Source organism: uncultured Marivirga sp. (genome assembly GCF_963974845.1).
In the GTDB taxonomy this organism is placed as follows: domain Bacteria; phylum Bacteroidota; class Bacteroidia; order Cytophagales; family Cyclobacteriaceae; genus Marivirga; species Marivirga harenae.
This window is the reverse complement of sequence record NZ_CAXBEQ010000001.1, coordinates 461,372-519,042: the sequence shown is the minus strand read 5'-3', so window position 1 is coordinate 519,042 and position 57,671 is coordinate 461,372. Positions and strand designations below refer to the sequence as shown.

The 57,671-nt window shown below is 35.7% G+C and carries 57 protein-coding genes and 1 riboswitch (2 of these 58 running past the window's edge); of the genes, 30 read left to right on the top strand and 27 right to left on the bottom strand.

The window, feature by feature from the left end; translation table 11 throughout:
* From AAC601_RS02315 to AAC601_RS02295, 5 genes are all read right to left on the bottom strand, one after another.
* Positions 1–243: the 5' end (the start) of a hypothetical protein gene (locus tag AAC601_RS02315; RefSeq protein WP_340152361.1), read on the bottom strand. The gene continues 447 nt to the left of window position 1, outside the view; 243 of the gene's 690 nt are visible here — the first part of the coding sequence; it begins with the start codon at positions 241–243; its stop codon lies beyond the left edge, outside the window.
* A 60-nt stretch (positions 244–303) separates the two neighbouring features.
* Positions 304–1,719 carry an HD domain-containing protein gene (locus AAC601_RS02310; protein WP_340152360.1) on the bottom strand — a complete coding sequence of 472 codons (1,416 nt, stop codon included), beginning with the start codon at positions 1,717–1,719 and terminating at the stop codon, positions 304–306.
* 487 nt (positions 1,720–2,206) lie between these two features.
* Entirely contained in the window at positions 2,207–2,827 is a 621-nt protein-coding gene (locus AAC601_RS02305) for a bifunctional nuclease domain-containing protein (RefSeq protein WP_303268024.1), read from the bottom strand.
* A 9-nt stretch (positions 2,828–2,836) separates the two neighbouring features.
* Entirely contained in the window at positions 2,837–3,793 is a 957-nt protein-coding gene (locus tag AAC601_RS02300; protein ID WP_340152359.1) for an electron transfer flavoprotein subunit alpha/FixB family protein, read from the bottom strand.
* Positions 3,794–3,844: 51 nt separating this feature from the next.
* Positions 3,845–4,582: an electron transfer flavoprotein subunit beta/FixA family protein gene (locus AAC601_RS02295; protein WP_303268022.1), complete on the bottom strand. Its 738-nt coding sequence runs from the start codon at positions 4,580–4,582 to the stop codon at positions 3,845–3,847.
* A 133-nt stretch (positions 4,583–4,715) separates the two neighbouring features.
* On the opposite strand from AAC601_RS02295, the gene AAC601_RS02290 reads away from it, so the two are divergent.
* Complete coding sequence (locus AAC601_RS02290; RefSeq protein ID WP_303268021.1) at positions 4,716–5,036, top strand: tetratricopeptide repeat protein; 321 nt, start codon at positions 4,716–4,718, stop codon at positions 5,034–5,036.
* Between the two features lie 74 nt (positions 5,037–5,110).
* Here AAC601_RS02290 and AAC601_RS02285 read toward each other — a convergent pair whose 3' ends face one another.
* Positions 5,111–5,755: a hypothetical protein gene (locus AAC601_RS02285; RefSeq protein ID WP_340152358.1), complete on the bottom strand. Its 645-nt coding sequence runs from the start codon at positions 5,753–5,755 to the stop codon at positions 5,111–5,113.
* Between the two features lie 284 nt (positions 5,756–6,039).
* Between AAC601_RS02285 and AAC601_RS02280 the strand changes: the two genes are divergently transcribed.
* A complete protein-coding gene (locus AAC601_RS02280; RefSeq protein ID WP_303268019.1) occupies positions 6,040–6,585 on the top strand; it encodes a carboxymuconolactone decarboxylase family protein in 546 nt (181 codons plus the stop codon).
* A gap of 45 nt (positions 6,586–6,630) precedes the next feature.
* Here AAC601_RS02280 and AAC601_RS02275 read toward each other — a convergent pair whose 3' ends face one another.
* The 5 genes from AAC601_RS02275 to AAC601_RS02255 form a co-directional block, all read right to left on the bottom strand.
* Positions 6,631–7,758 (bottom strand): hypothetical protein, encoded by a 1,128-nt coding sequence (locus AAC601_RS02275; protein ID WP_340152357.1) that lies wholly within the window; start codon positions 7,756–7,758, stop codon positions 6,631–6,633.
* Positions 7,759–7,787: 29 nt separating this feature from the next.
* Complete coding sequence (locus tag AAC601_RS02270) at positions 7,788–8,255, bottom strand: hypothetical protein (protein ID WP_303268017.1); 468 nt, start codon at positions 8,253–8,255, stop codon at positions 7,788–7,790.
* 12 nt (positions 8,256–8,267) lie between these two features.
* Positions 8,268–8,717, bottom strand: a complete 450-nt coding sequence (locus tag AAC601_RS02265) for a hypothetical protein (protein ID WP_340152356.1) — start codon at positions 8,715–8,717, stop codon at positions 8,268–8,270.
* Positions 8,718–8,749: 32 nt separating this feature from the next.
* On the bottom strand, positions 8,750–9,292 hold the full coding sequence (locus AAC601_RS02260) for a sigma-70 family RNA polymerase sigma factor (RefSeq protein WP_340152355.1): 543 nt from the start codon (positions 9,290–9,292) through the stop codon (positions 8,750–8,752).
* A 208-nt stretch (positions 9,293–9,500) separates the two neighbouring features.
* Positions 9,501–10,361, bottom strand: a complete 861-nt coding sequence (locus AAC601_RS02255; RefSeq protein ID WP_340152354.1) for a hypothetical protein — start codon at positions 10,359–10,361, stop codon at positions 9,501–9,503.
* Positions 10,362–10,620: 259 nt separating this feature from the next.
* Between AAC601_RS02255 and AAC601_RS02250 the strand changes: the two genes are divergently transcribed.
* The 3 genes from AAC601_RS02250 (at position 10,621) to AAC601_RS02240 (ending at position 14,261) form a co-directional block, all read left to right on the top strand.
* Entirely contained in the window at positions 10,621–11,367 is a 747-nt protein-coding gene (locus AAC601_RS02250; protein WP_340152353.1) for a flavodoxin family protein, read from the top strand.
* 197 nt (positions 11,368–11,564) lie between these two features.
* A complete protein-coding gene (locus AAC601_RS02245) occupies positions 11,565–12,866 on the top strand; it encodes a hypothetical protein (protein WP_340152352.1) in 1,302 nt (433 codons plus the stop codon).
* 162 nt (positions 12,867–13,028) lie between these two features.
* Positions 13,029–14,261 (top strand): MFS transporter, encoded by a 1,233-nt coding sequence (locus AAC601_RS02240; protein ID WP_340152351.1) that lies wholly within the window; start codon positions 13,029–13,031, stop codon positions 14,259–14,261.
* Positions 14,262–14,304: 43 nt separating this feature from the next.
* Here AAC601_RS02240 and AAC601_RS02235 read toward each other — a convergent pair whose 3' ends face one another.
* From AAC601_RS02235 to AAC601_RS02225, 3 genes are all read right to left on the bottom strand, one after another.
* A complete protein-coding gene (locus AAC601_RS02235) occupies positions 14,305–16,836 on the bottom strand; it encodes a DUF2309 domain-containing protein (RefSeq protein WP_340152350.1) in 2,532 nt (843 codons plus the stop codon).
* Positions 16,837–16,975: 139 nt separating this feature from the next.
* A complete protein-coding gene (locus tag AAC601_RS02230; RefSeq protein WP_303268010.1) occupies positions 16,976–18,577 on the bottom strand; it encodes a proton-conducting transporter membrane subunit in 1,602 nt (533 codons plus the stop codon).
* A gap of 12 nt (positions 18,578–18,589) precedes the next feature.
* A complete protein-coding gene (locus AAC601_RS02225) occupies positions 18,590–18,877 on the bottom strand; it encodes a hypothetical protein (protein ID WP_303268009.1) in 288 nt (95 codons plus the stop codon).
* A 106-nt stretch (positions 18,878–18,983) separates the two neighbouring features.
* On the opposite strand from AAC601_RS02225, the gene AAC601_RS02220 reads away from it, so the two are divergent.
* The 7 genes from AAC601_RS02220 (at position 18,984) to AAC601_RS02190 (ending at position 25,562) form a co-directional block, all read left to right on the top strand.
* Positions 18,984–19,880 (top strand): LysR substrate-binding domain-containing protein, encoded by an 897-nt coding sequence (locus tag AAC601_RS02220; protein WP_303268008.1) that lies wholly within the window; start codon positions 18,984–18,986, stop codon positions 19,878–19,880.
* Between the two features lie 138 nt (positions 19,881–20,018).
* Positions 20,019–20,250: riboswitch (cobalamin riboswitch) on the top strand.
* Between the two features lie 92 nt (positions 20,251–20,342).
* Positions 20,343–22,229, top strand: coding sequence for a TonB-dependent receptor (locus tag AAC601_RS02215; RefSeq protein WP_340152349.1), 1,887 nt, complete (start codon positions 20,343–20,345; stop codon positions 22,227–22,229).
* A 2-nt stretch (positions 22,230–22,231) separates the two neighbouring features.
* Positions 22,232–23,275, top strand: a complete 1,044-nt coding sequence (locus tag AAC601_RS02210; RefSeq protein ID WP_340152348.1) for a DUF5074 domain-containing protein — start codon at positions 22,232–22,234, stop codon at positions 23,273–23,275.
* Complete coding sequence (locus AAC601_RS02205) at positions 23,272–23,661, top strand: acyl-CoA thioesterase (RefSeq protein ID WP_340152347.1); 390 nt, start codon at positions 23,272–23,274, stop codon at positions 23,659–23,661. The genes AAC601_RS02210 and AAC601_RS02205 overlap by 4 nt, the downstream gene beginning before the upstream one ends.
* Positions 23,658–23,816: a DUF5522 domain-containing protein gene (locus AAC601_RS02200; RefSeq protein WP_303268004.1), complete on the top strand. Its 159-nt coding sequence runs from the start codon at positions 23,658–23,660 to the stop codon at positions 23,814–23,816. The genes AAC601_RS02205 and AAC601_RS02200 overlap by 4 nt, the downstream gene beginning before the upstream one ends.
* A gap of 53 nt (positions 23,817–23,869) precedes the next feature.
* On the top strand, positions 23,870–24,853 hold the full coding sequence (locus AAC601_RS02195) for a DUF3667 domain-containing protein (RefSeq protein WP_340152346.1): 984 nt from the start codon (positions 23,870–23,872) through the stop codon (positions 24,851–24,853).
* Position 24,854: 1 nt separating this feature from the next.
* On the top strand, positions 24,855–25,562 hold the full coding sequence (locus AAC601_RS02190; protein ID WP_340152345.1) for a diphthine--ammonia ligase: 708 nt from the start codon (positions 24,855–24,857) through the stop codon (positions 25,560–25,562).
* A 44-nt stretch (positions 25,563–25,606) separates the two neighbouring features.
* Here AAC601_RS02190 and AAC601_RS02185 read toward each other — a convergent pair whose 3' ends face one another.
* The gene (locus tag AAC601_RS02185; protein ID WP_340152344.1) at positions 25,607–27,808 is read right to left on the bottom strand and encodes a choice-of-anchor B family protein; all 2,202 of its coding nucleotides are present in this window, start codon (positions 27,806–27,808) and stop codon (positions 25,607–25,609) included.
* A gap of 6 nt (positions 27,809–27,814) precedes the next feature.
* The gene (gene meaB, locus AAC601_RS02180; RefSeq protein ID WP_340152343.1) at positions 27,815–28,804 is read right to left on the bottom strand and encodes a methylmalonyl Co-A mutase-associated GTPase MeaB; all 990 of its coding nucleotides are present in this window, start codon (positions 28,802–28,804) and stop codon (positions 27,815–27,817) included.
* 134 nt (positions 28,805–28,938) lie between these two features.
* Here meaB and AAC601_RS02175 point away from each other — a divergent pair, with 134 nt between their 5' ends.
* From AAC601_RS02175 to AAC601_RS02160, 4 genes are all read left to right on the top strand, one after another.
* Positions 28,939–30,219, top strand: coding sequence for a CHASE2 domain-containing protein (locus AAC601_RS02175; RefSeq protein WP_303267999.1), 1,281 nt, complete (start codon positions 28,939–28,941; stop codon positions 30,217–30,219).
* Between the two features lie 10 nt (positions 30,220–30,229).
* Positions 30,230–31,156 carry a hypothetical protein gene (locus tag AAC601_RS02170; RefSeq protein WP_340152342.1) on the top strand — a complete coding sequence of 309 codons (927 nt, stop codon included), beginning with the start codon at positions 30,230–30,232 and terminating at the stop codon, positions 31,154–31,156.
* 213 nt (positions 31,157–31,369) lie between these two features.
* On the top strand, positions 31,370–32,581 hold the full coding sequence (locus tag AAC601_RS02165; RefSeq protein WP_303267997.1) for a C10 family peptidase: 1,212 nt from the start codon (positions 31,370–31,372) through the stop codon (positions 32,579–32,581).
* A gap of 71 nt (positions 32,582–32,652) precedes the next feature.
* Positions 32,653–33,135 carry a hypothetical protein gene (locus AAC601_RS02160; protein WP_303267996.1) on the top strand — a complete coding sequence of 161 codons (483 nt, stop codon included), beginning with the start codon at positions 32,653–32,655 and terminating at the stop codon, positions 33,133–33,135.
* A gap of 128 nt (positions 33,136–33,263) precedes the next feature.
* On the opposite strand, the gene AAC601_RS02155 is transcribed toward AAC601_RS02160, so the two are convergent.
* Entirely contained in the window at positions 33,264–33,944 is a 681-nt protein-coding gene (locus tag AAC601_RS02155; RefSeq protein ID WP_303267995.1) for a Crp/Fnr family transcriptional regulator, read from the bottom strand.
* Positions 33,945–34,091: 147 nt separating this feature from the next.
* Between AAC601_RS02155 and AAC601_RS02150 the strand changes: the two genes are divergently transcribed.
* The 3 genes from AAC601_RS02150 (at position 34,092) to AAC601_RS02140 (ending at position 35,909) form a co-directional block, all read left to right on the top strand.
* Entirely contained in the window at positions 34,092–34,622 is a 531-nt protein-coding gene (locus tag AAC601_RS02150) for a CopD family protein (protein WP_303267994.1), read from the top strand.
* Between the two features lie 26 nt (positions 34,623–34,648).
* Complete coding sequence (locus tag AAC601_RS02145) at positions 34,649–35,314, top strand: SCO family protein (protein WP_340152341.1); 666 nt, start codon at positions 34,649–34,651, stop codon at positions 35,312–35,314.
* Positions 35,315–35,417: 103 nt separating this feature from the next.
* Entirely contained in the window at positions 35,418–35,909 is a 492-nt protein-coding gene (locus AAC601_RS02140; protein ID WP_303267992.1) for a cytochrome c, read from the top strand.
* A gap of 2 nt (positions 35,910–35,911) precedes the next feature.
* Here AAC601_RS02140 and AAC601_RS02135 read toward each other — a convergent pair whose 3' ends face one another.
* The 3 genes from AAC601_RS02135 to recA form a co-directional block, all read right to left on the bottom strand.
* Complete coding sequence (locus tag AAC601_RS02135; RefSeq protein ID WP_303267991.1) at positions 35,912–36,310, bottom strand: hypothetical protein; 399 nt, start codon at positions 36,308–36,310, stop codon at positions 35,912–35,914.
* A 64-nt stretch (positions 36,311–36,374) separates the two neighbouring features.
* Positions 36,375–36,935 (bottom strand): DUF3267 domain-containing protein, encoded by a 561-nt coding sequence (locus AAC601_RS02130; protein WP_340152340.1) that lies wholly within the window; start codon positions 36,933–36,935, stop codon positions 36,375–36,377.
* 208 nt (positions 36,936–37,143) lie between these two features.
* Positions 37,144–38,175 (bottom strand): recombinase RecA, encoded by a 1,032-nt coding sequence (recA, locus tag AAC601_RS02125; RefSeq protein ID WP_340152339.1) that lies wholly within the window; start codon positions 38,173–38,175, stop codon positions 37,144–37,146.
* Positions 38,176–38,278: 103 nt separating this feature from the next.
* On the opposite strand from recA, the gene AAC601_RS02120 reads away from it, so the two are divergent.
* The 9 genes from AAC601_RS02120 (at position 38,279) to tsf (ending at position 45,913) form a co-directional block, all read left to right on the top strand.
* Entirely contained in the window at positions 38,279–39,412 is a 1,134-nt protein-coding gene (locus AAC601_RS02120) for a hypothetical protein (RefSeq protein WP_340152338.1), read from the top strand.
* Positions 39,409–40,443 carry an aminopeptidase gene (locus AAC601_RS02115; protein ID WP_340152337.1) on the top strand — a complete coding sequence of 345 codons (1,035 nt, stop codon included), beginning with the start codon at positions 39,409–39,411 and terminating at the stop codon, positions 40,441–40,443. The genes AAC601_RS02120 and AAC601_RS02115 overlap by 4 nt, the downstream gene beginning before the upstream one ends.
* 113 nt (positions 40,444–40,556) lie before the next feature.
* Complete coding sequence (locus AAC601_RS02110; protein WP_303267986.1) at positions 40,557–41,246, top strand: response regulator transcription factor; 690 nt, start codon at positions 40,557–40,559, stop codon at positions 41,244–41,246.
* A gap of 9 nt (positions 41,247–41,255) precedes the next feature.
* Positions 41,256–42,341 (top strand): ATP-binding protein, encoded by a 1,086-nt coding sequence (locus AAC601_RS02105; RefSeq protein WP_340152336.1) that lies wholly within the window; start codon positions 41,256–41,258, stop codon positions 42,339–42,341.
* Positions 42,342–42,371: 30 nt separating this feature from the next.
* The gene (locus AAC601_RS02100) at positions 42,372–43,085 is read left to right on the top strand and encodes an RNA pseudouridine synthase (RefSeq protein ID WP_303267984.1); all 714 of its coding nucleotides are present in this window, start codon (positions 42,372–42,374) and stop codon (positions 43,083–43,085) included.
* A 211-nt stretch (positions 43,086–43,296) separates the two neighbouring features.
* Entirely contained in the window at positions 43,297–43,740 is a 444-nt protein-coding gene (gene rplM, locus AAC601_RS02095; RefSeq protein ID WP_303267983.1) for a 50S ribosomal protein L13, read from the top strand.
* A gap of 11 nt (positions 43,741–43,751) precedes the next feature.
* Positions 43,752–44,138: a 30S ribosomal protein S9 gene (rpsI, locus tag AAC601_RS02090; RefSeq protein WP_303267982.1), complete on the top strand. Its 387-nt coding sequence runs from the start codon at positions 43,752–43,754 to the stop codon at positions 44,136–44,138.
* Positions 44,139–44,168: 30 nt separating this feature from the next.
* The gene (rpsB, locus tag AAC601_RS02085) at positions 44,169–44,963 is read left to right on the top strand and encodes a 30S ribosomal protein S2 (RefSeq protein ID WP_303267981.1); all 795 of its coding nucleotides are present in this window, start codon (positions 44,169–44,171) and stop codon (positions 44,961–44,963) included.
* Between the two features lie 119 nt (positions 44,964–45,082).
* A complete protein-coding gene (tsf, locus tag AAC601_RS02080; RefSeq protein ID WP_340152335.1) occupies positions 45,083–45,913 on the top strand; it encodes a translation elongation factor Ts in 831 nt (276 codons plus the stop codon).
* A gap of 111 nt (positions 45,914–46,024) precedes the next feature.
* Here tsf and AAC601_RS02075 read toward each other — a convergent pair whose 3' ends face one another.
* The 5 genes from AAC601_RS02075 to AAC601_RS02055 are packed head-to-tail and all read right to left on the bottom strand — an operon-like array spanning position 46,025 to position 50,610.
* Positions 46,025–46,648, bottom strand: a complete 624-nt coding sequence (locus tag AAC601_RS02075) for a TIGR04282 family arsenosugar biosynthesis glycosyltransferase (protein WP_340152334.1) — start codon at positions 46,646–46,648, stop codon at positions 46,025–46,027.
* Positions 46,641–47,126, bottom strand: a complete 486-nt coding sequence (locus tag AAC601_RS02070; RefSeq protein WP_340152333.1) for a rhodanese-like domain-containing protein — start codon at positions 47,124–47,126, stop codon at positions 46,641–46,643. The genes AAC601_RS02075 and AAC601_RS02070 overlap by 8 nt, the downstream gene beginning before the upstream one ends.
* 16 nt (positions 47,127–47,142) lie before the next feature.
* On the bottom strand, positions 47,143–48,441 hold the full coding sequence (locus tag AAC601_RS02065) for a hypothetical protein (RefSeq protein ID WP_340152332.1): 1,299 nt from the start codon (positions 48,439–48,441) through the stop codon (positions 47,143–47,145).
* A gap of 1 nt (position 48,442) precedes the next feature.
* Positions 48,443–49,924, bottom strand: a complete 1,482-nt coding sequence (locus tag AAC601_RS02060; protein WP_340152331.1) for a cellulose synthase family protein — start codon at positions 49,922–49,924, stop codon at positions 48,443–48,445.
* Positions 49,921–50,610 carry a glycosyltransferase family 2 protein gene (locus tag AAC601_RS02055; protein ID WP_303267975.1) on the bottom strand — a complete coding sequence of 230 codons (690 nt, stop codon included), beginning with the start codon at positions 50,608–50,610 and terminating at the stop codon, positions 49,921–49,923. The genes AAC601_RS02060 and AAC601_RS02055 overlap by 4 nt, the downstream gene beginning before the upstream one ends.
* 312 nt (positions 50,611–50,922) lie before the next feature.
* Between AAC601_RS02055 and AAC601_RS02050 the strand changes: the two genes are divergently transcribed.
* Positions 50,923–51,315, top strand: coding sequence for an Hsp20/alpha crystallin family protein (locus AAC601_RS02050; RefSeq protein WP_340152330.1), 393 nt, complete (start codon positions 50,923–50,925; stop codon positions 51,313–51,315).
* Between the two features lie 83 nt (positions 51,316–51,398).
* On the opposite strand, the gene dnaE is transcribed toward AAC601_RS02050, so the two are convergent.
* A complete protein-coding gene (gene dnaE, locus AAC601_RS02045; RefSeq protein ID WP_340152329.1) occupies positions 51,399–55,700 on the bottom strand; it encodes a DNA polymerase III subunit alpha in 4,302 nt (1,433 codons plus the stop codon).
* Between the two features lie 602 nt (positions 55,701–56,302).
* Positions 56,303–57,520, bottom strand: coding sequence for an FtsX-like permease family protein (locus tag AAC601_RS02040; protein WP_303267972.1), 1,218 nt, complete (start codon positions 57,518–57,520; stop codon positions 56,303–56,305).
* A 22-nt stretch (positions 57,521–57,542) separates the two neighbouring features.
* On the opposite strand from AAC601_RS02040, the gene AAC601_RS02035 reads away from it, so the two are divergent.
* On the top strand, positions 57,543–57,671 hold the start of the coding sequence (locus AAC601_RS02035) for a DUF1343 domain-containing protein (RefSeq protein WP_340152328.1). Its footprint extends 1,053 nt past the window's final position; only the first 129 of its 1,182 coding nucleotides appear in the window; its start codon is at positions 57,543–57,545; its stop codon lies off the right edge, out of view.

Sequence of the window (57,671 nt, the reverse complement as noted above, 5' to 3'; positions counted from 1 at the left end):
ATATTGACTAAATTCGAAATAAATATAGGCTAAGGAATCCAAATATGAATGGTTGTTTGGCTCTAAGACCATTAGATCATAGACAGCGTTTTTTGCTACCTGAAAATCATTGAAACGAATCGATGCATTGTATTTTGCCTTAGCTCTTGCAACAGCATCTTCATTTTGAGCTATTGAACTAAAATTAAACACCAAAAATGTAAGAGTAATTGTTAACAGTATTCTTTGCGTAAATTTTTGCATATTCATTTTTATTAATTGAAGAATTACCAATATTGTGCCAATATTAATAAATTTAAGTTCTTATGAGGTTTTTAAATTAAGTTTTCGACCAATTTCAATCATAAAATCAAAGGCCTCTTCCTTATCATTCTGGATTTTTCCATCCAAAATTGCCTCTTTTATTTCGCTTTTGATTATCCCAATCTCTTTACAAGGTGATAAATCAAAAGCTTTCATAATATCTTCTCCGCTTACTGGAGGCTGGAAGTTTCGTACTTGATCTTTTTCCTCCACTTCTTTCATTTTCTGTTGTACAGTGTCAAAGTTTGCTCTGAACTGCTTAACCTTATTCATGTTTTTAGAGGTGACATCAGCCCGGCATAGTGTCATCAGATCTTCGATATCATCGCCTGCTTCAAATAGCAATCTACGGACGGCATTATCAGTAATATTATCTCGTACAAGAGGAATAGGTCTCAAATGAAGTAGCACTAACTTTTGAACGTACTTCATTCTTTCATTCAAGGGCAATTTCATTCTTTTAAAGATTTTAGGCACCATTCTGGCCCCTTTATCTTCATGCCCATGGAAAGTCCAGCCTTGTTTTGGATTAAACCTTTTGGTAGCAGGTTTTGCAATATCATGTAAAATTGCTGCCCATCTCAACCATAAATCTCCACCATACTCTGCCGTATTGTCTAAAACTTGCAAGGTATGATAGAAGTTATCCTTATGCTTGTAACCATTCTTTTCTTCCACCCCTTGTAGTTCCACCATTTCGGGGAAGAACTTGTCCAGCAATTGAGCATGATATAACAACTTAAAGCCATAAGAAGGCTTCTCGGTCAAGATGATTTTGTTCAATTCATCTGTTATACGCTCTGCTGAGATTATTTTTAATCTTTCTGCATTCTTAATAATACTATCAAAAGTAGTGGGGGCAATATCAAAGTTCAATTGTGCTGCAAAACGAATCGCTCGCATCATCCGCAAAGGATCATCAGAAAATGTTATATCAGGTTCAAGTGGCGTTTTAATGAGCTTCCGTTTCAAGTCTTTTACTCCGTCAAAGGGGTCAATTAAAGCACCGTAATTCTCTTCATTCAGACTAATCGCCAGAGCATTGATTGTAAAATCACGTCTATTCTGGTCATCTTCGAGAGTTCCCTCTTCAACTATGGGTTTCCGACTGTCTCTTTGATAGGATTCTTTCCTTGCCCCCACAAATTCCAGTTCTAAATCTTCGTGATGAATGCTGGCGGTACCAAAATTTTTAAAAACCTGGAATTTCTTTTTAGGACCAATTTGGTTTGCCACCTCTTGAGCCAAAGCAATTCCACTTCCAACGCATACAAAATCGATATCTTTAGAAGGACGCTTTAAAATCAAATCACGCACATAGCCTCCCACCACATAGGCCTCGATACCGAGAGAATGGGCACTTTTTTTAACTAACTCGAAAACAGGGTGCTGTGCAAGAATTGCAGAGAAATTCATTTTTACTACTTAGATGGTTTTACCAAGTATTGAATACTTAATAGAGCACTAATAATGACCTCTTATTAAGCAATTGTAAATTTAGTATAATTTGATGATAAGAGGATGAAATCAGGAAGTATTTTGAGTTTGGATTACACTTTTTTAGAGATTCTTACGTGAATGAATTCATGAATGGTGTAAGCCATCGTTATATTTTAATCTTCGATTAAAATGAATAGATCCCTTTCTTCAAAGGGATGACGCACGGAATGGAGTCTGAAGTCTGATTATAGTGCTTTACCTTTGTTCAAAATGGTTTAAATAACTTATACCCCCTATCTTCTCATGTTGTTCTGTGCGTCATCCCTGCGAAACTTGTCCCGCACTGAAAGTCGGGAGGCAAGGGATCTTGCCCTGTTGAAACTTCGTTTCAATTCATTTCCATAAAAAAATAGCTCTACCAAATTGGCAAAGCTATTTATTATATGATTAAAAAATAAACTCCCTAATTCCTTCTGTTAATTTCATCTCGGATTTTAGCTGCCTTTTCGTAGTCCTCATTTTGGATCATCTTATCCAAGAGCTCATTCAATTTATCCATTGACATATTCTTTAATTTGTCAAAATCAGATTTTGATTGCGGACCTGAGGGACCTGGTGAGGAAGACTTTTCCACGGGCTTTTTCAATTCAGAAATATCCTCTTCTTCTTTCTCGTCAGACAATACAATGCCAGCTTCGGACATGATTTTTTCATAGGTATAAATCGGAGCATCGAATCGGATTCCGATTGCAATTGCATCCGATGGCCTGCTATCTATTTCTATTCTCTCCATGCCGTTATCACAAACAATTTTGGCAAAAAATACGCCTTCCTTTAAATCAGATATCACAATTTCCTTTACAGAATAATTGAAACTGTGAGCAAAAGACTTAAACAAATCGTGCGTCATGGGCCTATTGGGGACAATCTTTTCTATTTCAATAGCAATTGCTTGTGCCTCAAACATCCCAATGATGATAGGAAGCCTTCTGCTACCTGGCGATTCACCTAAGACTAAAGCAAAGGAGCCAGATTGTGACTGACTAGACGATAAACCTAATATTTCTAATTTGATTTTATCCACAAGTGAATTTTAGTTTTGCGCTGCTTTAATAGCTTCAGTTAATTTTGGTACTACTTCAAAAGCATCTCCTACAATTCCGTAGTCTGCTGCTGAGAAGAACGGTGCTTCTTCATCTTTGTTAATCACCAAAATATACTTAGAAGAATTCACCCCTGCTAAATGCTGAATGGCTCCAGAAATCCCGATCGCAATATACAGCTGAGGAGAAACTTTGACTCCCGTTTGCCCAACGTGCTCGTGATGAGGTCTCCAGCCAATGTCTGAAACCGGCTTAGAGCATCCTGTAGCTGCACCTAGCGTTTTGGCCAAATCTTCAATCATTCCCCAGTTTTCAGGACCTTTCATTCCTCTACCACCTGAAACGACTAATTCTGCTTCCGGTAATAAAATTTCGCCTGTTTGCTTATCCTGAGAAGTAATTTTCACGGCAAAGTCTGAATCATCCAAAGTGGGTTCAAAAGCTTCAACTGAAGCATCGCCACCATCTTGTTTTAATTCAACTGCATTTTTCTTAATCCCAATAATTTTATTTTCAGTGGTCATTTCCACATTAGCAAAAGCTTTACCAGTATAAATACTTCTTTTCACAGTAAATCCACTTGAAGTATCTGGTAAATCTGCAACGTTGGAAACAAAAGCTGCTTTCATTTTAGCAGCAATTCTTGCTGCCACAGGATCACCCAAAGATGATTTTGCAAGTACCAAAGTACTAGCACCTACTTTTTCCATTGCCTGCGCAATTACTTTGGCATAAGGCTGGATTAATCCTTTTGCTAATTTTTCATCTGCAGCGTGCAAAACTTTAGTAGCTCCTGCTGATCCTGCTGCTTTTAAAACAGCTTCATCTACAGGACCTAGTGCAATTGCTGTAACATCATCACCCATTGCGGCTGCATAGGATACTGCCTCCAAAGATGATTTTTTAATTTCGCCTTCTGCGTGTTCTATAAATACTAATATTGACATTTCTTTCTTATAATTTCGTTCAACAATGATTAATCGACTACTCCGCTATTTTTAAATAACTTTAGCCTCGTTTTTCAACAATTTCACCAACTCTTCTACATTGTCGGCATCAATCATTTTCACATCACCTTTTGCAGGAGGTAATTCATATTGCTGTAATTTCACTGCCTCAGAAGCATCTGAAGGAGCTACTACATCAAGCTTTTTACTTCTTGCTGACATAATTCCCCTCATGTTAGGGATTTTCCATTCTGCAATTGGCTCTTGACAACCTGCTATGAAAGGCAACTCTAATTCCAAATACTCTTTACCACCTTCAATCTCGCGAGCCAACTTTGCAGTTTGACCTTCGATATCTAATTTCATTACTGGAGAGATTGCTGGTAATCCTAATAACTCGCCTACCATTCCATGCACCATACCACCATTGAAATCAATGGATTCTCTACCCATCATGATTAAATCGTAACCAGCATCTTTAGCGTGATTAGCAATTTGTTCCGCTACAAAAAAAGAATCAGTCGGTTCAGCATCAATTCGAATCGCATCATCAGCACCGATGGCTAACGCTTTTCTAATAGTTGGCTCTGTTTCAGAAGTGCCAACATTTAATACGGTTACTGTCCCGCCTGTAGCTTCTTTCAATTCAACGGCTCTTGCCAAAGCGTAGTCATCATATGGGCCAATGATAAACTGTACTCCGTCTGAATTAAACTTTTTATTATCGTCCGTAAAGGAAATTTTGGCCGTAGTATCCGGCACATGCGTTATGCAAACTAATATTTTCATAAAATATATTGAGTTTATAGTTCTATGCTAAGAGCACTTTTTGCTCAAAACAATTTGAAGATTTATAAAGTATAACTGATATTAAAGCCCGAAGTTAAGTATAATTGAAAAAAATAAAAATTGAATCCGACTAATGAATGAAGATAGAATAGCACAACTTCAAAAATTCAAGGAAGAATCTCCCAATGATCCCTTTATAATCTATGCCTTAGCCACAGAATACAAGGAGGAAGCACCAGAAGAGGCCAAGAAACTTTTCGATGAATTACTACTGAAACATGAAAACTATATAGGTACTTACTATCATGCAGCAGCATTGTATTCGGAATTCTTTGACAGAGACAGGGCTGATGAAATCTATCAAAAAGGAATTTCTGTTGCACACAAAAATGGAGAGCATCATGCGCTAAGGGAATTGCAAAATGCCTATACTAATTTTCAGTTTGAGGAGTAGATTTTAGATGCTAGAGTCCAGATTCAAGACATACACCTTCGTTAAGCTCATCTTTTTTAAAAAAAGAAAGAGTCCTAAAGTGCATATGCTATTGAAAAAAGAGCCGATCTATTTTTGATTTCGATACCTCCCGAAGAGCCAAAAACAACAAGGCCAGGATAGAAATCTTTAAATCCAATAAAAACATCACAACCAATACTAAAGTCTTTTACTATTTGCTGATTTATCCCTACAGTATATCCCAATTCAGTTTGGGAGGCCAGAAGAGATACTGGATCTTGGTCTTTTGGTTGCCAATGTCTAACTATTAGGCCAGTATTTATAGACCTATTACCACCTAATAAATACTTAATCATAATAGGAACTTCAAATGCCAGATTCCTCTGTATTGCTGTATCATCTAACAATGGAAGTAGCGCCCCTTTTCCGTACCAAAATATTTCATCTACCAATGGCGATTTACTTTTGGCTCGAAAATAAAAGTTCAATCCAGACTCAATTAGAACTCTATTCCCAATAATCGTTTTTGAAATTCCAAACCCTATGCGATTTACCATTGCTGGGTAATCTTCTGTTTCATATCCTGACACAGCAAATTTTGTTATTCCCATTCCAAATTTGGCAAAAAGGTTATAGTTTTTGTTTTTATCCGTATTTGTTTGGGAGTAGGCAAAACATACTGAGCTTAGATAAAATCCTAGAAATACTATTAATCTCATTTACTTAAGGTTACTTTCCAAAGCATTTATTTCGTAAAAAATTGATCTTATAAATAGGGTATTGTCTAAGTATTATTGTCTATTTAAACTTCAAACTGTCATTAAAATTATGCTCCATTTAAAATTTAATTGCGGAAAGCAGTTAATTTTTCTTTTAAAGTAACTTGTATTGCTCTGAGGGCAAACAAGTCATTCTCCTGACATTCCTATGTATTAACACAGGTTTTACTCAACCTCATAAATTACCCGCGGTTTAAGGAGGTAAATCAAAACGAAATATATCAATGAGTAATTTAAAAGTTGTAAAAACAGAAGAAGCAAATTCAGTATCAAAAGAAATTTTTGAAGGCATGAAAAAACAAATGGGCATGGTGCCTAATGTTTATGCTGCAATCGGTAATTCAGGTCCTGCTTTGAAAGCTACCATGGCTATTCAAGAAAACTTAGCTGAGGGTGAATTCGATGGAAAAGAGCAAGAAGTAATTGCATTATCTGTTGCGGAAGCTAATCAATGTGGATACTGTTTATCAGCCCATACCGCTGCTGGGAAAATGAAAGGACTGTCTGTTGACGAAACTGTAGAAATAAGAAATGGTGAAATAGCTGATGAAAAATATAAAGCTTTAAGCGATTTGGCTAAAGCCATTACTGATAAACGAGGCTACCCAGATCAAAAATTGTTTGATGCATTTTTTGAAGCTGGCTACAATCAAGCGGCTTTATCAGAATTAATTGTATTAGTGTCCTTAAATACAATTACCAATTACACTAACCATATTGCCCAAACAGAAATTGATTTTCCTGTTGCTCCTAATTTAGAGGAGGCATAAAGCATGTCCATATAATCCCAACAGCAATTAACTGTTGGGATTTTACTATAGCCTCCAAAAATCTTCAAGCATCGTTTTACTCTTCAGCTTAAAGAAGAAATAACTCAAACTCACACTAAAAAATCCATTATCTTCATAAGTAACTGTTTCATTTGGCAAAGCTTGGGGAAAATTATGAGTGTAGGTCATCATCAAATTAAATGAGCTCAGCGAAATAGAAATAGGAATTTGTATGCTGTAATTCATCAAGCCAAAGTTATTCTCTGTCGTCAATCTTCTTTCTGAATAAGTCCTTACAATATCTTGAATCTGATCAGGTGTAAAATTATTTCTTCGTAGAAGTACAGATGCCGCAACGGGCCTTTCTTCATACAACAATTTGGTCAAGTAGTATTGTTGTCTCCTGTTAAGTTCAGGATAATTTCCATTTTCAATAATTCGCAAGAGATCGAAATATGGATTATCTGATTGCTTCCAATACACTACTTCTGAGTTCCCAAATTGTACCGATGCTCCTGGAAAAACTCGGATTCCGCTAATTAAACCATCAAATTTCCATTTATAATTAAAAGAAAGTGTACTATTTATTCGGTGAGCCAAGGAATTACCGTAAAGCAAACTGTAGTCAATCCCAATATCTAGATATTTCGGACTATAGTAATTCGATATGTTAAGGGCTTTATTAAAAGGCTGGTTATTTAAAGTATCATTGTAAATATAGAAATCATGTGATACAGAGAAATTCCAATCGCTAAAGAATGTTTTAAAATAACCTGCTGAGAGTGTGGTGAGGAAATACTGTGGTTCATAGGCACTGTTGTACAGTCCGTTCGCGTCCACAAAAACTCCTGTTGGATGAAAATAGCTTATCCCTGTTGATACACCAAACTGAGGCACTTCACTTTCCCTTCCTGCAGCAGTGACTTCCCCCAAATAAGCTACTCTACTCATAACCGCATGGTATCTGATTTCCTTTTGCAGCATCAAGCTATCAACTAGTTTTATAAGGTCTGCTGTTGAATCTTCTTGTCCAAAAAGAGATTCCAATTCCATAAATAGAGAATCAAGCGCTTGATTGGTGCTATCCTTCTGTGCCTGCGTTTTAAAGGGCATAAGCAACAAAAGGTAGCCCATTAGGAAAATGAGATACCATTCTAATTTGAATATTTTCAACAAAAACTGATTCAAAATGAACAAATGATTTAATTATCCCTGAATTTCCGCTCTTGCCGGTTCTGAAACCTTTCTTGTTTTTCCTTTCTTTCTTTTAGCCTTTCTAGCAATAGCCTTTTAAAATCATCTTCGGCTTTTCTCAGCGCTACCAGTTGTCTATTGCTTACCACTTTATTTAATCTTTCTGCATATTTTCTTTCAAGCTGAACTTCTCGCTCTTTAATTTTGAGTCCTAATTGAAGGAGGTCTTTACTCTCTTCTTCTGTTAATTGCCCTTTTCTATATTGTTGACGGGCTTGCAAGTACTCTCTTTGAAGCGCAGTTCTTTCTTTGGAAAATTCATTGTATAACGGCCAGAATTTTTCCGCCTCTTCAGGGCTCAAATCCAATTTTTGGGTTATATAAGCTATACGTGCACTTTCTATTTTATCACTTTGTCCTTGCATGTTAAAAGCAAGAAATAAGCATAGCACTAATATAATATGGAACCGTTTCATTCTTTTATTTTTTTATAAACTATAATATTCCAATAAAGCATCTGCTTCATCTTCTTCAAATTCAAAATACTCCGTAGGATCCTCTTTCATTTCAGCTCCAGATTCATCGTACACAAAACTTCCTATTTCGTAATAGCTAACATCTGAATATTCCAGATATGCTATAATTTCATCATCACTAACCTCAGCAAGTATCTCAGTATAGCCTTCACGGGTACTCCTGCTTTGATTGTTAAAATACCATATGGTGATGACAGACACAGCTAAAAGCGCAATTGATGCCGCCACCGCATAAAAATTTCTAAACAGAATCGTTTTTCCGCGTGATTTTTCTGTAGTGTCTGTATCAATTTTATTCAAAACATCCATTTGCAGTTGATCGAAATAACCATCAGGAGTCTTGAACCCCTCAGTCTTTTCAATCTCATTCAAACTTTCAATATGTCTTTTTTTGTTTTTCATTTACTATTTAGATGTTCCTGACCTCAAAAGGTTTAATGTGACTTCAAAAATTCCTCTATTTTTTTTACTGCATGATGATAGGATGCCTTGAGGCTTCCTATACTTCCATCAGTGATTTCTGCTATTTCCTCATATTTAAGATCATCGTAATATTTCATATTAAAAACCAGTCGTTGTTTTTCAGGCAACTTCAATATTGCCTGCTGCAATAGCTTTTGTATTTCATCTCCATCCATTAAAGTTGAATTACTGATTTTCGTTTCCAGAAATTCGGTGTATTGCTGTTCATTTTTAAAGCTATTTTTTCTTTTTCTTAGCTGCTGCAAAGCCTGGTTGACAGCTATTTTGTACATCCAGGTATAGAGGGATGCCTCTACATTAAAAGTATCAATTTTATTCCATATTTTAATGAAACATTCTTGTATTGCGTCATTAGTATCATCATGATCAATTAAGATTTTTCTAATGGCAAAATATAGCCTTTCTTGATATTGATCCATTAACAATTTGAAGGCCGCCCGTTTTTCTGCAGGACTTTTAAGTGAGTAAACTAATTGTTTTTCTTCAGCCTTCATATATTTTTTACCAGAACCAAAAGTACTTAAGTATTTAATCTTGAGTTAAACTTTAGTTAGCAATCATTCTGTATTCCTCTCCTTCATGGAAATGCACTAAACCTAAGTTAGGTAGACCGCTTCGTAATTTAAAGAATTTGAAATTTATAAATGGTAAAAGAGGAAGAAATGCTTCCTCTTTTACAGATGATTAAATCCTCAGGCTTTCTTAACCTTCCACCGTAACAACTCGATTATTAATTGTTACCGTATAACTTCCATCGCAACTTCCATCACCATAGTCTACTGTTCTTGTTCTTTCTCTATTTCTGAGGCTGAATTTCACTTCTTTTATCCCGGCAGTTCTGAGCATTCTACCTTCACTTAGACAACTAAAATCTATTATAATCGGCTCTATAATTGTATGACTCCAATTCACCCCGCGGGTTGACTCTCCATTTAATGAACCAGTGATTTGGAATCTATTCGTACTTGGGTCTCCATCGCCTGCTCCTTCTATCCATTCTCTTGTACGACTTCCGTTGGACACAAAAGTATTGCCATTTGGGTAAATCAATGTAAAATCTGTTAGGGTATAAGTATTCTGATAATTTCCGTTTTCATTTTCTTCTGCTCGAACGATAAAAATTTCTCCAGTTACTTCAATATTATTAACAAAGTAATTATCAAAAGTGATTACCCGATCAGAAATATACAAACTGCCTTCATTGACATAACTAACTAATATTTTCCCAGAACGCTCTTTGCCATAAGGACCAACGCAACCATCGCCAAAGTCAATAGTTAAGACGTTACTTTCGCTATCCCAATTCGAAGTAAAACAATTAGCAGACCGCTGCGAACTGGAAGCTACTTCTAATTCAGCCAAGTCTGCAAGGGACACTTCCTGATCAGAATTATCTTCCGCAAGCGTGGTATTTTCTACAAGTTCAATTTCTTCAGCTTGTTCTTCACTGTCAATTGTCATTTCTTCATCTTGCTGACAAGCTTGAAGGCTAAGTATTCCAATTACAATTCCTAACAACAATACTGTGCCTTTCTTCAATTTAAATTCTCTTAATGTTTTCATCGTTTTAAATTTTTATTTACCCCTTTGATGTCGCGAATTGAAAAAGGTTTAATGGTGTAGTGAAATATTTTTGGTAAAAAGTGTAAATTCATGGGAAATCAATTAATTAAAATGAATGTCAATGCTTGCGGGAAGTTTAGAATCAATCACATTTTCAAAAAAGAAAAAGGGAAAATATTCTAAAACCTAGGTCTAATGTCTTAGCTTTTACATTCTATTTGAAACAAGATGATCAAATTGAGCAAAACAATTATCTATTATGAAATTAAATAGCTTTCAAGAAAAACTCAATAAGGAGGACAAAACTGACTTTAGCGATCTAAAAGCCGTTTTCATAAACTGCACTTTAAAGAAATCACCGGAAAAATCTCATACTTCGGGGCTGATCAGCATGTCTGCCCAAATTATGGAAGATAATGGTATTCAAGTTGATATCATTCGTGCAGTGGATCACGAAATTGCTTTTGGGGTTTATCCCGATATGACAGAGCATGGTTGGCAAAATGACGATTGGCCGGCCATTCAAAAAAAGGTAATGGAGGCCAATATACTTGTGATAGGTACTCCAATTTGGCTGGGTGAAAAATCTTCTGTTGCTAGTCAGGTAATTGAAAGACTCTACGGCTTTTCTGGTGAAACCAACGATCAAGGTCAATATGCTTATTATGGCAGAGCAGGGGGATGTTTAGTAACTGGTAATGAAGATGGAATAAAGCATGTGGCCATGAGCACATTATATAGTTTACAGCATTTAGGTTATGTAATTCCTCCACAAGCTGATGCCGGTTGGATCGGTGAAGCAGGACCTGGTGCATCGTATATGGATAAAGGAAGTGGCGGTCCTGAAAATGATTTCACCAATAGAAATACCACTTTTATGACTTGGAATTTAATGCATATGGCTAAACTCCTAAATGAAAAAGGCGGTATCCCAGCACATGGGAATCAAAGGCCAGCTTGGGATAATCGTGATAAAAAAGATCATCCTAATCCTGAATATAGGTAGATAATATTAAAGTTTAATTTTCTATCCGTCTCATAAGAAAAGTAGTCTTAATCCAGTTGAACTATTTAAATTGAAAGATATACTATTTCTACTCTAAAGCTTTTTGACTTCTCTCTCAAAGTTGCTAATTCATCTATTTATTTGATTTCTAAAGTTTAACAGACTAATTTAGAAATTATTACCAGTCTGAACCTAGAATGAAAAACGAAATTAAAACAGCTCCTGCCTGGCTCAAAAGAATCCAAGAAGGCAGCTGGGAGCCCGAAATATTGATTTCCGGTATAGTACTTTTCGGGTTATTTAAAATTTATCCATTAATTGCAGAATTAAATTATTTCCTGGATAATAATTCTTTCTATATATTTTCGAAGACAACAGCAAATGACACGATAACTAGCATACTTAAATTTGCAAACATCGTCCTTACTTTAGGTTTTGTTACACACTTACTCTTCAGAAGTGTTTGGGCTGCATTTGTGGGTTTAAGCTATGTATATCCTAAAGGTATTGATTTTGATAAACTTAAGTATCCTAACCGATATATTAATCATATAGCAAAAGGCAGCGACTACACAGCTCAAATAATAAAGTTAGAAAAAGTTTGTAGCACCCTCTTTGCTATTAGCTTCTTAATTTTTATGTGGGTTTTAGGGCTTGTATTCTTTACAGGATTATTGATCATAGGATTAACTATTGTTAGGGAAATTGTTGGTAGCAGTAATTTCCAACTTCTATTTGTGGACGATATTCTTTCAATTTTTTTCGTCATTAGCTTGATAGACCTAGTAAGCTTAGGTTGGTTTAAAAGAATCCCTTACATCAATAAAGTTTTTTATCCACTCTATCGCTTTACCGGCTGGATTACCCTATCATTTCTTTACAGAAATATATATTATGGCTTAATAAGTAATCATAAAAAATGGAAAATCAGCGTAATTCTTCTCCTATTCTTGCTTTCTTCCACTGTCACTCTTACTTTCCTTAGATCCAAAGAAGGTCACTTTGGTAGGACTATAGCTTTAGAGATAAAAGATGATTCAGAATACAGACTCAAAGAAGACATGTATAGAGACAAAGTTACAGACAATTATTATTCACGCTATATGCATATTGATAGTTATATATGCAAAGATGACTATTTAGAATTGTTTGTAGTGCACACAAGTGCCTACGAGAATGACTTTATTAAACCTAGATGCAATTATGACAGCTTGAAACAGGGAAATAGCAATGCAAATGACTCATTAAGATTTGCTTGCCTAAATCAATTTTATGGTGTTGCCCTTGACGGCAAATTACTGGAAGATGATTTTATTTATCAACGGAACTCGCAAACTGGTCAGGATGGACTATTGTCAATAGTAGACATTTCCAATTTGAAATCGGGTAAACACCAAATTGATTTATATTACGATTTTTTTGATGCAGAAAAGGATACTACCTACCATAATAGTGTAAGTCAATTATCTTTTTATAGGACATCAAAACCTAAAAAGTAATACCTACTTATTACAAAAATAACCCTTAAATAAAAAATCTTGTGTATTACAATACTTCACTAATTAGGTTCCAGATTGTAGTTAAAATTATTCTATGTGAGAAGTGTTACATTATTTCCTATTCTGGAAGATAATATTTGGATCTCGAAATAGAGTAGCATTATGACGAACATAAATTTAGGCCTAAAAGAAAACTGGAAACAATTTACCTTATTGGTGATAGTCAACGCATTTGTTGGCGGCATGGTGGGAATGGAAAGGAGCATTTTCCCACAATTTGCTGAGGTAGAATTCGGAGTAGCCTCCAAAACGGCAATTTTAACATTTATAACTGCTTTTGGGATCAGTAAGGCCGTAGCCAATTATTACACAGGAAAATTAGCCAATAAATTTGGCAGGAGAAATTTACTACTCATTGGATGGCTCTTGGCTATCCCTGTGCCAGTTATGCTGATTTTCGCTCCTAGTTGGACCATTGTAATTTTAGCTAATATTTTGTTGGGCGTTAGTCAGGGATTAACCTGGAGCAGTACAGTAGTGATGAAAATAGACCTAGTGGGGGAAAAAGACCGCGGGCTCGCCATGGGATTAAATGAGTTTGCAGGATATTTTGCGGTTGGTATAGTAGCCTTTATCACAGGTTATGTGGCCAATAGCTATGGCATTACCCCCTACCCTTTTTATATTGGAATTTTCCTTTCAATCATTGGTTTTATTTTGACATTACTCTGGGTGAAAGATACAAGAGGTCATGTAAATAAAGAAAATGGTATTGATAAAACTGTGAAGCTCAAAAACATCTTTTTGGAAACCACTTTCAAAAATAAAACCTTGAGTTCTGTTACCCAAGCAGGCTTAATTAATAACTTGAATGATGGAATGATTTGGGGACTTTTACCAATGGTGTTGTTCTCATTGAACTACGATAATGAAAATATTGGAATTATTACCGCTATTTATCCTACAGTCTGGGGGATTGGTCAGTTATTTACAGGTAAAATGTCTGACCATTATTCCAAAAAAGGCATGCTTTTCTGGGGGATGTTATTGCAAGGTGTTGCCATACTGTTTATCCCATTCTGCAGCAATTTCACCGTTTTAGCTGGTCTATCTGCTATTTTAGGCCTGGGAACTGCCTTGGTTTACCCCACCTTTCTAGCCACTATTTCACAGACCACCAGTCCGCAACAAAGAGCGGAAAGTATTGGGACTTTCAGACTTTGGAGAGATTTAGGCTATGCTTTTGGAGCGGTCATTTCAGGTATTACTGCTGACTTCTTTGGAGTAAATTACGCAATAATATTGATTGCATTGCTGACGATTACTTCTTCTATTGTTATTAAATTCAGGATGCCATCTACTATTAAAAACATAAACGATCATGAGAGCGAATGATTTGTCTTCATTCACTCTCATTGATTTATTAGAAAAGTGTGTACTAGGCTAATTCTTCTATCAAGTTCTCAGTTGGATTAAAAACTTGATCTTCCCTTGATAGTCTTCTCCACATTAAATTTCCATCATACATATCAGTGATCTCTCCATCATCACTCATCGCCATAAGGAAAATCCATCTGTTATCACAAAGCTCTTTTATAGAAGAATGTTTTTCAAGAATTTTGTCCATAGCCTCTGTTGGAGCATTGATTACTACACTTAATCGTAATGGTTCATGTTGATAGTTTACCCCATCGTGTATTGATTGCATCGGCAACCCGCTTCGTAGATCTCCTGCATAACCTTCCAAAACACCAATTCCTGACGTTACGTTATGCAGCGTTTTATTGCCGGAGCCAAAATGTTTATTGTCAACAGTGGATCCGTAATATTGCAGGTTAATCCAGCTTGTTACCACCATAGGCGCTGTCATAATAGCTTCTAGCACTTTAAATCCAGTGTCTTCATTCCAATTGTAAGAATGCAAAAACGATCGTCCTTCCAAGTTCAGCCCTTGAGTGATATGTCTTGGTGCCACAATAAAAGAAGAGCAACCTGCTAATCCCCATTCCGGCCTAACTTGCGACCAATCGTTACTTCTTGCCTTTATGAATGTATCGATATTGCTTTTATCGTCCATGCTCATCCTAAGAACTCTTTCTGCTCTAGTTGCTTTCCCTGCTTTTTGAATTCTTTTTTGAATATTTTCTAAATCTTCTTGATGAGTCGAAGGAACCCAATTAGTGTTAAAAAGTGATACTTCATCAATTGTAGTATCATGCAAACAGGCTAGAAAATAAGTGGTATCAGGAATATTAATTTTCTCTTCTGCTAACTGCTTTCGAACTTCTTTATCGTTTAAAATCATCGAAGCTACTTTAGCATTAGCTTCACCTGATTGACCTGCACATGCACCGCAGTCTAAACCAGAAGCGTGGGGGTTATTGACAGAGGTAGACCCGTGACCGACAATCATTACTATTCTAGCAAAATCTTCTGTCAGGGACATTGCCTGCAAAGCTCCTTTTGCCATAGTTACTCTGTCCGATAAAGGAATTCCTGTAGAGAAATTATGACTTTTAACACTTTCGATATTCACTGATAGATGCTCAATATCTGATTTACTCAAACCATTTTTATGCGGATGCGGAACTGGTCTAGTCAGTCCAAACGAATCTGTAAACAGTTTAGGCATAAGCGAGAGTCCAAGCGGGCTTACGAAGCCAAAACTGCTAATAGCACTTGATTTGAAAGACTTCCAAGCAGAATCAAAAATTTTATTGAGTTTTCTTCTTGATACCGACCTATCGTTTTGATTTTTGTCGGCTATACTTTCTTCAACAATAAAAGAAGATGGGATTAATGCAGGACATTGGTCAAAGCCCTCGTCATGGCCCAGCTTCCTAAAGTTGATAGGGAATCCGAAAAATCCGGCAAAACCTAAGGTCTCGATTTCAGGAGCCACTGACTCCAAATTTCTACGATAAACTTCCGATCTCACATCAATACAGAAAACTGCCTGAACTTTAGCGCTGTCATCGTTTTTCTGTCGAGAAGGGTTTTGTTTGAATTTCTCGATTAATCTTCTTTGAGCCGTTAAGTCAAATGCCTCTTGTAGAATAATTAAGTCCATTAATTCTTCATTTAAGGGATTTGACTCCTTTAATTTAAGCATCTCTCGCTTAGATCTTCTCCACTGACTCTCCACCAGGGGATTTTTCATGGCATGATAAACTCCATATTCCCAGCAGATTAACACGCTTAAGAACTCACTCAACTGCGCTCCTGCACGACCATACCTTTTATTATCCCAATCAAAATGCGCAACGTAGGAAGACCAACCTCCTAGACGTAGCAGAAGACTATGTAAATAAATTGGAAGGGCATCGTCTTCAACACTTAAATCATTGAGCGCAAAATGTGCAGCTTCAATGTAATTATCCGGTAAAGATTTTATCACCTTATGAAACCCTCTCAAACCCATCAAAGATGGCGACCTATTGGTTCCCGCCTCTATTTTCCACGAAGCAAATAACCCAAGGTCATGATTACTATCTCTCCATTGAGTTTGTGATGAATCAAAATAAGAAGAAGCCCAAGAAGAGATACTGTCCACCATAAAATCTGGCCAATTGGCTGTTGTTACCTTCCTCGAAACCTCACTGACGGTTTCTATCTTAGGAGCACTAATACTGTGAAATTCCTTCTTTCTTACTCCCTCAAGGAATGATTGTGCACTTTTCTGTATTCTCCTTTTATCAAGCACTCTTTTTAGGTCTGCTAGCAGTAGTTTATTCTCTTGGATTGCATTCAGATAATATTCAGCCTTCATCGTTGTTTGAATACCTGCCAATCCGGATAATTGCTGCGCTACAGATTCAAAAGACTGATCACCTAATCCTAGGTAAGGATTCACAGCCACAAAGCTTTCCAGTGGCCACAAGGGGGCAATTTTCTTTGAGGCATTATCCAAAGCATTTGTAATTCTGTCGTAATCTGAATTGAAATTGGATTCTTTCGTATTTTTTAGCATTTGATGTTTTTTAATGAAACAAAATCTCATTGAAGCAATAAAGACCTCCTAAAGCCTTCATTTTTGATTCTACTTTTCGTATTTGCATTGTAGCAAACTCTAAGCATTTTCATTATCATATTTATTAGAAAGAGCAAGTTTAACTTTTCTCCCAGCGATCTAGGCTTGAAGAAGATTTGATATAAAGTGCTCCTACCATTCTATCGTAGATTACATTGGCATAAAGTCCATTTCTAAAATGAATAGACCATTTTCTCCAGAACTTTTTGCCTTTTATAAAAGGAGAAAACATCTGAATTAGCACCAATCCTATGAAAATCACTAACCAAAAAAAGAGCATGACAGTAACTAGATTTGAGGGTTGACTAACTACAGGAATTTGTGATTTAAGTACATTTGCCATTAGAGCTTCCAAACTGAAAAATGCCAGCGCCACCACTGCAGCAACCATTGTGATTTTCAAGATTAACTGCTTAGAATTTTTAGTACTTAGAGTAGTTCCAATCAGTAAGGACAGTCCCATCACTATGATGCAACTTACCACCAATAGTGATAATTCCTCTATTGGATTTACTCCCCACAAAAGAGCTAAACTTCCAAAAATAACAAAGGCCAAAATGATACTTGCTATAAGAATCAAAGGATTGGAATTGCTTGGCTTAAGATTGATTTTAGATGCTTTTTTCACATCGATAAGGCTGCCTGAAGAAAGAAATGCGTGTGCCTTGTAGAATGAGTGTGCTACAAGGTGCAGGATTGCAGCAGCATAAATTCCAAATCCGCACAATAAGATACTAAACCCCATGTGAGAAATACTAGAATAACCCAGTGCAGTTTTTACAGAAGATTGTGTCATGTAGGCAATCGAACCAAACACGGCTGTAAAACCACCGAAAATTATTAGTATAATAGGAGCGTAAGTCATTTCGGTCATTAAAAATGACATCCTGGCAATTAAAAATGGCCCTGCATTTAATAAACCTGCATGCAACATGGCCGATACCGGTGTAGGAGTTTCCATCACCTCCACCAACCAGGCATGCGTAGGGAATAAAGCAGATTTCAAAATGGCAGCTGCTGCAATAAATATCATGGCCATTTCCAATGCTATTGGAAAGGCTCCAGCAGGATTCTTCATTGCAAGGATGATTTCCTGTAAATTGCCTGTTCCAAAATGATTATAAAGGAGAAATATGGATGTTAACAAAAATAAATCCCCTAAGCGAGCAGAGATGAATTTCTTGCGTGCAGCCAATTTCGATCTTCGTCTTTCCGCATAGAAAATCAACATTCTTTGTAAAGAAATACTGGTCAAAACCCATGAAACCCAAATCAACCCTAAATTTCCTGCTAACACCAGTAATTGTACAGAAGCAATAGTAGCCGCCAGTCTTCCAATAAAAACTCCTTGTTTACTATCTCCATCCATATAATTAAAACTAAACCTCATCACAATAAAGCTGATGAGATTTATCATAGTGAATATTAGTACACTCAAGGCATCTAACCTTATGGAGAACCCTAAGCCTTCATAGGCTATGCTGTTACTCTCCAAAATCCCATATTGATATACAAATGCGCAAGAAACTAGCGCTATGAATATACCCAAGTAAATACTGATTCTGCTTATCAATATTAATTTAGCAGGTCTTATGCCTCGCATAAACCATGATAATAATGCAATAAATGAAAATAGGATTGGGGAAATCAGAACCAAACTAGTCATTAATTCCTTAGTCATGCTCAGCAGTTTTTAAACTAGTTCAATTATAATATTTGAATTAATTTTAACAGCTTTCCCTTCCTCTTTGGCAGCATCAATAATTTCCAACAAAGATTTCCTACTTTCTTTCAACTCCACAATCCTTTTCAGAGAATTTTCATCCGGCTTTCCATATCGCTCATGAGAACTAAAATCTCTCAGATTGTGAAAATTAATTTTTTGACTAATTAGATTAGACACAATTTCTTTAGCTTCTACTGCTGAATACTCTCCTTTCACTAGGACTTCAGTCTGCTTATTGACTAACACTTTTTCCATAATTTTTAAAATTGTTTAATGATTTATGAAATTATTTATACAAATTTGAGAAATATTACTCATATATTTTTATTTATATGTTTTATACTACTTATAAACTATTGTTATGAATTATACTATCCACCAATTGCAGATCTTCCTAAAAGTGGTTCAGAAAGAAAGTATCACTAAAGCATCGCAAGAACTTTTCATGACTCAACCTGCGGTTTCCATCCAGTTAAAGAATTTTCAAGGGCAGTTTGATATTTCACTCTATGAGATTATTGGCAGGAAACTACACATCACGGATTTCGGAAAGGAGATTGCTATAATAGCTGAGAGGGTTATTGAAGAACTCAACAATATAAATTATAAAACTGAAGCCTATAGAGGTATGCTGACTGGGAAACTAAAAATCTCTTCGGCATCAACTGGCAAGTATGTTATTCCATTTTTTCTCGAAGAATTTCTGTCCCAAAATCCTGGAATAGACCTAGTTTTGGATGTCACAAATAAAACAAGAGTTATCCAAAGTCTGAAAAACAATGAAATAGATTTTGCTTTGGTAAGTGTAATACCTGGTCTACTGGACGTTGAAGAAGAGCTTTTAATTGATAATAAATTATACCTAATAAGTAACGAACCGAAACGAAATGACAGCAAAGCACTCATTTATCGAGAAGAGGGATCTGCTACCCGAAGCGCTATGGAGCATTACTACGGAACTCATAACTCTAAGGACAGAAAAAGACTAGAACTTACCTCAAATGAGGCAGTAAAGCAAGCTGTAATTGCAGGACTAGGAAATTCTATAATGCCTCTCATTGGGATAAAAAACGAATTACTAGATAAGCAATTATATATTTTACCTGCTGACGATTTACCTTTGAAAACCAAATGGAGGTTAATTTGGCTGAGCGGAAAAAGGATTTCTCCCGTGGCTCAAGCATACCTAGATTTTATTAGAGTTAGAAAAAATGAAATCCTTGATAAAAAATTTAAATGGTATCTCGATTACAAATAGTCAAATAAAATCTCCACTATTTTGCTCCTGACCTGCGCTTGTGTATCAAAAAGAATATAAAAACGCCTCCTTCTTATTAGAAAATTTTTGCTGTCTATATTTTATAGTAAACATTTGAATTCACCTTTCATTCCCCTACATTTGCAACAGAATTATGGTTTCTGTTGGAAAACAATCCTTCAGGATTAAAAGGGAATTCGGTGCTTGGTTTTAATTTTTTAAAACCGAAATTCCGAAACTGTCCCCGCAACTGTAAGTCCAATTTTTGTTTGAAGTGCAATACCCTTGCCACTGTCCGCCTTTTGGCTGATGGGAAGGCCGCAACTTCATAGGACAAGTCAGGAGACCTGCCATGGCTCATGAATATTTTCGACTTTCGGGTGAAAGGTCAGGAATGTACGAAAGCTATTAGCGAACTTTTTTACATCTGATTTTGACCGTGGTCGCATTAAACTATATTTTATGCGATTAGGTGTGTTATTTTTATTGCTATGGTTCGGTGATCAACTATTGGCACAAAACCCACAAGACAGTATGACTGTTTTGCAGGAAATCTCTGTGCATGGAAATTTTGAAAAACAATTTCTACCGGGAAACAACATCCTATTGCCTAATCCTAAAACACTTGACTTCTACAGTAGCGATAACATCAGCAATGTTCTGAGGCAGAATAGTAGTATCTACTTCAAAGAATACGGAAATGGTATGCTGACGACCATTGCCTTTCGTGGCACCAGTGCGAGCCAAACATCCGTGTTATGGAATAATTTCAATATCAACAGCTTCACCTTAGGCCAAACTGATTTTTCCTTAATTCCAGTTCATGCCATTTCAGAAATTTCCATTATTCCGGGAAGCGGAAGCAGTATGGGCGGAAATGGTGCATTTGGAGGTGCTATATTGTTGGAAAATCCCCTGCAATTCAAATCGGGTCATCGTCTAGCCCTGAGTCAACAATTAGGCAGCTTTGGTCAACTCAAAAGTAATCTATCTGCCAATGGAAGTAGAGGGAAATGGGCTTACAGCACTAAATTATATTGGGGTAAAGCAGAAAATGATTTTACCATTTTGCAAACTGGTGAAAAGCAAGACAATGCGCGTTTTGAGAGCTGGGGTGTAAATCAAAGCATCGGTTATAAAATCAGCAGTAAAGACCAAATGACTTTGGCCATTTGGTACCATGATAATTTCAGGGAAATACAACCTCCAATTGGATCGAGCAGAGACCTAAACGAGCAGACAGATCAAAATCTAAGAACTCTTCTGAATTATGAGAGAAATGGTGAACACCACCAGCTAAAAATTGGAACAGGCTACTTTACCGATGAAATGGATTACAGATTAGGTCAAGCTATTTCATATTACAAGGTAAACAGATGGGAAAGCTTTGCCGATTATAAGTATTATTTTTCCAGAAATCATCAATTGAAAATATCGGCTCGACACAATCACATAGAAGCTCAAAACCGAAACTATGAATTGGGAAGAGCTACTGAGGAGCGTTTTAGTTTTGGAGCCTTGTTCAAGGGAGAAATTTTGAAAAATATAGACTATGCTTTTCATCTAAGACAGCAGGTAGTGCCGGGAGTACAAATTCCAATTTCACCTTATGCAGGATTATCCACTATTTTACTTACAAAAGAGAGTCATCAACTGAAGCTCAAATTAAATACTTCTTACAACTACCGACTTCCTACTTTAAATGATCGATTTTGGAATGAGGCAGGTCGGCCTGACCTGAAAGCAGAAACTTCTTGGAACAAAGAAGTTACAATATCCTCTCGACATCATTGGGGAAAAACAGAATCGGAATTCTCTATAACTACATACCATAATCAGGTAGATAATTGGATCCAATGGATTCCTGATCCTAACAATCAATGGCGACCAAGAAACATTAAGAAAGTACTAGCACAAGGGATTGAAAGCAGTGCTTCTCTTCATTTTCCAACAACTTCAGGACTAGATCTTGAAGCTAATGGTCAATATAGTTATACCGCATCTACGGTGATAGAAAGCGAAGGAAACCGAAATGAAATTGGCAAACAATTGATATATACTCCATTGCATAAAGCCAATACCTCTGTTACCATTGTTTGGAAAAAGTTTTCGTTGGATCTATTTCAACAATGGACGGGAAAGGTTTACACTACTAACAGCAATACAGATATCTATGCATTAGAATCCTTTCTATTATCAGACATAGGCTTGAAATGGAGTAATGAAATTTGGACGACCTCTGCTCAAGTAAAAAACATATCAAATAAAGAATATCAGTTGTATTCCGGATATGCTATGCCCGGAAGAAATTTTCAAATCAGTATAAATAGAACCATTAAAATTAATTAAACATGATAAAAAATTACCCTAACTTATTTAAAGTAATTGCCCTTTTATTTTTCCTTTCCGCTTGTGAAGAAAAGGAAGAAATTAATCTGAAAACCTCAGGAGTATACATCTACAACGAGGGATCGTTTGGAAACAATAATGCTACGATAGGAAATTATGATCCTGAAATTAATGAATACACGCCCATTGCTTTCCGAAGACAGAGTAATATGAGCTTGGGAGATGTACAGCAAAATGCATCATTTCATGATTCCAAAATATACAGCGTACTGAATGGTAGCAACGATATAAAAATAATGGATGCTAATTTAGATTACGAAACATTGATAAAGTTTCCAGAATTAGACAAGCCTAGAGACATAGCTATATCAGATGATTTGGCATTTATATCAAATTGGGGGCCTTATAATGAGAATTTTGCCTTAACCTCTAGTGAAATACTCGTTGTTGAATTAGAAACAAATCAACTTGTCGATACAATAGAAACCCAGGAATATCCTGAGCATCTTTTTATTAAAAACAACAAGCTAATTGTAGGACATGCTAGTTTTGATGGAAGTATCAGCGAATTATCTATTATAAATATTGATAATTTAGAAATTGAACAAACTATATCTGTGCCCAAAGGTCCGCAAGAAATTATCGAAGATGAAAATGGAAAGATTTGGATTGTTTGCACTAGTGGAAGTTTAGTTCAACTCAACTCTTCATTAACAAGTATTGAAAACCAAATTGATCACGAGAATGAAATACTTGGCGATATCGACCTCTTTGAAATGGACATATTCTTTTATTCAAATGGTGATATATTTTCATTAAACACAACTGATTACAATGTGACTAACACCAATATATCGGTTGAGATGCAAAATCCCTATGCATTTGGCATTGATCCTGTTTCAGGTGATTTTTATCTTGGAGATGCTGTAGATTATGCAAATGAAGGTCTGGTACAGAGGTATAGTAATGATGGAGAATTGATAGATTCTTTTACAGCTGGTATTATCCCAACTCAGTTTTCATTTAATGTTGATGGAAAGAGATGATCAATACTTCAGAAAAGAAAATCAATCATGCCATCACCAAAGTAACCAAAGCAGTTTTTCCAAACACAACCAATCATTATGATACCCTGTTTGGAGGAACTGCTTTGCAATGGATGGATGAGGTGGCCTTTATAACGGCCACCCGTTATTCCAGACAGAAAATGGTCACCGTTAGCAGTGACAAAATAGATTTCAATAAAGCCATTCCTGCTGGAACCATAGTGGAATTAGTGGGTCAAATTGAGAAGGTCGGAAATACTAGTTTGGAGGTCAGAGTAGATGTTTTTACAGAAGAAATGTATTCCAACCACAGGGAAAAATCTATTTCTGGTTGTTTCACTATGGTGGCTATAGATGAAAATAAGAAACCGATTTCAATCACATGAGTGCAAAAAACATAAAGATAGAGAAGGATGATTTTTATATGGAAAATGGCTTTTTCGTTTTCACTGAAAAATATCATTTAAAAAGAGGTTATTGCTGCGGAAATAAATGCAGACATTGCCCTTATGATTTTAAAAATGTGAAGGCAAAAAAATAACGAAAACATTCAAATTATTTTTTACTTTCGTAGCTAGCTAACTGAACAGAAGATTGAAAAACAAGACTACGAACTGTCTTAATTGTGGTGAGCAATTAACACCTGATCAAAACTATTGCCCAAATTGTGGCCAAGAAAATTCCGACAAAAAGCTGCCTTTAGGTGCTTTTATAAAAGATTTCTTTTCAAACTATATTAGTTTTGACACTATATTATTCAAAACTTTAAACCCCTTTATTTTCCGGCCAGGAAAGCTCACCAAAGCTTTTAATGCAGGGAAAAGGAGAAGGTATATCAATCCTATTAGATTGTATTTGATATTTTCCCTTTTCTATTTTTTCATGATTAGCCTTACAGTTCCTAAAGATTTGATTGACTCAGGATTAAGATCAGTTGTCAATCAAAAATCCATTACGGATTCGCTAAAAGTTGAAGAACTTGATAGTTTAGGAATTCAACAACTGATTAATAAAGCAGAGCAAAATAAAGTGGCAAATAAGGAAGATTCCATTAATAAGTGGGCAACCTTAAAATATTGGGCAGCAGATGAAAATTTAAGCGATGAGGAATTTGAAGCGAAACTTGATAAAGTAGGTGGAAGTATCGAAATTATTCCCGCCAGTTATAAAAGATCATTTGTATTGAATTCTTCCATGTTCACCTATCAGGCCATTAGAAATCTGCCTTTGATGATGTTTTTCTTCCTCCCCGTTTTTGCTTTTATCTTATACCTCCTTTTTATGAAGAAAAGGTATTATATAGAACATCTCATTCATGGGCTGCACCTTCATGCATTTGCATATTTTATTTATGGATTAGCCATTTTATTAATCAGTCTATTTTCTACAGCTGAAGAATGGATTATATTTCTAAGTTTTGTTTGGGTTAGCATTTATACCCTTTTCTCCATTAAAAGGCTGTACCAAAACAACTGGAGTAAATCTATCTTGAAATTTCTAATTTTAGGAATCTTCTATTTCACTCTATTAATTTTTGGCTTCCTTTTTGAACTTTACGTTTCATTTATTACTATTTGACATGTCACAGAAAATTGCCTTAAGTTGGAGCGGAGGAAAAGATGCCTGCTTAGCACTTCACATGCTGATGCAATCCAGTAATGTTGAAGTAGACCATTTGCATACAGTAATTGGAGAAGAAACTGACCGGGTTGGAATGCATGGCATCAAGAAAGAATTGATTGAAGCGCAGGCAAAATCATTAAACCTACCACTCAAAATAAGTCACCTACCGTCTGATAAAAGCAATAAGTCATATGACCAAGTGATGAGCGAATATGCTGAATATTGTAAAACAAAAGGCATTGACACCATTGCATTTGGGGATATATTCTTAGAAGATTTGAGACAATACAGAGAAGAAAGAATGGCAGAAACAGGCATAAAATGTGTATTCCCATTGTGGGGAAAAGGAACTAAAGCCGTTATTGAAGAATTTTTGGATCTAGGATACCAAACTAAAATTTGTGCAGGAGATGCATCAAAACTTAATAAATCCTTAATTGGGCAAACCATTAATCATCAACTCATTCAGAACTTAGGTGAGAATGTTGACCCATGTGGCGAAAATGGAGAGTTTCATACCTTTGCTTATAATGGGCCACTTTTTCAAAACTCAATAGAATTACAATTGCTTTCAATTCACTCTCATTTTTATGTTTATAAAATTGAGGATGACGGAAAAACCAAAGAAATGAGAAGTGAATTTTATTTTGCTGATTTTGAATAATGACTACTCGGCTTTACAGATTTTGAAAACCGAGCAGATCACCATTATTCCTTAATTATCTTTTCTACAATTCTATCTCCCTTCTTATCAGTAATAATCATAAAATATAGACCTTGTTCCCATGCAGACATGTTAATTGACTGTTTATTCTGGAACAACTCACTAAAGTAAAATTTTCGGCCGTCTGCAGCTAAGACAGATATTTCACGGATATCCTCTGAAGACTCAAAATCAATAAACAATTGATCTTGAACAGGATTAGGGTAAATATTCACGAGTCGATTTAAGGAATTTCGATTATTCAAAACCATGGCATCAATCGTCATAGTGGCAGTACTAGTTCCACAATCATTATAGGCTGTTAAGGTGACTTCAAACGGGCCTTCATTATCGTAAGTATACACTGGATTTTTATCAGTAACTATGCCCGAGCCATCTCCAAAATCCCATTCAAATAAATTAGAGTTTCTTGTTAAGTTTACAAATGTAATTTCACCGTCTTCAACTGAGACCGTAAAATCTGCAGAAGGTAAGCATTTTGTTAAATTTACGTTATACTCGAACTGTGAAGAACCACAATCATTGCTAACAGTGAGTTGGACTTGATAATTCTCAGCATTTTCATAAGTATGCACTGGGCTTTCTTCTGTTGAAATATCACTTCCATCTCCAAAATCCCATTCATAACTAGTACCACCCAAACTGCTATTGATGAAGTTCACTTCCAAATCATTAATTGACGCTGAAAGATTTGCACTTGGTAATCCATCAACATTATTAGAAAGAAAAGTTGTTAATGTTTCTCCATTTTCTAATTCTACCTTGCACCGGAAACGCATATCTGCCAATCCCGACAGCTCTGAATTTATTACAAGCTCAGCCGAATTCACACCTGAATAATCATTATTATTTGTTAAATTTTGGGGAACATCGCCATCTACAAGCTGCCATTGATAATTATTAACTTCAAAGCTCTCATCAACTTCCACTCTTAATCGAGCTTCTGCACCGCAAGAAGTAAAAACGGGGTGTTGCACAATTTTTTCTTCTATAGTAGGTCTAACTAAGAGTAATCCATTATTAATATCGCTAATTGCAACAATACCGCTGTCAAAATAAGGGTAGTTACTCCAACTTCCGCTAAAAGAAGTATTATTCCCTTGCGTAAAAGAATCAAAATAAGCTACCTCTCGCAAATCACCTTGGGCAATTCTTTTACCATCCAGAACTATCAACCCATTTGTGTAATTAGATTGAAAAATTAATGACCCCTTTGTGTATAAGTTATGATCAATAGCTGTTCTTTCTGATAAATATTCAGTTAGTAAAATTGGATTGTCTAGATTTCTTACATCCCAAATCAAAGTTCTGGTATTCAGCCCATTATTCAATTCATCTAACTCATCATTTGAAATAAAAAATTGATGGTCTTCGGTTAACCATCCTTGATGAGAATATGCCGATTGTGAATATCCCATTTTCGAAATCAACCTGGTATCTTCCTTGTCATTCACATTTGCAATTGTCACAGTATTCTCATTGGCATTGAAGCAAATCTCCATTCCTTGGTATTGCTGATCTGGGCCATTATAAATAACACATTGTCCATCATGAGTATAGCCATCTGAATCAAAACAACCTGCAAATTCAGGATTTTTTGGGTCTTGAATATTGACTATATGCAATCCCCCCTGACCACAATTATTACCTGCACCCCTGGCTCCTACTATATACGCAAATCCAGTTTCTTCATTGATCACCACATTATGGGCACTAGAAACACCAGCATAAACAGCATCCGCGCTAAACATTTGGATTGAACTATTTGCCTCTCTTAGTCTTGTTAAATCAAAGACCTGCATGCCGTGACCAGTATTATTATCAGCAACTACAAAAGCATGATTTTTGTAAACTTTAATATCTCTCCATGAACTGGGATTTCCTGATTGGCTTGGAAGTCTTCCAATAATCCTCGGGGAGGCTGGATTGCTGATATCAACAAAGACAGTCCCGTTTGTCTGCCCCATCAAAACATATTCCTTTCCAGAGGAGGGATCTGTCCAACCCCAAATATCATTTCCATCGACCCCGTTGGTACCTGATAACTCGGCATTATTCAGCCTAGCAAGATATTCTATTTGATTACAGTCATATCCTGCAGCCTTTCCATTTTCGCACGGGGTTTGGGCAAAAGAATAATTCAAAATTAGAATATAAGTCAATAGGAAAGTAAATATTTTGGCCATGATAGTTTATTTATAATATTGATTTAATAACGTTCTTGCAGCTTTAACAGAATGCTTATTGCCCTGTCTTACTTCATCTTCAAATTTGCTTAAATTTTTCAATACTTCAGGACTTTTGTAGAAGTTTTGTTTTAAAAAATGATGAATTGTCTGATGCATCCAATGAATTGCTTGTTCTTTTCTGTTTAATGCAAAATAACCCGTTTGCTTTTGTTCTACTTGAAATTTATCTAATAACTGAAAAATCTCAACCAGCCCTTCACTATTCACTGCTGAACAAGTCTTTACCTCAGGTACCCATCCATTTTCATTTGCAGGAAATAAATGTAAAGCATTTTGATATTCTTTTTTGGCCTTTTGAGCTCTATCAATGTTGTCTCCATCTGCTTTATTAATCGCGATGGCATCAGCCATTTCCATTATTCCTTTTTTAATGCCTTGCAATTCATCGCCAGCCCCTGCTAGCATCAGTAACAAAAAGAAATCAACCATGTTTTTAACGGAGGTTTCAGACTGACCTACACCTACTGTTTCAATCAGAATAAAGTCATATCCGGCTGCTTCACAAAGTAACATTGTTTCCCGGGTTTTGTGCGCTACTCCTCCTAATGCATCTCCTGATGGTGAGGGTCTTATGAAAGCATCTGCAGATCGACTAAGTTTTTCCATTCGTGTTTTATCACCCAAAATACTACCTCCTGTTTTTTGACTGGAGGGATCTATGGTTAGAACAGCCAACTTCTTTTTGTTCTCAAGTACAAGTTGTCCAAATACCTCAATAAATGTACTTTTCCCAACCCCCGGAACTCCGGTAATTCCTATCCTGAACGATTTTCCAGTATAGTCATAAATCTTATCTATCAATTGAGCGGCTAACTCATTATCACTGTCCAGAGTACTTTCAACAAGGGTGATAGCTCTACTTAATCCTACCCTACTGCCAGAAAGCACACCTTCTTGATATTCTTCTAAAGATAATCTTCTTCGTTTTTTCAATCTATATTTTCTTTAAACCCAAAAGTTAAGATGCAAAACGTCTAAAGTATAATTTTTTTACATATAATTGTTAAATTCAATTAATTATTATAATTTTACTATTCAGATAAAAAGTTTAACTATTTTAATATAGGATGAAAGGGAGTATATTCAAAAACATATGGATAGATTCAATTTTAGCAACGGCATTTATTTTCGTTGTAATCTTTGGGTTATTTTCTTTAATCAATGTTTTTGATGCTATTGATCCAATTGGAGAGGCTTTAGAAGATGTAGAGTTCAATGACATTGTATACTCCACATTAAGGGAAGATCCCTCAGCTGATGATAACGTGGTTCTTGTGAACATCGGGAGGCTTCCTCGGCATATGATAGCTGAACAAATAAGAATCATCAATAAATACAATCCTAAGGTAATTGGATTGGACACTTTTTTTCCTTTTTCAAAAGGAGAAGCTCAAGACTCTGCACTGGTCAATGCAATAAGTGAAGTAGACAATATTGTTATGGCTACCAAACTTGAGCGATATAATGAGCTCAATGTAGTAGATTCCTTAAAATTATCTGCAGAAAAATTCAGGGTACATGCAGAAGATTTCGGCTTTGCAAATCTAGTGACAGGAGAAGGAGTGACACAGGAAGATGTAAAAACATGCCGTTCCTTTGTTCCCAAAGATTACTTATACTCTAAGGATAGCACTCATTTATTCTTCGCTGTGAGGCTAGCACAATATCTTGCACCTGAAAAAGTGGAGCGTTTTTTGGAAAGGGATAACGAAACAGAATACATCAACTATAAAGGAAATGCAATGGGCAGCGAGACCAATTTTGCTCCTACCTTTTTTGCTTTGGATATTCCAGATGTTTTTAATGAGAATTTCGTTCCTGAGTTAATAGAAGGAAAAATAGTAATCTTTGGTATGCTTGGTGAATATTTTGGTGACCCGTATACGATAGAGGACAAATATTATACTCCTTTAAATGAGAAATATGCTGGCCGAGGAAAACCTGATATGTTTGGAGCTGTAATTCATGCCAATATCATTTCTATGATTTTAGATGAGGATTACGTTTATAAACTTGAAGAACATTACCAGATCATAATTGCAGTTTTACTATGCTATTTGAATGTTGTGGCATTTATGTGGGTTTACTATCGTTTAAAAAATTGGTATGATGGTATAACCAAAGTAGTTCAACTGATAGAGTTATTGCTTATATTAGGAGCAATTATCTATAGCTATCATCTGTTTAACATTAATTTGGAATTAACACTTGCAATGGGTGTTGTGGCAGTAGTGGGTGACTCCTTGGAAGTATATAATGGAGTAGTAAAAAATATGTTTACCAAAGAAGGTAGAAGAGAATTATTTAGTGTAAACAAAAGTGAGATCGACAAAGTAGAAATCAATTAAATCAATTATTATGAAATCTTTAATCAAAATTGTAGTGGTGGCATTGTGGCTAGGTAATTACGCTGCCAATGCGCAAAGTTACGTATTTAAGGTCCTGGCCAATAAAGGTGATAATTCTGTTAAGTTGGAAGGAGCTGATTGGACAAAGCTGAAAACTGGTCAGTCATTAAATTCTGGAGATGAGCTAAAATTATCAGAAGAAGCATATTTAGGTTTGATGCATAATTCAGGCAAAACTTTAGAAGTAAAAACCCCTGGTTCTCATACCGTTTCAGGTTTGGCAGCAAACTTAAAAAGTAAAAACACAAGTGTGGCCAGTAAATATGCTGACTTTGTGATGAACAAGATGAGTGATGATGAAGGTAGCGGAGATTACAGAAAAAGTCTAGGAGCTACAGGAGCCGTAGACAGAGCTTTGGCGAGTGGTGCTTCTATTAAAATAATGGCTTTAAGCTCAAGTGAAATCATCAATGATGAAGTAATTCTTCGATGGAATGAGCCGAAGCAAGAGGGAGAAATAGAAGGTTTATCTTATGAATTGACATTCAGCAACCTTTTTGATGAAACCATTGCCACTGAAACGGTCGATAAGACTTCTTACTTATTGGATAGAAGTAAAGAACCATTTGCTGGTCAAAACTTCATTAAAGTGAAAGTTCAGGTTAAAGGTGAAGATTTGAAATCTGATGATTATGCTATTACCATTAAGCCAGAGGAAGAAACGGCAGAAATAAAAGAAATACTTGAACAGCTCAAAAGTGAGATAGAAGGCGAATCTGCTATGGATAAATTAGTGATGGCGGCTTTCTATGAAGACAATGATTTACTTTTGGATGCTTTAACAGCATACGAGCAAGCCATCCAAATGGCACCAAGTGTACCGGTTTTTGAAAAAGCTTATGAAGATTTCTTAATCAGAAATGGTTTTACGAACTGATATTAAAACCAAAACTAAACTAAAGAAGGAAGCCTGAAAAGTGCTTCCTTTTTTTATGCCAATAATTCCATATCTCTAATGAGGATTTTTCTTCTATCGAAGTTGATGATGTTTTAAAACTTTTTATAAATACATAAGTAATAATTAGGAGTTAAGGATAAATTTATATAATTTAACCTTACAAATAAATTAACACCTTAAAATCAAAGCCTTATGTTAAAAAGAATTTACATTCTAGGATTTGCCATCATGTTTTTCAGTTGCACGAAGGAAGAACATTTTGATTTAATTCTAGATACCCAAAACAATGATAAGTTTGCTGTAAATATTGAACAAGCTGACTCAATCGCAGAGAATATTAATTTTCTGATTGATCAAAAGGATGATCAAAGCAAGCGAGGCGGTCAAGAATTCATAAATAAATCAGTAACGGAAGTTATTCCAGTAAAAAATAAAGAAAATGAACTTTCATTTTATACCATTAATTTTAAAGAGGGTGGTTGGGTTTTATTGGCAAGTGACAAAAGAGTAAATCCCATTTTAGCTTATTCTGAAGATGGAAGCTTTAACCCTGAAAAAGCAAAAACAGCAAATGGCATTTCTTTTTGGATGGATAAAGCTTACGATACAATAAATGAACTTAAAAAGAACAAAGAACAATCTTTAAAACTCAAAAAATTATGGGGAAATATTCAGGTTGGAGGCTTTTCTAATGCATTGCCTAATGGAAGGCCAATGGATGAACCTGACTGTTCCAATTATACCGAATTTAATGAAAAACTGTTAACCTTTCCATTTAAGTGGAGACAAGGAGGTGGTTTTAATGATGCTTTACATATAATACAATGTGATGATAACACCTCAACAAGAGCGGTAGCAGGATGTGTACCTATTGCCATTGCTCAAGTAATGCGATATCATGAATTTCCTACTAATTATAATTGGGGAAACATGAGTAACACAGTGGGTAATACTACTTCAGCAAATTTTATTTTAGATATTCATAATGCAATTGATAATAGATGGTGGAACGAACCCTCTTACAGTTGTGAAACTGCATCAGAGGCAGTTACAGGCGTTGGAAGCAACAAAGATAAATCACTTATTTTTACTGGCGATTTTGGTTACTCATCCGCAACTCAGTCCTCATTTATTGGTGGTACTGTAAGAGTGGAACTAAATAATAATAGACCTGTTATTCTATCAGGTAGTAGCAGTACGGGTGGTCACATGTGGGTTACAGAAGGATATCAATTATATACTTATCATTATGATGACTGTACGGGTACTAGTATAGCCTATTATCGAATGAACTGGGGTTGGGGATCAAGTTCAGATGGTTTCTATTCATCAAGTTTTGATCCTTCAGGCAATAATGGACCTTATAATTCTAATCAAAAAATGATTTATAATATACGACCTTAAAAGATTTTATTATTACATAATTCCACAATCAACTAACCTTTAAAGTAATTTTTAATTAAAAGACAAATAAGATGAAAACTCAATTTTTAATACTTGCAATTACAATACTATCCATGAGTTGTAAAGAAGATAATATTACTAATGACAGAATTGAAATCGATATGTATTTTTCATTAGTAGATCAAAATGGAAATGATTTATTGGATCCCAACAATGCAAATCATATTAAGGAGTCAGATATTAAATTAACTTACTTCATGGACTCCTCTTTACAAAATCCAGAATCTAGTAAAGAATTACGCTTTTTAAATGAAAAAAAAGATGGTCTTTATATGTTAAGTTTAGTGCCTAATCATACAGACAATTATGAAAAACCAATTACACATGTTGAATGGGGAGATTTCAAAAAAGACACCTTAAAAGCATCAGTTGCGAGAAGTCAGGGTATTCTTGCGTTTGCCAAAGTATGGTTAAATAATGAGCTTATTTATGATCCGAGCGATCGTGAATTGGAAGATGGATATTACAATATCATACAACTCAATATTGAATAGAAATTTATTTTAGAGTAGAATTACTTTTTAACTTCAATTAAAAAATCAATAGCGAAACATAATTTTAATAATAATTTAATAAAATTGGTTCAGAACCTAAAAAGGAAGCTTTTGAAGGCTTCCTTTTTTTATGCCAATAATTCCATATCTCTAATGAGGATTTTTCTTCTATCGAAGTTGATGATGTTTTTCTCTCTCAGTTCATTTAAAATAGTGGTAACAGTTTGCCGAGAAGTACCCGTCAAAGCGGCTATATCTTTGTGGGTTAAATGACTGGGAATCATCATTTCAAAACCGATTTTTTTTCCTTTTTCATTCGCCTCATCTCTAAGAAACTCTACAATTCGAGTACGAGCATCTTTAAAAACTAAAGACTCCAATCTCCTTTCCGTTTTACGCAAACGCAGTCCAATCAATTTCATCATTTTAAAACTTAAAGGCTGGTTGTTGGCCATCAAATTTTTCATGTCATCCAATGTCATGGGACAAACAATAGTCCCTGCATCCATGGCCTGAGCAAAATCCTGCCTTTTATCCTCACCAGTCAAGGCCAACTCACCAAAAATCTCTCCTTTGCTTAAAATCGCTTTAACTGATTCCTTTCCGTCTTCCAAATAAGAGCCGATTTTTATCCTTCCCTCCGCTATCATATAAATATAATTAGAAGAATCCTCCGGGAAATAAACAAACTCTTCCTTCTTGAATTTCGTCATGGGATGATCGTCTTCTATGCCTTCAATTTTATGTGGGCAAAGAATGTTAAACAAATCAACATTTTCAAAATACCATAGTTGAGTAGAATCTGCCATATTACTTGGAGTTAGGAATTGTAATAATTGTTACTAAATCTAATTTTATACTTTACGGAACTAAACAAAAATAAGTTCATAATCATTACTTTTGCAACAGGGTAAAATATTCCTACTTCAAAAAATTGAAATCCTAATTAACAAAATATGTATTTATATATTAAGTCTTTGCATATCATTTTTGTAGTCACATGGTTTGCAGGATTATTTTATATCGTTAGGCTTTTTATTTATCAAACTGAGGCACTCCAAAAGTCTGAACCTGAAAAAGGTATTCTACATGCCCAACTTAGTAAAATGGCAAGGCTCTTATGGAATGTGATTACCTGGCCTTCGGCTATTATCACCTTGATTTTAGCTACAACTTTACTGATTCTACAACCCGTTTGGTTGCAACAACCCTTTATGCACATTAAACTAACTTTTGTGTTTTTCCTTTATTTATACCATTTCTCCTGTCATTATATTTATAAAAAACTCCAAAAAGGAGAAATCAAATACAGTTCTACACAGTTAAGAATTTGGAATGAGGTGGCAACTCTTTTTCTGGTTGCCGTAGTATTCTTAATAGTACTTAAAAATGAGCTCGACTGGATTTGGGGCACGATAGGCTTTATCAGTTTTGGAGTTTTATTAATGGTGGCTATTAAAATTTACAAGGCTTTAAGAGAGAAATAGTAATTAATAATTTGCAATTAACAAAAATGAATAAATTTAAATCTAGTATTCTGTTCACACTTACAAGCTTAATCTTAGTGGCTTGTGGTTTAGAAAATCAAAAAAATAAAAAAGCTGAATTTCCTGTTTTGGGAAGAAAGCAATACGTGGAAAAAATTGTAGATGGAAAAACCGTAACCGACACCGTTGACCATACAATTCCAGATTATAAATTAGTTAATCAGGACAGCAATTGGGTAACTCCAGAGACTTTTGAAGGCAAAGTTTACGTAGCAGATTTCTTTTTTACTTCCTGCCCAACTATTTGTCCGACCATGAAAAAGGAAATGTTAAGGGTGTATGAAGCTTACAAAGAAAATGATGAGGTTGGAATAATATCTCACACTATTGATCCCGAATATGATACGGTTGCCTTGCTCAAAGATTTTGCTGAAAAACTAGATGTTAAGGCTCCAAAATGGAATTTCGTAACAGGAGAAAAAGAGGAAATTTATGAGCTGGGCCAGAAAGGCTATATGGTTACTGCCATGGAAGATGAGAATGAAGAAGGTGGCTACCTCCATAGTGGAGCTTTTGTTTTAGTAGATAAGGAAAGAAAAATCAGGGGGGTGTATGACGGCACTCGTTCTGAAGAAGTTGATAAATTGATCACGGATATTGAATTACTTTTGGCCACTTATGATGAGAAGTAAATATTCATCATTTAGTGATCTCATTATTAAATTTACTAAAAGCTGTCAGCTTTGTAATTAATATGAAATGATAAAAATGGAAGTACTTCAAAACTTTTATTCAATGAAACCTGACAGGTTTCCTATCAGACTGAGATTTATAAAGTCTTGGCAATTATTAATTATAATTTTTATTCCAATTATATCTTCCTGTGGTCGATATGAGGAATTTAAAAATTCTGCCACGGCAGACTATTCCAGTGAAAAAATGCAGAAGTACGCCAAGTATATGGTACAAGGAAAGCAGCTTTACACTACTCATTGCAGCAATTGCCATCAGGAAAAAGGGGATGGTTTAGGCAAGCTTTTTCCGCCTTTGGGTGAATCTGATTATATGTTGGAGGATATTCCAAGAAGTATTTGCGCAATAAAAAATGGATTAAAGGGAGAAATTATAGTGAATGGAAAAACCTATAATCAAGCAATGCCAGCCTTGGATCGATTGACCAATTTGGAAATAGCTGAGATTTCAACCTACATCTATAATAGCTGGGGAAATGAGACAGGAATGATTGAGCTGGAAACAGTTGAAGAGTCACTCTCCAACTGTCAATAACGTTATTTTAAATATTCTTGAGCCTCAGCAATACTTTTTTTCATTTTTTCACTCACCTCAGAAATGGAAGATTTTTGCTTTTTGAGATACTCCATTTTTTCAGCATCGGACATATTTTCCATTCTAGGATCGTAATTACGCATCCAGTTCATCATAGCTTTGTCAGATTCTTCTAAAGCAATAATCAAAGTTTGGATGGTTTCTTGCTTACTTTCGCTTACTGAATCTTTTTTACTTCTTAGCGATTTTTTCAGTTTCATAATGTCATCCATTTTAGGCATTACTTCATCATGAATGGCGATTGTCTCAGACTTTAATTTTTCAACTTCTTTTTCTTTTGATTCACAACTCATTAAAAAGCTGATCATTAAAAGTGCACTTATTCTTAGTATAGCGTTCATTATTTTTGATTAGATTTTTTAAACGGATACGTTGAAAAAAAGCCGAGGTTCTTAAAAAAATGAATTAAGGCAATGATTTATAAAAAATAGTTTTGTCTTCATCTGAACTATAGATATAACAGTTCGGAAATTTATATAAATAGCTACAAACCGCTAAGTCTTTCAAGGCATAAAGTGCATGAAAAAAAGAAAGTGATAGTAAAACAAAAAGCCAAACTCCAGTAGCATAAAAAGCAGTCATCAATGGAATCACAGAAAACAAGAAAAATGTGAAAGCGCAAATTAGGAAATAGCTCTTTTTACTTAAAACAAAATCATTGGCTTGAACATTAAAGCGGAATAGATTCCAGTTCCATCTGAAATTAATTGTTTTAGCTCCAAAGAATTTAAAAGACAGCGCATGCACTAATTCATGTAAAACAGGACTAATTAGAAGAGAAAGTAAAAGGCCACCCGTCAAACCAACTATCCAAATTCTATGCTCAATCTCTGCTACGTTGTTTGATAAGGACATGTAGACGCCAGCCAGCAAGCCAACGAATAGATAAACCCAGTAAATCCTTGTCACAGAATTTTTCCTTCGAATAAAAGTAGATATGAATAAAAGCCATTCTGAGCTATCCATGATGGATAACACATTTTTATATTGGCTTTTATTTTTTAACAACTCTGGACTCATCTTCACATAAATGTACGTGAAAATTAGCATGAAGATTAATAGACAATGTTAAGCTTTAGTGAATTTTAGATGTAGATGGATACAAAAAAAAACAGCTGCCTTGAAACAGCTGTTTTTTCTCAATTTTTTACCCCTTAAAATGGAGAACTAAAACTTATTTCTTTTCTTTGACTGGCTTCTCATCTAAATCTTCACCATTAATTTTGGCCCTGATTTTAGTTTCCAGTTCCTCCATCAATTCTGGATTATCAAGAATTAATGATTTTACAGAATCTCTTCCTTGTCCTAATTTATTGTCCATATAAGAAAACCAAGAGCCTGCTTTCTTTATCACATCAAGTTCTACACCCAAATCGATGATCTCCCCTACTTTGGAAATGCCCTCTCCGTACATAATGTCAAATTCTACGACTTTAAATGGAGGAGCAACTTTATTTTTCACTACTTTAACTTTCACTCGGTTACCGGTGATATTATCAGGCCCTTCCTTAATACTTCCAATTCTTCTAATATCTAAACGAACAGAAGCATAGAATTTCAAGGCATTACCCCCAGTTGTAGTTTCAGGATTACCGAACATTACGCCTATCTTTTCCCTTAACTGGTTAATAAAAATACAAGAACAGCCTGTTTTGCTGATAGCGCCAGTCAGTTTTCTCAATGCCTGAGACATTAATCTTGCTTGAAGGCCCATTTTACTGTCCCCCATTTCGCCCTCCAATTCACCTTTTGGAACCAAGGCTGCAACAGAGTCGATCACTACTATATCTAAGGCACCAGACCGAATTAAATGTTCGGCAATCTCAAGCGCCTGTTCCCCACTATCTGGCTGAGATATCAACAAATTCTCTGTATCGATACCTAGTTTCTCTGCATAAGATTTATCAAAAGCGTGCTCAGCATCAATAATAGCAGCCATTCCACCTGCTTTCTGCGCTTCAGCAATACAGTGCATGGCCAAGGTAGTTTTACCTGAAGACTCTGGGCCATAAACCTCAATTACCCTTCCTCTTGGAATTCCTCCTATCCCTAACGCAATATCTAGTCCTAATGAACCAGTATGAATGGAAGGTACATCTACAACCTTTTCATCACTTAACTTCATCACGGAACCTTTCCCGTAAGTTTTATCTAGTTTATCAATTGTTAGTTGTAATGCTTTTAATTTTTCGCTTTTTTCGCTCATCTTTAATTTTTTCTATAGGGCTTATTTGTAAATTGCTGCATCGAATTTAGCAGGAAAAGAATCAATTGCCAAATGCTTAAGCCTTGCTTTACAACTAAATTTTATGAGTAATAAATTTATTAGTGTTTTCATCATCATTTTAGGCTTTAGTGTTAATCCGTTGATGGCTCAATTGGATAATACAGGCTTTGAGCAAAGGATAAAAAAAGACAGTACGATTGAAGATCCATTCAGCTTTTCATTAAGGGTTTTGTCATTCAATAAGAATAATGAATATTTCAATAGAATTGTAAAAGGATATACATTATTTGGTACTCGTTTTATTCCAAGTATCGGCTATCAACTAAATGAACAAGTGAATATACAAGCTGGTGTATTTCTCCAAAAAGACTTTGGGAATAACAATTTGACCTATTCTATCCCTTATTTCAGTATTTTATATAATTGGAACCACAGTCAATTAATTTTTGGAAATTACAATGGTTCAATTCATCACAGAATGTTGGAACCGCTTGAAGATTTTGAAAGGCTTTTAGTAGATGCACCTGAAAACGGTTTGCAATACTTATACAATACAGAAAGAATCTTTTTTGATGCCTGGATCAATTGGGAGAAAATGATTTATCAGGATTCTCCTTTTAAAGAGGAAGTTTCTGGGGGCTTGGTAAGTCAATATGATCTATTTAAGGAAAATGGTAATACGGCCTCACTCCATTATCAATTTAGAGGCTATCATAAGGCTGGTCAGATTGATGCTCTAAGAGGCCAGCCCTTAATTACTCGATTTAATAATGCAATTGGCTTATCATTCGAAAGCAAGACTAAGAATGGCTTTGTTCACGGCCATAAATGGGAAGGCTATTTTTTACATTATATCGACAATAGTCCTCAGTTTCGTTTACCATATACTCAAGGTTACGGTTATTATCTTAATGGAACCTTGGAAACATCCGTTGGAGACTTCATGCTTAGCTATTGGCAAGGAGATCATTTCTATTCCTACAAAGGGGGAAGACTATATCAGTCCTACACCACAGATCCTAACTCAAGATTTTTTGAAGACGAAAGAAAACTTTTAATTCTAAGGCTAATGAACGAATTTAATATTGGCGAGTCCTCTACCCTCCTACTAAGATTTGAACCGTACTGGGACTTTAACAATCGTTCAATTGAATTCTCTCACGCCATTTACTTCAATATTTTCAAAACTATACCCATCAATAAAAAGAATAGATGAAATCCATTTTCAGGAAAATATTATTGCTCGCCTGTTCAATAGTCTTGATTATTATTGTGGTAAAATGGGACTTAATTCGGTATGGCTGGCAACAAGGGAAAGGCCAATTTACTATCATGTATAAAGCTAAGCCTCTAGAATTTTATTTAGGAAGTTCTAATTATCCTGATTCCTTAAAACAAAAAATCAGATTAGTACAAGAAGTCAAATTTTTTGCACAAACTGAATTAGGATTTGAATCGGAAGGACAGTACCAAAAAATGTTTGACCAGCAAGGAAAAGAATTAATGTGGGTTGTCACTGCGGCTTATCCTTATCAACTGGAAAGCTATGAATGGAAATTTCCGATTTTAGGGAAAGTGGCTTATAAAGGATTCTTTATTGAGAAGGAGGCATTAAGATTAGAGCAAGAAATGAAGACCCAGGGCTACGATGTTAGATTGCGCACCGCCAGTGCCTGGTCAACCTTAGGCTGGTTAAATGACCCTTTATTAAGCAATGTCCTAACCTACGACACCGGCAGACTAGCAGAATTGATTTTTCATGAATTAACGCACGACAAAATATTCATTAAAGACAGTGTTGATTTCAATGAAAACCTAGCCTCTTTTTTCGGGCAAGAATTCACCAAAATGTTCTTTGAACACCAGAAGATAAAGTTTAAGCCTGCGTATGAATCCTATTTAGCTCAGCTGCAGGACAGACATCATTTGAATCAATTTGTAAGGGAATATTTGCCGAAATTCGATAGTATGTATGAAAGAATTGATGGTTTTAGTACTACGGAAAAAGAAAACCAGAAATATTACTTTTTTGAAAAGTTTAGAAAGGAACTAAGCCAAGAAAGATTTAAAAGTTCAAAATACGCTGAGTTTCCGAGCAGCCAGATTGAGATTAATAATGCCTACCTTCTCTCATTCAGACGTTATTCCGGTCATCAGCAGTTATTAGAACAAGAATTAAAAGTACAATTCAATGGTGATATTTTAAAGATGTTGAATTTTTATCAAGAAAACTTCAATTCTTTATAAAGAATGTATCCTTAAGTTTAATTAGATATTAAGAAATTGTTATTACCATTTTAATCGCTTAATTTATAAATATTTTTATCGAATTTAGCCTAAAATAAAAAAAGCAACTAACCATGGGAAACAAGCAAAGCCATAAAGTGCTTGTCGTTGATGATGAATCAGACATTCTTGAGTTATTGGAGTATAACCTCACCAAGGAAGGCTATGAAGTAAAAACGGCTCAGGATGGAAAAACGGCAGTTGAAAAAGCTCAAAAATTCCAACCCCAATTGATTTTATTGGACATTATGATGCCCAACCAAGATGGAGTAGAAACTTGCCGTCAACTCAGAGAAACTCCAGAGGCAGCCAATGCATTTATTATTTTCTTGACGGCAAGGTCGGAAGAGTATTCGGAAGTGGCTGCCTTTGAAAATGGTGCAGATGATTACATTACAAAGCCCATTAAGCCACGTGCATTGATGAGCCGGATAAACGCATATTTTAGGCGTGATGTCAAAAAACAAAAAGACAGTAATAAAATCACCATTGGTAATTTAATGATAGATCGTACGAGCTATACGGTTACTGTGGATGGCAAACAAGTATCCTTACCGAAAAAAGAATTTGAACTATTATACTTTTTGGCCCAAAACCCTAATAAAGTATTCAATAGAGATGATTTATTGCAAAATATTTGGGGTTCTGACGTTTATGTTTTGGCCAGAACGGTTGATGTTCACGTGCGTAAAGTCAGAGAAAAAGTTGGGGATGGTTATATTTCCACTGTGAAGGGAGTTGGTTATAAGTTTGATATGGAATAAATTTGCTATATGCTTTTTAATTCCAGAGGGGTTTCCATTTTATTAGCGCTATCAATTGGCATTGTAACAACTGCTTTCCTAAGCTTGTTGGAAGGAATAAGTACTACAGCCCTCATCTTGACATTTATTTTGGCCTCCTCTTCGTCATACTTACTTATAAGCATAGTATTGGAATTTCTTTTTTTCAAGGAAATCAATAAGTTATATGAAGTGTTTAATAAATTAGGTGAAAAAGATTACTCCTTTGTGAATGATATTGAAACCCAGAAATCATTCAATCCTTTAAGAAAAATTAATCAGGAAATTTTCAGCTATGCTGCTAACAAACAGCAAGAAATTGATGAGTTGAAGAGAATGGCGACCTATAGGCGAGAATTTTTGGCTGACGTTTCCCACGAATTAAAAACCCCAATTTTTGCAGCGCAAGGGTTTGTTTACACTCTTCTCGATGGCGCTGTTAAAGACAAGAAAGTAAGGGGTAAGTTTCTAAAAAAAGCTGCTAAGAGCTTAGATGGCTTAGAGATGTTGGTAAATGACCTGCTAACACTTTCTCATATAGAAGCAGGTGAAATTAAGATGCATTTTGAAGAAATTGATTTATTGGCTTTGGTGGAAGATGTATTTGATCAATTTGATGGAAAAGTTGATAAAAAAAATATGGATTTACAATTTGATAAGCCATACGAACCTCCAATTAATGTCATTGCAGATTACCAGCGGATTTATCAAGTAATTGTCAATTTGATCTCCAATGCCATCAAATATTCCGATGAAAACACCGAAATTGCAGTTGGTTTTGAAATAACTGAAAAAGATGTAACGATAGCCATACAAGACCATGGTGCTGGAATATCCCCAGAGCACATTAAAAGAATATTTGAAAGGTTCTACCGGATTGATAAAAGCAGGTCAAAAGAAAGGGGTGGCACTGGCTTAGGCTTAGCTATTGTAAAGCACATCATTGAGGCTCATGGCTCATCTGTTTCTGTTACAAGTACTGTGGGAAAAGGCTCCTTATTTAGCTTCAAACTTCCTGTAAAAAAGACCCCTGAACCATTAGTTTCCGTATTGGAAGATGATTCTGAGACAGAATAAAGTTATCTTTGTGGCAATATAAAATTTACAATGTATTACAAAGCATTAAACCCTCTGATTATAAAAGAGTCAGACGACTATATTTTTATCAATAAACCGCCCTTTGTTTCTACATTGGCAGACAGGAACGATACTGTGACCATATTGTCATTAGTCAAAAAATACAATGATGATTATCAGATCTGCCACAGATTGGACAAGGAAACATCTGGCGTCTTGTTGGTGGCAAAAAATCCAGAAGCCTACAGAAATGCCTCGATCCAATTTGAACATAGACAAGTTGACAAAACCTATCATGCTATAGTAGATGGCCTTCATCAATTTCAGGAGGTAGAAGTTAATTTGCCATTGCATACTACAGCTTCAGGATATGTGAAAATCTCTCACAGAAAAGGCAAGAATGCTTCAACTAAATTCAACACCATAAAAACATTTAAGAAGCATTCTCTCATTGCTTGTAAACCTGAAACCGGTAGGATGCATCAAATTAGGGTTCATTTAGCATCTTTAAATGCCTCCATAACTGGAGACGAAACCTATGGGGGGCAGGCACTCTTTCTTTCTTCCATAAAAAAAAGCTTTAATGCTGGAAAAGGAGATGAAGAACAACCCATTATCAAAAGATTTGCTCTACATGCATTAAACATAAGCTTAACTGATGTAAAGGGTAAAGTCATAAGTGCAGACGCCCCCTATCCTAAAGATATAGAAGTAGCATTAAAACAATTAGAAAAAAACAGGTGATATAAATAATCACCATTATTAAGGTAAAATAAATAATATCCTCACCTTCAAAGAGTAATTCATTGCGATTTTTTTCGTAGGATGTTGTTTTTCAATTAATAAGCATCTATCTTTGTGTCCCTTTTAGCGGATAGTTCGCCCGATCATAAATGTTTACTATCTGTAAAAAGCTAATTAATAAGGAGTTAAGAACTAACAAAAAGAAAAAATAGTGGATACGCTTAGTTACAAAACCATCTCGGCAAACAAAGCCACAGTTGAAAAAGACTGGGTTGTAGTAGATGCTGCAGGAAAAGTATTAGGTAGATTTGCCAGCGATGTAGCCAAAATTCTTCGTGGTAAAAATAAACCAAGTTTTACGCCTAATGTTGATTGTGGTGATAACGTGATTGTTATCAATACAGACAAAATCATTATGACCGGCAAAAAGTGGGATGATAGAACGTATCAGACTTACACAGGATACCCTGGTGGTCAGCGTGAAATCACTCCTCGTCAGTTGAAAGCAAAATCTTCTACTTTATTAGTAGAAAGAGCTGTAAGAGGTATGTTGCCGAAAAATAGATTGGGTAGAGAATTGTTTAGAAATCTTTATGTGTATGAAGGTGCTGAACATGGACACGAAGCTCAAAAACCTAAAGTTAAAGAAATCTAAAAAATCAATAGATGGAAATTATAAACACCATTGGTAGAAGAAAAACATCTGTTGCTAGATTGTACATGCAGTCGGGCAAAGGTGCTATTACCGTTAATACAAAAGACGTTAAGGATTATTTCCCAACTGAAATTCTTCAAGCAATCGTTAATCAACCATTTGCCACAACAAAAACTGAAGGTTCTTTCGACCTTAAGGTAAATGTTGATGGTGGTGGTGTTGCAGGACAAGCAGAAGCAGTACGATTGGCAATCTCTCGTGCACTTTGTGAGCTTGACCCAGAACACAGGCCAGCATTGAAAGCAGAAGGCTTCCTTACTAGAGACCCGAGAATGGTTGAACGTAAGAAATACGGAAGAAGAAAAGCGAGAAGAGCATTCCAGTTCTCTAAACGTTAATTTTTACAAACAATATAAATATAAAAACTTATGGCTAAGCTTGAGTACAACGACTTACTTGAAGCTGGTGTCCATTTCGGACACTTAACAAGAAAGTGGGATCCAAAAATGGCTCCTTACATTTTCATGGAGCGTAATGGCATCCACATTATCGACTTGAATAAAACATTGGCTGCTTTGGACGAAGCATGTCATGCCATCAAAAACCACGTTCGTTCTGGTAAAAAAGTTCTTTTTGTTGCAACAAAAAAACAAGCTCAGGACATCGTGATGGAAGAGGCAAAAAGATTGAACATGCCTTATGTTGTGGATAGGTGGCAAGGTGGTATGATGACCAACTTTGCAACTATCAGAAAGTCATTGAAGAAATTGGCTAACATCGATAAAATGCAAAAAGAAGAATCATATCTTAATCTTGCAAAAAGAGAAAGATTAATGATTCAGCGTGAAAAAGAAAAGATGGAGAGAGTATTAGGTGGTATTGCTGACTTAAACAGAATTCCATCCGCGCTATTTGTTATCGATATTAAAAGAGAGCACATTGCAATTAAAGAAGCTCAGAAATTAAATATCCCTGTTTTTGCAATGGTGGATACTAATTCTGATCCTACTCAAGTTGATTATCCAATTCCAGCTAATGATGATGCTTGGAAATCAATCAGCTTAATCTTGAAATCTTTCGGTAAAGCTATAGAAGAAGGCTTAATGGAAAGAAAGCAAGAGAAAGATGATGCTAAAATGAAACAAGCAGAGGAAGAGAAAAAAGCAGTTGATACTAAAGAAGATGCTCCGAAAAAAGAGACTTCAGAAAAATCTGCTGAATAAACCTTCTAATGAACAATATTGAATAAATCAATAAATTGAACATCGGACTAGATTCGGTGTTCATTTTTTTATTCTAACCTATTCTACATATTTAACATTAAATCTAAAATCAAATAAGCATGGCTATTACAGCACAAGAAGTAAAAAAGCTTAGAGAAATAACAGGTGCCGGCATGATGGATTGCAAAAAGGCATTGACTGAGGCTGATGGTGATTTTGACAAAGCCATTGAGTTTTTAAGAAAAAAAGGTCAGAAATTATCTGAAAAAAGAGCTGACAGAGAAACGACTGAAGGAAATGTATTCATCAAAACTAATGATGACCAAACTCAAGCTTTCTTGATTTCTTTAACTTGTGAAACTGACTTCGTTTCAAAAAATGAGGACTTCCAAAAATTTGGACAAGAAATTATAGAGAAAGTTGCTACTGAAAAACCAGCAGATATGGATGCTTTAAAAGCAATCCCTTACCAAGACATTACTATTGGTGAGAAAGTTATTGAAATGGTGGGTAAAATCGGTGAGAAAATCGAAATCAGTCATTACGAGACCCTAACTGGGGAGAAAGTAGTTTCATATGTTCATGCTGGTGCTAAATTAGGCGTATTGGTTGCATTGAAAAATACTGATGGTGTTGACGTAACTGATGCAGGAAGAGATGTTGCTATGCAAATTGCTGCAATGAATCCTGTTGCAGTTGACAAAGACGGTGTAGATGCAACTACTATCGAAAAGGAAATCGAAATAGGAAAAGAAACTGCTCGTCAGGAAGGTAAGCCAGAGGAAATGCTGGAAAAAATTGCTACTGGTAAATTGAATAAATTCTTTAAAGAGAATACTTTATTACCACAAGCTTTCGTAAAAGATAATAAAACTTCAATTGCTCAATACTTAGATTCAGTAAATAAAGGAATGACTGTTACTGAATTCAAAAGAGTAGCGATTGGATAAAGTAATTTCTAGAATCTAGATTTAAGATTCAAGATAATCGACAAAGCCTTTGGATATAAATCCAAAGGCTTTTTTTGCTTCAAGAGTTATGTAATAGCAGAAGATTTCGAATTATTTCAATAATCGTTCAATCTGTGCTTTAGGAATAGTCCTCAAATCCTCCTCATTATCAATATCAGTCAACTCTTGCAGCAGAACATATTTTAAACCTATTTTCTTGAAGTCTTTTATAGTGCTAGGCGCTACAGTTTCTGTACTCCATTCCTTATCGGAAAAAACTTCTGAATGCAGCTGATTCATTCCTAATAAATAATAGCCTCCGTCATTACTTGGTCCTAATACTGCGTCTTTACTTTCCAACGCCTTAAATGCTTGTTCAATCACTTTATCATCTAAAGCCCAGCAATCGCTTCCGATAATGCATACTGATTCATACCCATTCTGAAAAGCCTCCTCAAAGGCAGACTTCATCTTTATTCCTAAATCTGGATTTTGCTTTTGAAGGGCCTTGTAGAAAGGCGGCTCATTAGACCACAAATCATCAAAATCTAGAAAGGAAGAATAATAAATCGCTTTATTACCATCCACCTTTTCAGTCACCTGTTTGGTTCGATGAAGCATATTCCGATAGAAATTTAATGCTTTTTTATCTCCTATTGTGGCCGCCAATCGGGTTTTGCATTTTCCCAATTCAGGGTTTTTTACGAAGATAATCAGTAGTCTTTTTTTATTCATAAATCTTTATCCCTTTACCTTCTTCTAACCATTTGCCCCAACGCTTATTGTAGGTATGCACACTATCGGTAATTTCCCCTTGCTGATTCACTACATTCAGGTCCTCATTTTTCCACTGAAAGATGCCACCATACATATTGCTTACATTTTGAAAGCCTGCTTCTTTTAGTTTCTCCCCTATTTTTTCGGATCTATACCCTACTGAGCAGTAAACAATTACTTCTTTATCTTTCGGGATATCTTCAACTTGGGAAATATCAAATCTATCATAATCAATAAATTGGGCATTGGGCAAGTGACTAACGCTATATTCTTTTGCTGAACGTGTGTCCAATATGAATACTTCATTTTTATTCAATTTCTTATCTACAGCTTTAGGCTGAATAAGTGGCACTGTTTTTTTATAAAGAGATTGCAACTTTTGGTCGTACGTCTGCTGACCACAAGCCACTAAAGACTGTAAAAATGATATTAACATGATGTTGATCCAGATTTTAAGCATAATAAAGTTTACGATTTTTATTCTTTCCAGGCAATTCAATTACGATAAAGACCAGCAATGAGATGTATTCAAATGCCACTATTCCCAAATTCTCCTCATAACCACTTACACTGTATCCCCAATAGGTTAAAAATATGGTAAATGACCATAGTATTGGAAACCTATATCCACTGATGATTCCCAATACTAAAATAGGCAAAACGTACCATGGGTGAACTGTGGTAGCCAACAGAAAATAGATAATGTAAGTCCATAACATCCTTTCGGACAATTTAATTTTTGGAGATGCCAATAAGTTGAATATTATCATTGCCGCAAAAGACAAAATTCCCATCCACGGTCCTGAAGTGGCAATAATATTATAGCCTTTGACAGCAAAGCCGATTTCACGAATTAAGTAATACAGGCTAGCATTAAATTCGAAGTTTTGAAAATATAAAGAACTGCTTTTTATAATCCCCTGGAGAGCATCAGAAAATAAAAATGGAAGAAAACTCATGATAGCAATTGCTATAGCTACCACAATGAACTTTAAATAACTTTTCATATCTAGCTTCTTAAAAAAGCCAGCCAATAAAATTAAGGGTAACAATTTAAAACTGATGGCTAATCCCAGAGACACCGCACTCTTGTTGTGATTCTGCTTTTCGAATTCAAAAATGGCCCAAATTAAAAAGAAAACAACAAAAGCCTCAAAATGGAGATTTCCACTTAATTCTAATATGACTAGTGGATTAAAAGCATATATAAGCAAGAGTTTGGAATCTTTTCCATATTGTCTTAAGACTTTTGGAAGCAAGAACAGTGTACCAATTTCAGCAAGAATTATAAATATCCTTATCACAATAATTCCCATTGAAATATTTTCAAACAGCCCCGCAACTGAAAAAATCAACTGATTCAAAGGCGGATAAATACTATAATAATTGGGGGAATTTAATTGAGCAAACAACTCTGAACTTAAGATATTGTCTTGGACTATTCCTCTAGGTAAATAAGCATAAGCATCAACTCCCTCCCACCATAATTTTCCATCCCACAGAAATCGATAGACATCATCAGACAGATTTGGGATTAGTAGAAGCAATAGTAACCTAAAAAGAATTCCGAAAGCAATAATTTCTTTCAAGGAAAATCTATCTTTTTGATATGCTAAAAACAAATACAAGACGAAAAGTGCTGTGTATTGTGCAATCAAAAGAATGTTTTCATATCGGAAAGTAAAGTAACTGGTGCTGATAAGCAAAGTGCACATCAACAGCAATCCTATATACTTTTCAAAATATTTCAACTTACTTGATTTGTGGTTTCACCGAATGGTAAAATATCATTAAAAACCCCAGCATCAACATTAAATGGAAAATAATCAAGCCGTAGTCGCCCAATTGAATTCCAAGAAAGATCGCAAAAGCAAAATATCCAGCCAACAATATCTCGATTACACTCAACCAACTGAATTGTAACTTTATATACTGATTGTCCTTCCAGCTTTTATTTTTATCTGAAATGTTAAATTTTGGTGTTCGGATGAAGGCAGATTTAAAACCAAGTAATCCTTCCGCAACCGCGAGTGCATTATGCAATGACAAGCCCATGGATACTGTAATAAACAGCGGGAAGGTTTTAAGGAAGTATTTAATGTGTTTTTTCCCTTTCATTAAATGCTTATTTGCTACCCAATAGAAAATGGCTATAGAGAAAAAACCTAATAAAAACACACTCCCAACTTGAAACAAAAGTGCTAATTCAGGGTGAATGCTCTTTATCCAAAGCATAGGAACACTTAGTAGCGCAGTTATCAAAATCGCAATAAAAATTGAGCTATTGAACAAGTGAAAAAATGCATGCAATTTATTAGAAAATCCCAATGGTGCTTTTAGTACTTTAATAAAATTCTTTCTAGCAGTTTCCGCACCCCCTTTATTCCATCTAAATTGCTGAGACTTAATCGCAGGCATTATAATCGGTAATTCCGCTGGAGATTCCACATCTTCTCTGTAGAGAAATTCCCAGCCCTTAAGTTGCGATCTGTAGCTTAGATCCAGGTCTTCCGTTAAAGTATCTGCAGACCATCCACCAGCATCTCTTATCGTTTCTTTACGCCATACGCCACCAGTTCCGTTAAAATTAATGAAAGAGCCAGCTTTGTTTCTTCCTACTTGCTCAATAGTGAAATGGGCATCCAAACCAAACGCTTGCAAGCGTGTAAGTAGTGAATAGTCTTTATTAACATGTCCCCATCGAGTTTGAACAACACCAATTTTTTCATTTTGAAAATGTGGGATAGTGGCCTTCAAAAAATGACTCTGAGGTATAAAATCAGCATCGAAAATTGCAATAAATTCTGCATCCGTCAAGTCCATCCCATATTGCAAAGCACCGGCTTTGAAATCTACTCTTTCTGGTCTCCTTATAAGGAGAATATTTTTCCCTAATGATTGCCAATGCTTCACTTTTGCTTCCAGCATTTCAGTAGTTTCATCTGTAGAGTCATCCAATAGCTGAATTTCTAATTTATGGTCTGGATAATCAAGATTGCAAACCGCATCCACTAATCTATTCACAACATATTTTTCATTGAAAACAGGTAGTTGGACACAAACTTGAGGATATTCCTCTTCCATTACAGGCGTTTTCACCACTTGACCTTTAAGCTTCTTCTTGGCTTTTATATAGTGATAAGTCAAGTGTAATTGTCCCAAACTAAAGAAAAATATAAACAGTAAGCTAAGCCCATATAGTACGATTATAATCCACTCCCAAGTCATGCTCATAAATATTTAAAAATCGTATATAAAATCTTGTATCCAGCCATAATGGTTCCGTACACTGTGCCTGAAACCTTAGATTTTCCAATTCGGTTCCTATAGGCCATGGGCACTTCAGTACATTTCATTTTCAATTTGGCCGCTTTCACTTGCATTTCGACCGTCCAGCCAAAGGTTTTATCCTTCATCTCTAATTCCATCAATCGCTCCCATCGAATGGCCCTAAAAGGACCTAAATCAGTGAATTTATAGCCATAAAAAAGTTTTATCAACCTAGTAGCCAACCAGTTTCCAAATACCTGAGGAAACGTCATACTTCCTCCTTCTCTCTGACCTAAAGCTCTTGAACCAATAACTAAATCCACTCCATCGTCTAAAATAGGATTTACTACATCTGGTAGCTGCTCTGGGTAATCGGAATAATCGGCATCCAAGAATACTACAATATCAACCTTTTCCTTTTTAGCCTTTACAAATTCTATTCCTTTTAAACATGCATTACCATAGCCCTTAATTGGCTGATCTAAAACCAAAGCTCCTTCCCTTTCTGCTGCTTGCCGTGTTCGGTCTGTAGAATTATTATTGACCACCACAATTTCCTCCACCCAATCCTTAGGAATGGCTTTTACGACCTTTCCAACAGCATTTTCTTCATTAAATGCGGGTATTATTACTACTATTCTTGAATCCATCTGCTTAATCAGACTGCAAAAGTACAAAAACACTTCTTTTTAATTGTCTCATGATGGACATAATTAAGTTATAAACATGAAAAAAAGGCAGCTACACATTCTGATTAGTGTCATTATGACTTATCCAGCTAAACCTTTTCTTTTGGAACAGGTTTTGATGTACATACATCAAATATTAAAAGTCAAAATCATGAAATAGTCATAAGCCCTATATACCAACCGAGATGAATATAATAGGTCATTGAATATTGGTAAACTAGGCCTTCGAACCTTGACTATTGCATGTGGCAACTTTAAAACAGTTATATACACATGAACTTACTTGAAAATAAAGACGTATTAAGAGGCTTATTACTTCAGGGTGATCAATTAAATACTATTGCTGGGGGCGTGGTACAAATTGAATTTAAGCTAGAACAGCATAATGACGGATTTTTAATAGTTGTTAATGCACCAGGAATAGAGGCGGAACAGTTAAAGATAATTTCAGACCAAAACTCATTGCAAGTATTTGCTACATTGAATCATCCATCAGAGAACCATGGCGTTATGATTCCACTTTTCTTCAGAAAAGTAGATTTGCCTTTATTTGCAGATACAAGTAATGTAGATGCTGTTTATCATGAAAATAAGTTAGAAATATCTGTTCCTATGGGAACAAATAATACCAGCAGTAAAAAAGAAATTAATATCAAACAAATATAAACTTGCGTGTAGATGAACTTATCTGCATTGAATTCCTTGAATACACAGAATCCTCTTCCTGAATCCGAAGAGGATTTTTTATTTTACGTCAATATCCGATAACTCAAATCAGGTATTCTGTTTAAACCTTCGATCAATTCATTACTAGGATTTACTTTATACTTTCTCGATTTGGTCTCCACTTTATAGCCATTAACTTTATCTTGAAGCTCCAATTTCACTTCACATTCTCCCCTAAAAGTCTGACATAAATTATCAAGTTCGACAATTAAATCTTCCGTAATAGCATTTAAATCGAGCATGATAGCTAAGCTCTTCGTCCGTTTATCTCGAAGTTCAGAAAGTAATTCCACCTTACTTATTTTAAACTCTAAGGCTTGATCACCCCATGGCTTCTTCCCAACTCTTCCTGAAATAAAGATAAACCAACCGTTTTCATAAAATTGCTTATTGGCTAGGTAATCATCACCAAACATGAAAAAAGTGAATGACCCACCGTAATCTTCAAGGGTTAAAGTACCAAAAGGTTTACCTGTTTTGGTTTGCCTATGCGCTATTGAAGTAACTATACCCCCTACTTTCACTTCATTTTTAGAAGCTAAACTATCCAAATCGTTTAATTCAGAAACTTGAGTATTGCAGAAGCTTTCCATTTCAAAGCGATATTCGTCTAAAGGATGACCTGAAATAAAAAGCCCAACTACTTCCTTTTCAATATTAAGCTTCTCTAATTCCGAATAGGGTTCCATTTCCGCAACTCTTGGTGGTGGAATAGCTACTCCGCCCTCTCCACCAAACAAAGAGGTCTGTGCGCTGTCCTTTTCATGCTGCAATTTTTGAGCGTATTTAATGATTTTTTCAATCAAAGTCCCTTCTCCGTTATCAGAAGTCAAGAATTGCTTTCTATGATACTCCTTAAAGCAATCAAATCCTCCAGCCATAGCCAATGATTCAAATGTCTTTTTATTGACACTTTTCAATGGAATTCGCTCTGCAAAATCAAAGATGTCTTTGTATTGCCCGCTTGACTTTCGTTCTTCAATTATGCTTTCCACAGCGGCTGAACCAGCTCCTTTTATAGCGGCCAAACCAAATCGAATTTGACCGTTCTCATTTACTGTAAATCCGGGATTAGATTCATTCACATCTGGCCCCAAAACTTCTATCCCTGCACGTTTACATTCTTCCATAAAGAAAGTGACATCCGTGATTTGCCCCATATTATTGCTCAATACAGAAGCCATGTATTCAGCTGGATAGTGTGCTTTCAAATACGCTGTTTGATAAGCTACCCAAGCATAGCACGTAGAGTGTGATTTATTAAAGGCGTAAGCAGCAAAAGCCTCCCAATCTTTCCAAATCTTCTCCAACACATCTTTTGGATGACCTTTTTCAGCACCCTGATTAATAAATTTGGGCTTTAATTCTTCCAGCAAAGCAAAAATCTTCTTACCCATTGCCTTACGTAAAACATCGGCCTCACCTTTCGTAAAGCCTGCCAGTTTCTGCGATAAAAGCATTACTTGCTCTTGATAAACGGTAATACCATAAGTTTCCTTAAGGTATTCTTCCATCTCATCAAGATCGTAGCTGATTTCTTCTAAACCATTTTTACGTTTTACGAAATTTGGAATATACTCTAGTGGTCCCGGGCGATAGAGAGCATTCATAGCAATTAAATCCGAAAATTCAGTCGGCTTTAATTCTCTTAAATATTTCTGCATTCCAGGTGATTCGTATTGGAAAATACCAACCGTTTCACCTTTTTGGAATAATTCATAAGTTTTTTCATCATCTATCGGAAATTCATCTGGATCAAGCTTAACTCCATGTCTTTCCTCTACAATTCTTACCGCATCTTTGATTAGCGTAAGGGTTTTCAAGCCTAAGAAATCCATCTTCAGAAGGCCTGCATTTTCCACCACCGCATTATCAAATTGCGTGCAGTACATATCCGAATCTTTTGCCAAGGCAACTGGAACAAATTTGGTAATATCATCAGGTGTGATTATAACCCCACAGGCATGAATACCCGTGTTTCTAACGGAGCCTTCCAAAACCCTAGCTTGATTGATTACTTTCGCAGAGGCATCATTCGCTTTAGCCAAATTCAATAATTCTTCGGCCTTACTAATAGCTTCTCCATTATTTTTCAACTTGGCTGACAATTTCTTTTTATCAGGAGCTAAATCGAAAAGTGCTTTTAATTTGATATCAGGAACTAATTTGGCTATTCTATCAGCATCCATTAAAGGCAATTCCATAACTCTGGCTGTATCTCGAATTGCAGATTTAGCGGCCATTGTACCATATGTGGTGATCTGAGCCACTTGATTAGCTCCATATTTCTCAATTACATAATCTATAACTTTTTGCCGTCCGTGATCATCAAAGTCAATATCAATATCAGGCAAGGAAACCCTATCTGGATTCAAAAAACGCTCAAAAAGCAGATCGTATTTAACTGGATCAATGTTGGTGATTCCTGTGCAATAGGCCACAGCTGAGCCAGCAGCTGAACCCCTACCCGGTCCTACAGAAACGCCCATTTCTCTAGCCGCAGTGGTGAAATCTTGTACAATTAAGAAGTATCCCGGATAACCAGTTCTTTCGATGGTTTCTAATTCGAAATCTAGCCTCTCTTGAATTTCAGAGGTAATTTCAGGATAACGCTTTTTGGCACCTTCAAAGGTAATATGTTTCAAATAGGCATTTTCTCCTCTATTACCTCCATCCTCTGCATCTTTTGGATCTATAAATTCTTGGGGGATATCATATTTTGGTAGGAGTACATCCCTTGCTAGTTCAAAACCTTCAATTTTCTCTGCAATTTCTGCTGTACAAGTAATGGCTTCAGGATAGGCAGCAAAAAGCTTCTTCATTTCATCAGGAGATTTGATATAGAATTCATCATTTGGCAAACCAAAACGATATTCTCTCCCTCTTTTCCCTACATATTTCTTCGGCTTCCCTTGCTCACCAGTGGTTTCTCCGTCTTTTACACAAAGTAAAATATCCTGAGCTTCGGCATCCTCCTTGTTGGTGTAATAGGTATTATTTGCTGCAAAATATTTTACATTATGCTTTTCAGCAAATTTTAATAAAACTTCATTTACCTTTTGTTCCTCAGGAACTCCATGCTGATTTAACTCTATATAAAAATCATCTCCAAACTGTTCCTTCCACCATAAAAATGCTTCTTCAGCTTGGCTTTCTCCCGCATTTAATATTAAGAAAGGAACTTCTCCCCATAATCCACCAGTAGTGGCGATAATATTTTCTTTGTATTGTACTAAAGCTTCTCTATCAATCCTCGGTACATAATAAAATCCCTCCACAAAAGCGATGGATGAAAGCTTGGCTAAGTTATGGTAGCCAGCTTTATTTTTCGCCAAAAGTACGGTCTGGAACCCGTCATCCTTGTTCTTTTTATTGTTTCTATCCTGCGTTAAAAAATACTCACAGCCTACAATTGGCTTCACCCCTGCTTTATTTGCATCTCTTACGAAATTATAAGCACCCATCATATTGCCATGGTCTGTCATAGCGATAGCTGGCATCCCCAATTCCTTAGCCTTATTGACCATTGATGGAATTTCTGTGGTGGACTGCAGAATTGAAAACTGTGTATGGCAATGAAGGTGAACAAATGAAGTATCAGACAATTCTGATATATCAGCATTTTTAGCTTGCTTTAAAGCATCTGCCGCTGCCTTTTCTTCTGACTTTGAACTGCTTGCAAAATTTGCAACATCCAGTTTTGGGGGCTCATATTGAATGGCTTCAATCGAAGTATCGCCCAAAGGCTTGACTACATTTTCCGAGATCAATCCAAAGAAACACTTAGCGGTGGCATCTACATCATAAGCAGCATCGTGCGCATCGGCAAAATCTTGACCAAAAAGCTTCTTGTGCAATTCGGTCAAGGTTGGCCATTTATACCTTCCACCTCGACCGCCAGGAATCTTACAGAAATCAGTCCCTTCATCTTTAGTATCGATGATGGGTTTTTCAGTCAAGACCTCAACTGAAAGCTCTTTTCTCAGCATTTCTGCTCCCATTATGGAAACGTCAAAGCTGATATTATGACCAACCACAACATCCGTTTTCTCTAAAACAGTTTTGAAAGCTTCTAAAACTTCAACGAGCGGCTTACCTTCTTTTTGAGCTCTCTCTGTAGAAATGCCATGTACTTTCTCCGCATTATAAGGAATGTCGTACCCTTCTGGTTGAATGATATGATTTTGAGCATCTAAAAGCTCACCGTTGGCTCCGTGTAATTGCCATGCAATCTGGACGCAGCGAGGCCAATTGTCTGCATCACTTAAGGGTGCATTATAATTTTTTGGTAATCCGGTGGTCTCGGTATCGTAAATTAAGTACATAAAACTATTGCTGAGAGGATGGTCAATTTCAGAGTTTGAAATTAGTGAAAGGCAGGAAGAATGGAAAGACAAAATTTGGAAAAAGTTTTTAAGTGATGAAGTGCTTTGGTGACTAAGTGAATAGGTCTGGATGTGACTAGATACTTAGGTTTTATTTTAGCGGATTGTAAAGTTGAAAGTAGGAAGGAGGAAGTGCGCAGTTAGCTACGTTCAGAGGGTTTTACCAATAAAACATTTAAATAGCAAATGGTCAGCGGTTTCGGTCTGAAGGATATTCCATGAAATTGTTATTACCGATTAGACGGTTTTAATCTTCAAACCACAGAACATAAAGCCCTCTCCCTCTGCTAGCGAACTATCGTTACATCAAATCCCAAACGGAATTTTAATACCGCCAGCATTTTTAGTAAACCACAAAAGCGACAAAAGCATAAAGAAAAATTTGCTAAAGCAATTTTAGTTAAAACCATACTGGCCAATTGATTTGTCAAAACGGTCATAAGTAATCGTTTAAAATCCGCTATTCAGTCTGGCTGAAACTTTTGTTTTCTTTTGTCACTTTTGAGGTAAAATATGTTTAATGAATAGTTAAGTCACATGTATTAATCAAACCGAATGGCTTTAATTGGTTTCATACGGGCTATAAACCAAACAGGAAGAAAAAGTGAGATCAAGACCACTACCAGTACCAACAAATTCAAGCTTAAAATCATTTTGAAATCCCACAGGATAGGCACAAAACTCATATAATAATTTTCTTGATCTAGTGGGATGATTTGAAAGTAGTATTGCAAGGCAGCAAACCCTATCGCCACAAGATTACCATACAACAAGCCCTTAAAGGTCAAGCGTAAACCACTCATTAAAAAGATATTTCTTATTAGTTTATTCTTTGCACCCATAGATTTTAACATCCCAATCATAGGTGTTCTTTCCATGGTTAGAATAAAAATGACTGCAACCATATTAAAACAAGCCACAAACAGAATCAAAGCCAAAAACAAACGGACATTTTGATTTAACAATTCTAACCATTCAAAATACTGTGGATATTTTTTACTTGTTAGGTTTACAAATTGATCGGCTTCAATCTTATCAAACACAATAGATTCAGCTGCCTCTTCATCCAGTTTGTCATTAATATAGACTTCATAACTTCCCACTTGGTCTGAACCCCAATCATTCAATCTCTGAATCATCTTAATATCACCAATAATAATTTTTTCGTCAAAATCTTCCAGCCCTGTTTCATAAATACCCACAATTTCTAATTGCCTGTAGCGCGGTGGGTTTTGTACAAAATACATGATCACTTTTTCGCCCAATTCAATTCTTAATAATTGAGCAATTTCTTTACTAATGATTACTTCAGTGCTATAATTATCGACTGCCACATTGGGAAAGCGACCCTGAATTAGATTTGAATCAAAGTTTGTCGTATCATAATCCAACCCAATTCCTTTGAGTACTACGCCTTCAACTGCTTCTTCTGTCTTCAATAAACCTGCTTTATACGCAACTGCCTGTACATGCTCAATGAAATCGAATTCATTATGATGTTGAAAAAATTCAGTTTCCATTGAAATAGGCGACTCATCAAAGGAATTACTAAGCGTATATTTTGTGACTTGCATTTGTCCTGCAAAACTGAAAACCTTATCCTTTATGGTCTTCTGAAACCCTCCTAAAATAAGCAATGCAACCAGCATGATTGCCAATCCAATAGCTATGCTACTGATTGCAATCTTATAAATACTGCTGGAAAATTGACCAGTTTTAGAATTAATTGTACGTTTCGCTATAAAATCAGGTAGATTCAAGAATTAACTTTATTTTTGATTTATGATTCAAACTGCAAATTACAATTTCATTGGCAAACTCATTCCGCTTTGCGGTCTATTTTTTACGATTTTGGCAAATGCTTGCGTAGCACAGCAAAAATCGCCAATTCCAGCTGCTTATCAAACAACA

Bases quoted from the DNA above. Each gene is read 5' to 3' on its own strand.
- AAC601_RS02310 (WP_340152360.1), bottom strand. From the start codon at position 1,719: ATGAATTTCTCTGCAATTCTTGCACAGCACCCTGTTTTCGAGTTAGTT.
- AAC601_RS02300 (WP_340152359.1), bottom strand. From the start codon at position 3,793: ATGTCAATATTAGTATTTATAGAACACGCAGAAGGCGAAATTAAAAAA.
- AAC601_RS02295 (WP_303268022.1), bottom strand. From the start codon at position 4,582: ATGAAAATATTAGTTTGCATAACGCATGTGCCGGATACTACGGCCAAA.
- AAC601_RS02290 (WP_303268021.1), top strand. From the start codon at position 4,716: ATGAATGAAGATAGAATAGCACAACTTCAAAAATTCAAGGAAGAATCT.
- AAC601_RS02285 (WP_340152358.1), bottom strand. From the start codon at position 5,755: ATGAGATTAATAGTATTTCTAGGATTTTATCTAAGCTCAGTATGTTTT.
- AAC601_RS02280 (WP_303268019.1), top strand. From the start codon at position 6,040: ATGAGTAATTTAAAAGTTGTAAAAACAGAAGAAGCAAATTCAGTATCA.
- AAC601_RS02270 (WP_303268017.1), bottom strand. From the start codon at position 8,255: ATGAAACGGTTCCATATTATATTAGTGCTATGCTTATTTCTTGCTTTT.
- AAC601_RS02265 (WP_340152356.1), bottom strand. From the start codon at position 8,717: ATGAAAAACAAAAAAAGACATATTGAAAGTTTGAATGAGATTGAAAAG.
- AAC601_RS02260 (WP_340152355.1), bottom strand. From the start codon at position 9,292: ATGAAGGCTGAAGAAAAACAATTAGTTTACTCACTTAAAAGTCCTGCA.
- AAC601_RS02255 (WP_340152354.1), bottom strand. From the start codon at position 10,361: ATGAAAACATTAAGAGAATTTAAATTGAAGAAAGGCACAGTATTGTTG.
- AAC601_RS02250 (WP_340152353.1), top strand. From the start codon at position 10,621: ATGAAATTAAATAGCTTTCAAGAAAAACTCAATAAGGAGGACAAAACT.
- AAC601_RS02245 (WP_340152352.1), top strand. From the start codon at position 11,565: ATGAAAAACGAAATTAAAACAGCTCCTGCCTGGCTCAAAAGAATCCAA.
- AAC601_RS02240 (WP_340152351.1), top strand. From the start codon at position 13,029: ATGACGAACATAAATTTAGGCCTAAAAGAAAACTGGAAACAATTTACC.
- AAC601_RS02235 (WP_340152350.1), bottom strand. From the start codon at position 16,836: ATGCTAAAAAATACGAAAGAATCCAATTTCAATTCAGATTACGACAGA.
- AAC601_RS02230 (WP_303268010.1), bottom strand. From the start codon at position 18,577: ATGACTAAGGAATTAATGACTAGTTTGGTTCTGATTTCCCCAATCCTA.
- AAC601_RS02225 (WP_303268009.1), bottom strand. From the start codon at position 18,877: ATGGAAAAAGTGTTAGTCAATAAGCAGACTGAAGTCCTAGTGAAAGGA.
- AAC601_RS02220 (WP_303268008.1), top strand. From the start codon at position 18,984: ATGAATTATACTATCCACCAATTGCAGATCTTCCTAAAAGTGGTTCAG.
- AAC601_RS02215 (WP_340152349.1), top strand. From the start codon at position 20,343: ATGCGATTAGGTGTGTTATTTTTATTGCTATGGTTCGGTGATCAACTA.
- AAC601_RS02210 (WP_340152348.1), top strand. From the start codon at position 22,232: ATGATAAAAAATTACCCTAACTTATTTAAAGTAATTGCCCTTTTATTT.
- AAC601_RS02205 (WP_340152347.1), top strand. From the start codon at position 23,272: ATGATCAATACTTCAGAAAAGAAAATCAATCATGCCATCACCAAAGTA.
- AAC601_RS02200 (WP_303268004.1), top strand. From the start codon at position 23,658: ATGAGTGCAAAAAACATAAAGATAGAGAAGGATGATTTTTATATGGAA.
- AAC601_RS02190 (WP_340152345.1), top strand. From the start codon at position 24,855: ATGTCACAGAAAATTGCCTTAAGTTGGAGCGGAGGAAAAGATGCCTGC.
- AAC601_RS02185 (WP_340152344.1), bottom strand. From the start codon at position 27,808: ATGGCCAAAATATTTACTTTCCTATTGACTTATATTCTAATTTTGAAT.
- AAC601_RS02175 (WP_303267999.1), top strand. From the start codon at position 28,939: ATGAAAGGGAGTATATTCAAAAACATATGGATAGATTCAATTTTAGCA.
- AAC601_RS02170 (WP_340152342.1), top strand. From the start codon at position 30,230: ATGAAATCTTTAATCAAAATTGTAGTGGTGGCATTGTGGCTAGGTAAT.
- AAC601_RS02165 (WP_303267997.1), top strand. From the start codon at position 31,370: ATGTTAAAAAGAATTTACATTCTAGGATTTGCCATCATGTTTTTCAGT.
- AAC601_RS02160 (WP_303267996.1), top strand. From the start codon at position 32,653: ATGAAAACTCAATTTTTAATACTTGCAATTACAATACTATCCATGAGT.
- AAC601_RS02155 (WP_303267995.1), bottom strand. From the start codon at position 33,944: ATGGCAGATTCTACTCAACTATGGTATTTTGAAAATGTTGATTTGTTT.
- AAC601_RS02150 (WP_303267994.1), top strand. From the start codon at position 34,092: ATGTATTTATATATTAAGTCTTTGCATATCATTTTTGTAGTCACATGG.
- AAC601_RS02145 (WP_340152341.1), top strand. From the start codon at position 34,649: ATGAATAAATTTAAATCTAGTATTCTGTTCACACTTACAAGCTTAATC.
- AAC601_RS02140 (WP_303267992.1), top strand. From the start codon at position 35,418: ATGAAACCTGACAGGTTTCCTATCAGACTGAGATTTATAAAGTCTTGG.
- AAC601_RS02135 (WP_303267991.1), bottom strand. From the start codon at position 36,310: ATGAACGCTATACTAAGAATAAGTGCACTTTTAATGATCAGCTTTTTA.
- AAC601_RS02130 (WP_340152340.1), bottom strand. From the start codon at position 36,935: ATGGATAGCTCAGAATGGCTTTTATTCATATCTACTTTTATTCGAAGG.
- recA (WP_340152339.1), bottom strand. From the start codon at position 38,175: ATGAGCGAAAAAAGCGAAAAATTAAAAGCATTACAACTAACAATTGAT.
- AAC601_RS02120 (WP_340152338.1), top strand. From the start codon at position 38,279: ATGAGTAATAAATTTATTAGTGTTTTCATCATCATTTTAGGCTTTAGT.
- AAC601_RS02115 (WP_340152337.1), top strand. From the start codon at position 39,409: ATGAAATCCATTTTCAGGAAAATATTATTGCTCGCCTGTTCAATAGTC.
- AAC601_RS02110 (WP_303267986.1), top strand. From the start codon at position 40,557: ATGGGAAACAAGCAAAGCCATAAAGTGCTTGTCGTTGATGATGAATCA.
- AAC601_RS02105 (WP_340152336.1), top strand. From the start codon at position 41,256: ATGCTTTTTAATTCCAGAGGGGTTTCCATTTTATTAGCGCTATCAATT.
- AAC601_RS02100 (WP_303267984.1), top strand. From the start codon at position 42,372: ATGTATTACAAAGCATTAAACCCTCTGATTATAAAAGAGTCAGACGAC.
- rpsI (WP_303267982.1), top strand. From the start codon at position 43,752: ATGGAAATTATAAACACCATTGGTAGAAGAAAAACATCTGTTGCTAGA.
- rpsB (WP_303267981.1), top strand. From the start codon at position 44,169: ATGGCTAAGCTTGAGTACAACGACTTACTTGAAGCTGGTGTCCATTTC.
- tsf (WP_340152335.1), top strand. From the start codon at position 45,083: ATGGCTATTACAGCACAAGAAGTAAAAAAGCTTAGAGAAATAACAGGT.
- AAC601_RS02075 (WP_340152334.1), bottom strand. From the start codon at position 46,648: ATGAATAAAAAAAGACTACTGATTATCTTCGTAAAAAACCCTGAATTG.
- AAC601_RS02070 (WP_340152333.1), bottom strand. From the start codon at position 47,126: ATGTTAATATCATTTTTACAGTCTTTAGTGGCTTGTGGTCAGCAGACG.
- AAC601_RS02060 (WP_340152331.1), bottom strand. From the start codon at position 49,924: ATGAGCATGACTTGGGAGTGGATTATAATCGTACTATATGGGCTTAGC.
- AAC601_RS02055 (WP_303267975.1), bottom strand. From the start codon at position 50,610: ATGGATTCAAGAATAGTAGTAATAATACCCGCATTTAATGAAGAAAAT.
- AAC601_RS02050 (WP_340152330.1), top strand. From the start codon at position 50,923: ATGAACTTACTTGAAAATAAAGACGTATTAAGAGGCTTATTACTTCAG.
- dnaE (WP_340152329.1), bottom strand. From the start codon at position 55,700: ATGTACTTAATTTACGATACCGAGACCACCGGATTACCAAAAAATTAT.